The 57,671-nt window shown below is 76.0% G+C and carries 47 protein-coding genes (2 of these 47 cut by a window edge); 29 read left to right on the top strand and 18 right to left on the bottom strand.

Going from position 1 to position 57,671, the window contains the following annotated elements:
• From atpA to WDV86_RS11185, 6 genes are all read left to right on the top strand, one after another.
• On the top strand, positions 1–954 hold the 3' portion of the coding sequence (gene atpA, locus WDV86_RS11210) for a F0F1 ATP synthase subunit alpha (protein ID WP_339567721.1). It extends 669 nt beyond the left edge of the window; the window shows 954 of its 1,623 coding nt (coding positions 670–1,623); the start codon falls outside the window, past its left edge; its stop codon occupies positions 952–954.
• 105 nt (positions 955–1,059) lie between these two features.
• Positions 1,060–1,977, top strand: a complete 918-nt coding sequence (locus WDV86_RS11205; protein WP_339567720.1) for a F0F1 ATP synthase subunit gamma — start codon at positions 1,060–1,062, stop codon at positions 1,975–1,977.
• 115 nt (positions 1,978–2,092) lie between these two features.
• Positions 2,093–3,556, top strand: a complete 1,464-nt coding sequence (gene atpD / locus WDV86_RS11200) for a F0F1 ATP synthase subunit beta (RefSeq protein WP_339567719.1) — start codon at positions 2,093–2,095, stop codon at positions 3,554–3,556.
• Entirely contained in the window at positions 3,556–3,840 is a 285-nt protein-coding gene (locus tag WDV86_RS11195) for a F0F1 ATP synthase subunit epsilon (RefSeq protein WP_339567718.1), read from the top strand. The genes atpD and WDV86_RS11195 overlap by 1 nt, the downstream gene beginning before the upstream one ends.
• A gap of 16 nt (positions 3,841–3,856) precedes the next feature.
• Positions 3,857–4,288, top strand: a complete 432-nt coding sequence (locus WDV86_RS11190; protein ID WP_339567717.1) for a DUF2550 domain-containing protein — start codon at positions 3,857–3,859, stop codon at positions 4,286–4,288.
• Positions 4,289–4,316: 28 nt separating this feature from the next.
• Entirely contained in the window at positions 4,317–6,290 is a 1,974-nt protein-coding gene (locus WDV86_RS11185; RefSeq protein ID WP_339567716.1) for a M13 family metallopeptidase, read from the top strand.
• A 13-nt stretch (positions 6,291–6,303) separates the two neighbouring features.
• Here WDV86_RS11185 and WDV86_RS11180 read toward each other — a convergent pair whose 3' ends face one another.
• Positions 6,304–7,167, bottom strand: a complete 864-nt coding sequence (locus WDV86_RS11180; RefSeq protein ID WP_339567715.1) for an NAD(P)-dependent oxidoreductase — start codon at positions 7,165–7,167, stop codon at positions 6,304–6,306.
• A gap of 159 nt (positions 7,168–7,326) precedes the next feature.
• Between WDV86_RS11180 and murA the strand changes: the two genes are divergently transcribed.
• Complete coding sequence (gene murA / locus WDV86_RS11175) at positions 7,327–8,622, top strand: UDP-N-acetylglucosamine 1-carboxyvinyltransferase (RefSeq protein WP_339567714.1); 1,296 nt, start codon at positions 7,327–7,329, stop codon at positions 8,620–8,622.
• A gap of 13 nt (positions 8,623–8,635) precedes the next feature.
• On the opposite strand, the gene WDV86_RS11170 is transcribed toward murA, so the two are convergent.
• Positions 8,636–8,956, bottom strand: coding sequence for an AzlD domain-containing protein (locus tag WDV86_RS11170; RefSeq protein ID WP_339567713.1), 321 nt, complete (start codon positions 8,954–8,956; stop codon positions 8,636–8,638).
• On the bottom strand, positions 8,953–9,681 hold the full coding sequence (locus WDV86_RS11165) for an AzlC family ABC transporter permease (RefSeq protein ID WP_339567712.1): 729 nt from the start codon (positions 9,679–9,681) through the stop codon (positions 8,953–8,955). Before WDV86_RS11165 ends, WDV86_RS11170 begins: the two co-directional genes overlap by 4 nt.
• A gap of 79 nt (positions 9,682–9,760) precedes the next feature.
• Between WDV86_RS11165 and WDV86_RS11160 the strand changes: the two genes are divergently transcribed.
• Positions 9,761–10,321, top strand: a complete 561-nt coding sequence (locus WDV86_RS11160; protein WP_339567711.1) for a helix-turn-helix domain-containing protein — start codon at positions 9,761–9,763, stop codon at positions 10,319–10,321.
• Positions 10,322–10,345: 24 nt separating this feature from the next.
• Here WDV86_RS11160 and WDV86_RS11155 read toward each other — a convergent pair whose 3' ends face one another.
• Positions 10,346–10,672, bottom strand: coding sequence for a hypothetical protein (locus WDV86_RS11155; protein ID WP_339567710.1), 327 nt, complete (start codon positions 10,670–10,672; stop codon positions 10,346–10,348).
• Positions 10,673–10,774: 102 nt separating this feature from the next.
• On the opposite strand from WDV86_RS11155, the gene WDV86_RS11150 reads away from it, so the two are divergent.
• Positions 10,775–12,631, top strand: a complete 1,857-nt coding sequence (locus tag WDV86_RS11150; RefSeq protein ID WP_339567709.1) for a Na+/H+ antiporter — start codon at positions 10,775–10,777, stop codon at positions 12,629–12,631.
• Positions 12,632–12,672: 41 nt separating this feature from the next.
• Here WDV86_RS11150 and nucS read toward each other — a convergent pair whose 3' ends face one another.
• Complete coding sequence (gene nucS, locus WDV86_RS11145) at positions 12,673–13,368, bottom strand: endonuclease NucS (protein ID WP_339567708.1); 696 nt, start codon at positions 13,366–13,368, stop codon at positions 12,673–12,675.
• Positions 13,369–13,503: 135 nt separating this feature from the next.
• On the opposite strand from nucS, the gene WDV86_RS11140 reads away from it, so the two are divergent.
• A complete protein-coding gene (locus tag WDV86_RS11140) occupies positions 13,504–13,854 on the top strand; it encodes a hypothetical protein (RefSeq protein ID WP_339567707.1) in 351 nt (116 codons plus the stop codon).
• 37 nt (positions 13,855–13,891) lie between these two features.
• On the opposite strand, the gene mce is transcribed toward WDV86_RS11140, so the two are convergent.
• Complete coding sequence (mce, locus tag WDV86_RS11135) at positions 13,892–14,344, bottom strand: methylmalonyl-CoA epimerase (protein WP_445263048.1); 453 nt, start codon at positions 14,342–14,344, stop codon at positions 13,892–13,894.
• 137 nt (positions 14,345–14,481) lie between these two features.
• Here mce and WDV86_RS11130 point away from each other — a divergent pair, with 137 nt between their 5' ends.
• The 4 genes from WDV86_RS11130 to WDV86_RS11115 all read left to right on the top strand — a co-directional run bounded on the left by WDV86_RS11130 (position 14,482) and on the right by WDV86_RS11115 (position 18,048).
• Entirely contained in the window at positions 14,482–14,847 is a 366-nt protein-coding gene (locus tag WDV86_RS11130; protein WP_339567705.1) for a thiamine-binding protein, read from the top strand.
• A gap of 121 nt (positions 14,848–14,968) precedes the next feature.
• The gene (locus WDV86_RS11125) at positions 14,969–15,778 is read left to right on the top strand and encodes a hypothetical protein (protein WP_339567704.1); all 810 of its coding nucleotides are present in this window, start codon (positions 14,969–14,971) and stop codon (positions 15,776–15,778) included.
• Entirely contained in the window at positions 15,775–16,845 is a 1,071-nt protein-coding gene (locus tag WDV86_RS11120) for a hypothetical protein (RefSeq protein WP_339567703.1), read from the top strand. The genes WDV86_RS11125 and WDV86_RS11120 overlap by 4 nt, the downstream gene beginning before the upstream one ends.
• A gap of 237 nt (positions 16,846–17,082) precedes the next feature.
• Positions 17,083–18,048, top strand: coding sequence for a tetratricopeptide repeat protein (locus WDV86_RS11115; RefSeq protein ID WP_339567702.1), 966 nt, complete (start codon positions 17,083–17,085; stop codon positions 18,046–18,048).
• 247 nt (positions 18,049–18,295) lie between these two features.
• On the opposite strand, the gene glpK is transcribed toward WDV86_RS11115, so the two are convergent.
• The 3 genes from glpK to WDV86_RS11100 form a co-directional block, all read right to left on the bottom strand.
• Positions 18,296–19,834 carry a glycerol kinase GlpK gene (glpK, locus tag WDV86_RS11110; RefSeq protein ID WP_339567701.1) on the bottom strand — a complete coding sequence of 513 codons (1,539 nt, stop codon included), beginning with the start codon at positions 19,832–19,834 and terminating at the stop codon, positions 18,296–18,298.
• Between the two features lie 51 nt (positions 19,835–19,885).
• Positions 19,886–20,629, bottom strand: coding sequence for an MIP/aquaporin family protein (locus WDV86_RS11105; RefSeq protein ID WP_339567700.1), 744 nt, complete (start codon positions 20,627–20,629; stop codon positions 19,886–19,888).
• Positions 20,630–20,816: 187 nt separating this feature from the next.
• Positions 20,817–22,628: a glycerol-3-phosphate dehydrogenase/oxidase gene (locus WDV86_RS11100; protein ID WP_339567699.1), complete on the bottom strand. Its 1,812-nt coding sequence runs from the start codon at positions 22,626–22,628 to the stop codon at positions 20,817–20,819.
• 205 nt (positions 22,629–22,833) lie between these two features.
• Here WDV86_RS11100 and WDV86_RS11095 point away from each other — a divergent pair, with 205 nt between their 5' ends.
• The 3 genes from WDV86_RS11095 to WDV86_RS11085 all read left to right on the top strand — a co-directional run bounded on the left by WDV86_RS11095 (position 22,834) and on the right by WDV86_RS11085 (position 24,863).
• Positions 22,834–23,778, top strand: coding sequence for a sugar-binding transcriptional regulator (locus tag WDV86_RS11095; protein ID WP_339567698.1), 945 nt, complete (start codon positions 22,834–22,836; stop codon positions 23,776–23,778).
• A 138-nt stretch (positions 23,779–23,916) separates the two neighbouring features.
• Positions 23,917–24,189 (top strand): DUF4190 domain-containing protein, encoded by a 273-nt coding sequence (locus WDV86_RS11090; RefSeq protein WP_339567697.1) that lies wholly within the window; start codon positions 23,917–23,919, stop codon positions 24,187–24,189.
• A 167-nt stretch (positions 24,190–24,356) separates the two neighbouring features.
• On the top strand, positions 24,357–24,863 hold the full coding sequence (locus tag WDV86_RS11085; RefSeq protein ID WP_339567696.1) for a VOC family protein: 507 nt from the start codon (positions 24,357–24,359) through the stop codon (positions 24,861–24,863).
• 22 nt (positions 24,864–24,885) lie between these two features.
• Here WDV86_RS11085 and WDV86_RS11080 read toward each other — a convergent pair whose 3' ends face one another.
• The 4 genes from WDV86_RS11080 to WDV86_RS11065 all read right to left on the bottom strand — a co-directional run bounded on the left by WDV86_RS11080 (position 24,886) and on the right by WDV86_RS11065 (position 33,474).
• Positions 24,886–25,638 (bottom strand): NUDIX hydrolase, encoded by a 753-nt coding sequence (locus WDV86_RS11080; RefSeq protein WP_339567695.1) that lies wholly within the window; start codon positions 25,636–25,638, stop codon positions 24,886–24,888.
• 74 nt (positions 25,639–25,712) lie between these two features.
• On the bottom strand, positions 25,713–29,468 hold the full coding sequence (glgB, locus tag WDV86_RS11075; RefSeq protein ID WP_339567694.1) for a 1,4-alpha-glucan branching protein GlgB: 3,756 nt from the start codon (positions 29,466–29,468) through the stop codon (positions 25,713–25,715).
• Entirely contained in the window at positions 29,465–31,138 is a 1,674-nt protein-coding gene (gene treS / locus WDV86_RS11070; RefSeq protein WP_445263047.1) for a maltose alpha-D-glucosyltransferase, read from the bottom strand. The genes glgB and treS overlap by 4 nt, the downstream gene beginning before the upstream one ends.
• A 248-nt stretch (positions 31,139–31,386) precedes the next feature.
• A complete protein-coding gene (locus tag WDV86_RS11065) occupies positions 31,387–33,474 on the bottom strand; it encodes an alpha-1,4-glucan--maltose-1-phosphate maltosyltransferase (RefSeq protein WP_445263046.1) in 2,088 nt (695 codons plus the stop codon).
• A gap of 247 nt (positions 33,475–33,721) precedes the next feature.
• Here WDV86_RS11065 and glgP point away from each other — a divergent pair, with 247 nt between their 5' ends.
• Positions 33,722–36,301 (top strand): alpha-glucan family phosphorylase, encoded by a 2,580-nt coding sequence (glgP, locus tag WDV86_RS11060; protein ID WP_339567691.1) that lies wholly within the window; start codon positions 33,722–33,724, stop codon positions 36,299–36,301.
• 79 nt (positions 36,302–36,380) lie between these two features.
• Here glgP and WDV86_RS11055 read toward each other — a convergent pair whose 3' ends face one another.
• From WDV86_RS11055 to glgX, 3 genes are all read right to left on the bottom strand, one after another.
• On the bottom strand, positions 36,381–37,304 hold the full coding sequence (locus tag WDV86_RS11055; RefSeq protein ID WP_339567690.1) for an EthD family reductase: 924 nt from the start codon (positions 37,302–37,304) through the stop codon (positions 36,381–36,383).
• Between the two features lie 273 nt (positions 37,305–37,577).
• Positions 37,578–37,802 carry a hypothetical protein gene (locus tag WDV86_RS11050; protein WP_339567689.1) on the bottom strand — a complete coding sequence of 75 codons (225 nt, stop codon included), beginning with the start codon at positions 37,800–37,802 and terminating at the stop codon, positions 37,578–37,580.
• A 50-nt stretch (positions 37,803–37,852) separates the two neighbouring features.
• Positions 37,853–40,084 carry a glycogen debranching protein GlgX gene (gene glgX / locus WDV86_RS11045; RefSeq protein WP_339567688.1) on the bottom strand — a complete coding sequence of 744 codons (2,232 nt, stop codon included), beginning with the start codon at positions 40,082–40,084 and terminating at the stop codon, positions 37,853–37,855.
• A gap of 201 nt (positions 40,085–40,285) precedes the next feature.
• Here glgX and WDV86_RS11040 point away from each other — a divergent pair, with 201 nt between their 5' ends.
• The 5 genes from WDV86_RS11040 to ligA all read left to right on the top strand — a co-directional run bounded on the left by WDV86_RS11040 (position 40,286) and on the right by ligA (position 47,816).
• A complete protein-coding gene (locus WDV86_RS11040) occupies positions 40,286–41,557 on the top strand; it encodes a cysteine desulfurase family protein (RefSeq protein ID WP_339567687.1) in 1,272 nt (423 codons plus the stop codon).
• Between the two features lie 21 nt (positions 41,558–41,578).
• Positions 41,579–42,649: a tRNA 2-thiouridine(34) synthase MnmA gene (gene mnmA / locus WDV86_RS11035; protein ID WP_445263036.1), complete on the top strand. Its 1,071-nt coding sequence runs from the start codon at positions 41,579–41,581 to the stop codon at positions 42,647–42,649.
• A gap of 71 nt (positions 42,650–42,720) precedes the next feature.
• On the top strand, positions 42,721–43,791 hold the full coding sequence (locus tag WDV86_RS11030) for a methionine synthase (protein WP_339567685.1): 1,071 nt from the start codon (positions 42,721–42,723) through the stop codon (positions 43,789–43,791).
• A 325-nt stretch (positions 43,792–44,116) separates the two neighbouring features.
• Complete coding sequence (locus WDV86_RS11025) at positions 44,117–45,160, top strand: hypothetical protein (RefSeq protein WP_339567684.1); 1,044 nt, start codon at positions 44,117–44,119, stop codon at positions 45,158–45,160.
• Between the two features lie 181 nt (positions 45,161–45,341).
• Positions 45,342–47,816, top strand: a complete 2,475-nt coding sequence (gene ligA, locus WDV86_RS11020) for an NAD-dependent DNA ligase LigA (protein WP_339567683.1) — start codon at positions 45,342–45,344, stop codon at positions 47,814–47,816.
• 90 nt (positions 47,817–47,906) lie between these two features.
• Here ligA and WDV86_RS11015 read toward each other — a convergent pair whose 3' ends face one another.
• The gene (locus WDV86_RS11015; protein ID WP_339567682.1) at positions 47,907–48,332 is read right to left on the bottom strand and encodes a glycosyltransferase; all 426 of its coding nucleotides are present in this window, start codon (positions 48,330–48,332) and stop codon (positions 47,907–47,909) included.
• 147 nt (positions 48,333–48,479) lie between these two features.
• On the opposite strand from WDV86_RS11015, the gene gatC reads away from it, so the two are divergent.
• The 5 genes from gatC to WDV86_RS10990 all read left to right on the top strand — a co-directional run bounded on the left by gatC (position 48,480) and on the right by WDV86_RS10990 (position 55,439).
• Complete coding sequence (gene gatC, locus WDV86_RS11010) at positions 48,480–48,821, top strand: Asp-tRNA(Asn)/Glu-tRNA(Gln) amidotransferase subunit GatC (RefSeq protein WP_339567681.1); 342 nt, start codon at positions 48,480–48,482, stop codon at positions 48,819–48,821.
• Positions 48,821–50,395: an Asp-tRNA(Asn)/Glu-tRNA(Gln) amidotransferase subunit GatA gene (gene gatA, locus WDV86_RS11005; protein WP_339567680.1), complete on the top strand. Its 1,575-nt coding sequence runs from the start codon at positions 48,821–48,823 to the stop codon at positions 50,393–50,395. Before gatC ends, gatA begins: the two co-directional genes overlap by 1 nt.
• A complete protein-coding gene (gene gatB, locus WDV86_RS11000; RefSeq protein WP_339567679.1) occupies positions 50,392–51,933 on the top strand; it encodes an Asp-tRNA(Asn)/Glu-tRNA(Gln) amidotransferase subunit GatB in 1,542 nt (513 codons plus the stop codon). Before gatA ends, gatB begins: the two co-directional genes overlap by 4 nt.
• 82 nt (positions 51,934–52,015) lie before the next feature.
• A complete protein-coding gene (locus WDV86_RS10995; protein WP_339567678.1) occupies positions 52,016–53,224 on the top strand; it encodes a GNAT family N-acetyltransferase in 1,209 nt (402 codons plus the stop codon).
• A 193-nt stretch (positions 53,225–53,417) separates the two neighbouring features.
• On the top strand, positions 53,418–55,439 hold the full coding sequence (locus WDV86_RS10990) for a M48 family metallopeptidase (protein ID WP_339567677.1): 2,022 nt from the start codon (positions 53,418–53,420) through the stop codon (positions 55,437–55,439).
• 15 nt (positions 55,440–55,454) lie between these two features.
• Here WDV86_RS10990 and WDV86_RS10985 read toward each other — a convergent pair whose 3' ends face one another.
• Positions 55,455–56,678: a PQQ-dependent sugar dehydrogenase gene (locus WDV86_RS10985; protein ID WP_339567676.1), complete on the bottom strand. Its 1,224-nt coding sequence runs from the start codon at positions 56,676–56,678 to the stop codon at positions 55,455–55,457.
• A 154-nt stretch (positions 56,679–56,832) separates the two neighbouring features.
• On the opposite strand from WDV86_RS10985, the gene WDV86_RS10980 reads away from it, so the two are divergent.
• A protein-coding gene (locus tag WDV86_RS10980) for a 2-hydroxyacid dehydrogenase (RefSeq protein ID WP_339567675.1) crosses the window boundary here: on the top strand, positions 56,833–57,671 show its 5' portion. Its footprint extends 169 nt past the window's final position; the window shows 839 of its 1,008 coding nt (coding positions 1–839); the start codon lies at positions 56,833–56,835; the stop codon falls past the right edge of the window.

Raw genomic sequence — 57,671 nt, 5'->3', positions numbered from 1 at the left:
CTCGAGGCCGCCGGCGCGATGGAGTACACGACGATCGTCGCGGCCCCGGCCTCGGACCCGGCCGGCTTCAAGTACGTCGCCCCCTACACCGGCTCGGCCATCGGCCAGCACTGGATGTACGGCGGCAAGCACGTCCTCATCGTCTTCGACGACCTCTCCAAGCAGGCCGACGCCTACCGCGCCGTCTCGCTGCTCCTGCGTCGCCCGCCGGGCCGCGAGGCCTACCCCGGCGACGTCTTCTACCTGCACTCCCGCCTGCTCGAGCGCTGCGCCAAGCTCAGCGACGAGATGGGCGGCGGGTCGATGACGGGCCTGCCCATCATCGAGACCAAGGGCAACGACGTCTCGGCCTTCATCCCGACGAACGTCATCTCCATCACCGACGGCCAGATCTTCCTGGAGTCGGACCTCTTCAACGCCAACCAGCGGCCGGCCGTCAACGTCGGCGTCTCGGTGAGCCGGGTCGGCGGCGACGCCCAGACCAAGGCCGTGAAGAAGGTCTCCGGCACGCTGAAGATCGACCTCGCGCAGTTCCGCTCGCTCGAGGCCTTCGCGATGTTCGCCTCCGACCTCGACGCCGCCTCTCGTCAGCAGCTCGGCCGTGGGCAGCGCCTCATGGAGCTGCTCAAGCAGCCGCAGTACTCGCCCTACCCCTTCGAGGAGCAGGCGGTCTCGATCTGGGCGGGCACGAAGGGCCACCTGGACGACGTCGCCGTCGAGGACGTCCGTCGGTTCGAGTCCCAGCTCCTGGAGTCCCTGCGCGGCGGTGACCTGCTGCGCACCATCCGCGAGACCGGCAAGCTCGAGGACGACACGATCGCCGGCCTGGAGCAGGCGGTCGCCGACTTCAAGGGCGGGTTCCGCTCCTCCGACGACGGCGGCGCCGCCCCCGTCGAGGAGGAGAGCGCCGAGGACGAGGGCGCGCAGGAGCAGATCGTCCGCCAGAAGCGCTGAGGCGCCGCCGGCACGGGCCCCTCGCGGGAGCCTGTGCCGGCCCCCGACCCGCCGAGAGCCCACGGGGCCCGGCGGGCCACCACCACCACGCAGGAGGAGCAGACCGTGGCCGGCCAGCAGAGGGTCTACAAGCAGCGGATCGGGTCGACGAAGTCGATGCAGCAGATCTTCCGCGCCATGGAGCTCATCGCGACCTCCCGCATCGTCAAGGCCAGGCAGGCCGTCGCCGCCTCGACCCCCTACGCCCGGGCGATCACCCGGGCGGTCTCGGCGGTCGCCACCTACTCCGACGCCGACCACCCGCTGACGACCGAGCGCCCGGAGATCCGCCGCACGGCCGTGCTCGTCGTCACGAGCGACCGCGGCATGGCGGGGGCCTACTCGGCCTCCGTGCTGCGCGAGGCCGAGCGCCAGGTGGCACGGCTGCGCGAGGAGGGCTCCGAGCCGGTGCTCTACGTCGTCGGCCGCAAGGGTGTCGCCTACTACCGCTTCCGCCGCCGCGACATGGCGCAGACGTGGTCCGGCTTCTCGGAGGCGCCCTCCTTCGACGACGCCCGCGAGATCAGCGAGGAGCTCGTCGCGCAGTTCGTGCAGACCTCCGCACCGGAGGAGGGCGAGCCGGGGGTCGACGAGATCCTCGTCGTCTCGACGGCCTTCGTCAGCATGGTGACCCAGACCCCGCGGGTGGCCCGGCTGCTGCCGCTGGAGGTCGTCGACGGCGTCGAGGCCCCCGACGAGAGCGAGCTGCTGCCGCTGTACGAGTTCGAGCCGAGCCCCGAGGACGTCCTCGACGACCTGCTGCCCCGCTACATCACGAGCCGCATCCACAACGCCCTGCTGCAGGCGGCCGCCAGCGAGCACGCGTCCCGCCAGCGGGCCATGAAGACGGCCGGCGACAACGCGGAGGACCTCGTCAAGACCTACACGCGGCTGGCCAACCAGGCCCGCCAGGCCGAGATCACCCAGGAGATCACCGAGATCGTCGGCGGGGCGGACGCCCTGGCGGCGAGCTCGCGCGGCTAGGCCCGTCAGTCCCGGCAGCCCAGCAGAGCAGCACGCACCCGCCCGGGAGCCCGGGCCGACCAGCCACCGAGCCTCACCCGTCCCGAGCGTCACCGCCAGGCCCAAGGAGAAGCCCATGACCGCCACCGCCACCGAGCCCCGCACCGAGAGCGGCCAGTCCGCGACCGGGCGCGTCAGCCGCGTCATCGGCCCCGTCGTCGACGTCGAGTTCCCGCCCGACGCGATCCCCGACATCAACAACGCCCTCACGATCACCTACGACCTGCTGGGCACCCAGACCTCCATGACGCTGGAGGTGGCCCAGCACCTCGGGGACGGGCTCGTGCGGGCCATCGCCCTCAAGCCCTCCGACGGGCTCGTGCGCGGCACCGACGTCGTCGACACCGGCAGCCCCATCACGGTGCCGGTGGGCGACGTCACCCTCGGGCACGTCTTCGACGTCACCGGCAACGTCCTCAACCTCGAGGAGGGCGAGCGGCTGGAGATCACGGAGCGGTGGCCCATCCACCGGCAGGCGCCGGCCTTCGACCAGCTCGAGTCCAAGACGCAGATGTTCGAGACGGGCATCAAGTCGATCGACCTGCTCACCCCGTACGTGCAGGGCGGCAAGATCGGCCTGTTCGGCGGCGCGGGCGTCGGCAAGACCGTGCTCATCCAGGAGATGATCCAGCGCGTCGCCCAGAACCACGGCGGCGTCTCCGTCTTCGCCGGGGTGGGGGAGCGCACCCGAGAGGGCAACGACCTCATCGCGGAGATGGCCGAGGCCGGCGTCTTCGACAAGACGGCCCTCGTGTTCGGCCAGATGGACGAGCCGCCGGGCACCCGCCTGCGCGTCGCGCTCTCGGCGCTGACGATGGCCGAGTACTTCCGCGACGTGCAGAACCAGGACGTCCTGCTCTTCATCGACAACATCTTCCGCTTCACCCAGGCCGGCTCGGAGGTCTCGACGCTGCTGGGCCGCATGCCCTCGGCCGTCGGCTACCAGCCCAACCTCGCCGACGAGATGGGCGTCCTGCAGGAGCGCATCACCTCCACGCGCGGCCACTCCATCACCTCGCTGCAGGCGATCTACGTGCCGGCCGACGACTACACCGACCCGGCGCCGGCGACGACGTTCGCCCACCTGGACGCGACGACCGAGCTCTCCCGCGAGATCGCCTCGCGCGGGCTCTACCCCGCGATCGACCCGCTGACGTCGACCTCGCGGATCCTGGACCCGCAGTACATCTCGCGCGAGCACTACGAGACGGCGACGGCGGTCAAGCAGATCCTCCAGCGCAACAAGGAGCTGCAGGACATCATCGCCATCCTCGGTGTGGACGAGCTGTCCGAGGACGACAAGGTGATCGTCAACCGGGCCCGCCGCATCCAGCAGTTCTTGTCCCAGAACACGTACATGGCCGAGAAGTTCACCGGCGTCGTCGGCTCGACCGTGCCGCTGGACGAGACCGTCGAGTCCTTCAAGCGCATCACCGAGGGCAAGTACGACCAGGTCTCCGAGCAGGCCTTCTTCAACGTCGGCGGCATCGAGGACGTCGAGCGCAACTGGGACCGCATCCAGAAGGAGACCGGCGCCTGATGGCCGACCTCCAGGTGGAGCTCGTCTCGGCCGAGCGCCAGGTGTGGGCCGGAGGGGCCCGCCGCGTGCTGGTCCGCACGACCGAGGGCGACCTCGGCGTGCTGCCCGGCCACGAGCCGCTCCTGGCCGTCCTCGTCGACGGCACGGTGGAGATCGCGGGCTCCGAGGGGGACTCCCTCGAGGCCGTGATCGGCGGTGGCTTCCTGTCTGTCGACCACGACACCGTCGTGGTCGTGGCCGAGGACGTCGACGTGCAGGGAGCCCCGGGCTCCACCGGTCGCTGAGACCGGGCCGGCGGCGGTGGACGCAGCCCTCCTCTCCCTGGAGGTCACCGCCGTCCTGCTGGGCCTCCTCGGGCTCGTCGTGCTGCTCTTCCTCGTGAGGCGCCGGGGGCTCACCCGGCGCCTCGGGGCCTTCGACTGCTCCGCCCGCCGCGAGGGCCGGCGGTGGGTCCTCGGGGTCGCCGGCTTCAGGGGCGACCACATGGTCTGGCACCGGGTGTTCGGCGTCGACGTCGGCGCCGGGCGCACGTGGGACCGTCACGCCGTCGAGGTCCTGCGGCGTCGCCGTCCCCAGGGCAGCGAGGCCTTCGCGGTGCTGCCGGACGCCGTCGTCGTCGAGTGCCACCACGACGGCGAGCGGCTGGACCTCGCCATGAGCGAGGAGGCCTACACGGCCTTCGCCTCCTGGCTGGAGAGCGCGCCGCCGGGCTTCCGCGTCGACGTGGCCTGACCACCGGCCCGACGTAGGCTCCTGGACCATGACGAGCACCGACGCGCGCCCCGGCACGAGTGCTGACGCGCGCCCCGGCACGACCACCCTCGCGCGTCCGCAGGACGACCTGTTCCGCGCCGTCAACGGCGAGTGGCTGGAGCACGTGACGATCCCGCCGGACCGGTCGGTGGCCGGCGTCTTCGTCGACCTGCGCGACGACGCGGAGGCGGCGGTCCGCGGCATCTGCGAGGACGCCCGGGACGCCGGCGCGGGCGCCAGCGCGGCCGAGCAGCTCGTGGGTGACCTGTACGCCAGCTTCCTCGACGAGGCCGCCGTCGAGGAGGCCGGGGCCGCGCCGCTCGCCGGTCCGCTGGCACGGGTGTCCGACGTCGGGGACGTCGAGAGCTTCTTCCGCCTGCTCGGCGAGCTCGACCGGGTCGGCTCCGGCGGGCTCTTCTCCCTGTCGGTGCACACCGACCTCGGCGACCCCGACCGGTACCTGCCCTACCTGGGGCAGGGCGGGCTGGGCCTGCCCGACGAGGCCTACTACCGCGAGGAGCAGCACGCCGAGGTGCTGGCCGCCTACACCCCGCACGTCACCGCCATGCTGGGGCTGGCCGGCTGCGACGACCCCGAGGGGCTCGCGGCCACGGTCGTCGCGCTGGAGACCGAGCTGGCGGCCGCGCACTGGGACAGGGTGCGGCGCCGCGACGTCCAGCAGATGTACAACCTGCGCACCGTCGAGGAGCTGCAGGCCCTGGCGCCCGGGATCCCGTGGTCGGCGTGGCTGGAGGGTTTGGGCGCTCCGGCGGGGCTCGTCGACGAGGTCGTCGTCGCCCAGCCCTCCTTCGTCGAGGCGCTCGGCGCCCTCGTGGTGCCGGGGCGCCTGCCGGCCTGGCGGGCCTGGCTCACCTGGCGGGTCGTCCACTCGGCGGGGCCCTACCTCAGCGCCCCCTTCGTCGAGGAGGGCTTCGCCTTCTACGGCCGTCGCCTGTCCGGCGCCGAGGCGATGCGCGACCGGTGGAAGCGCGGCGTCGCCCTCGTCGAGGGCGCGCTGGGCGAGGCCGCGGGCCAGGTGTACGTCGAGCGGCACTTCCCGCCCGAGGCCAAGGCGCAGGTGCAGCTCCTCGTGGACCGCCTGGTGGAGGCCTACGCGCAGGAGATCTCGGGCCTGGCGTGGATGACCCAGGAGACGCGCGACCGGGCGCTGGAGAAGCTGCACCTGTTCACGCCCAAGGTCGGCTACCCCGACGAGTGGAAGAGCTACGAGGGTCTTGTCGTCGAGCGCGACGACCTCGTCGGCAACGTCCGGCGCGCCACGGCGCACGAGACCGACCGCGAGCTCGCCAAGGTGGGGCGCCCCGTGGACACCGGCGAGTGGTTCATGACGCCGCAGACGGTCAACGCCTACTTCAACCCGGGCATGAACGAGATCGTCTTCCCCGCCGCCATCCTCCAGCCGCCCTTCTTCGACCCGGCGGCGGGCGACGCCGCCAACTACGGCGCGATCGGCGCGGTCATCGGGCACGAGATCGGGCACGGCTTCGACGACCAGGGCTCGCGCTTCGACGGGCGGGGCCAGCTGCGGGACTGGTGGACGCCAGCGGACCGGGAGGCCTTCGACGCCCTCACCCAGCGGCTGGTCGCCCAGTACGACGTCCTGGAGCCCGAGCAGACGCCCGGGCGCACGGTCAACGGCGCCCTGACGGTCGGGGAGAACATCGGGGACCTCGGCGGTCTCGGCATCGCGCTCGTCGCGCTGCGCCTGGCCCGTCAGGCCGACGGCGACGACCTCGACGCGGCGCAGGCGCGCGACGCCATGCTCTCGTGGGCCCGGGCCTGGCGGGGCGTCGCGCGGCCGGAGGAGCGCCTGCGGCGGCTGGCGACCGACCCGCACTCGCCGGAGGAGTTCCGCTGCAACCAGGTGGTGAAGAACCTCGACGAGTTCCACACCGCCTTCGCCACCGAGCCCGGCGACGGGATGTGGATGGACCCGGCCGAGCGGGTGCGGATCTGGTGAGCCGAGCCGGCGCTCAGCCGCGCAGGTAGCGCTCCTGGACGGCCGTGTGGTCGTCGTCGCCGTGCTCGGCCGCCACGTCCCGGAAGGCCTGCGAGACGGCCTCCAGCAGCGGCAGCGTGAGACCGGCGTCGGCTGCGGCGGCCGCCGCGTAGTCGAGGTCCTTGACCTGGTTGCGCACGCTGCCGCCGAGCGAGTACTCGCGCCCGACCAGCTTGTCGCGCTTCTGGTCCAGGACGGCGCTGGCGGCCAGGCCGCCCGCCAGCACCCGCGTGACCTGCCCGGGGTCCACCCCCGAGCGGGCGGCGAGCGCCAGGGCCTCGGCGAGCAGGGTCACGGTGCCCGCGACGACCACCTGGTTGCAGAGCTTGGCGACCGAGCCTGCGCCAGGCCCGCCGAGGTGCACGACCGTCGTCCCGAGGACCTCCAGGACGGGCCTGACCCGCTCCATGTCCGGCTCCGTGGCCCCCACCATCAGGCTCAGCGTCGCCTCGCGGGCGCCCTTGTCGCCACCGCTCATGGGGGCGTCGACGACGTGGACCCCGACCGGCTCGCACCGGTCGGCCAGGTCGCGGACGCGGCCGGGAGACGTCGTGCTCATGACGACGAGCGTCGTGCCGCGCCGGCCCCAGGCCGCCAGCACGTCGTCCGTGAGGTGCTCGAGCAGCTGCGGGACGTCGGGCAGGAGCGACAGGACGACGTCGGCGTCGACGTCGGCGACGGTCTCGGCGCGGCGTGCGCCCGCCTCCACCAGCTGGTCGGCCCTCGCCGCCGTGCGGTTCCAGACGGTGAGGTCGACGTCGGCGCGCAGCAGGTTAGCGGCGACCGGTGCGCCCATGGGCCCGAGACCCAGGACGGCGACGCTGCGGCCGGTCAGCACGGCGTCGACCCTAGCCGGGTGGTCCGGGCCGGCGTGGGCACCGCCGGGCGACGGCCGGACGTCCTGTGCCGTGCCGGGCGCTCGTCCAGGTCCCCGTCCGGCGCCCGCCGGGGGGCGGGTCGCCCGCGTCGTGGCGGCGCGGCGCCTACCCTCGCCCGCGTGGACCGCATCCTCGTGACCGGCGGTGCCGCCCTGGAAGGCTCGGTCACCGTCCCCGGGGCCAAGAACAGCGTCCTGAAGCTCATGGCCGCGAGCCTGCTGGCGAGCGGGCCGACCGTGCTCGAGGGCGTGCCCCGCATCCTCGACGTGAGCATCATGGCCGAGCTGCTGCGCCGCCTCGGCGCGGACGTCGAGCACGACGCCGCCGCCCGGACCTGCCGCGTCGACGTGCCCGAGGAGGTCGGGCACGTCGCCGACTACGAGCTCGTGCGCGCGATGCGCGCGTCCATCAGCGTGCTGGGGCCGCTGACGGCGCGCGTGGGTCGCGCCGACGTGGCCGTGCCGGGGGGCGACGCCATCGGCTCGCGCGGGCTCGACCTGCACGTCGAGGGCCTGCGCGCGATGGGCGCGGAGGTCCACGTCGACCACGGGTACCTCGTGACGCAGGCGCCGCCCGGGGGGCTGCGCGGCGCCGAGATCACCCTCGCCTTCCCGAGCGTCGGCGCGACCGAGAACCTGCTCATGGCCGCGACGCTCGCCCGCGGGCAGACGGTGCTGGACAACGTCGCCCGGGAGCCCGAGATCGACGACCTCGTCGACCTGCTCGTGGCCATGGGGGCGCGGGTGCAGGGCCGCGGCGGCGGCCGGCTCGTCGTCGACGGCGTCGACGCGCTCGCGCCCGCGCGGCACGTCGTCGTCCCCGACCGGGTCGTGGCGGGCACGTGGGCGTACGCCGCCGCCATCACCGGCGGGCACGTGGACGTGCGCGGCGGGCGCGTGGAGCACCTGACGATGGCGGTCGCCAAGCTGGAGGCGGCGGGCGCGCGGGTCGAGCCCGTCGAGGGCGGCTTCGTCGTCGAGGGGCCCGCCCGGCCGCGTCCCGTCGACGTCGCGACGCTGCCCTACCCGGGCTTCCCGACCGACCTGCAGCCCTTCGCGCTCGCGCTGGCCGCGGTGGCCGACGGCAGCTGCGTCGTCACCGAGAACCTCTTCGAGGCGCGCTTCCGCTTCGCCCACGAGCTGGAGCGCCTCGGGGCCGACCTCGTCGTCGACGGCCACCACGTGCTCGTGCGCGGCCGTCCGGGGCTCTCGGCCGCACCGGTCGAGGCGAGCGACATCCGCGCCGGCGCAGCGCTCGTCGTCGCGGCGCTGCGCGCCGAGGGGACGACGGAGGTGCACGGCGTCGCGCACGTCGACCGGGGCTACGAGGACGTCGTCGCCTCGCTGCGCGGTCTGGGGGCGGACGTCCGCCGCGAGACCGTCACGGGCACGGAGACGTTCACGGCGCTGGCCTGAGCGTCGTCGGCCGTCAGGGGACGCCGAGCAGCCGCAGGAGCGCGGCGGTCGCGGCGGCGGCGAGGACGACGAGCAGGAGCGGGGCGCGTCGCCAGGCGAGCAGGCCGCCGACGAGCACGCCGGCCGGGCGCGCCGGCCCGACCGGCGTCCCTGCGTCCAGCAGCCCGGCGGTGACGACGAGCACGAGCAGCAGGACGACGGCGGACGCCGTCACGAGCCGCGCGAAGGACGCCGGCAGCGCGACCCGTCGTCGCACCCAGGGGCCGGCGGACCGCAGGGCGTACGTGCCGGCCGCGACGCACAGGACGGTCACGAGCAGGGCGAGGGGGGTCATGGCTGGTCCTGCGCCGCGCACGCCCGGGAGCCCGTGCCGCCCGGCGACGGTGACGTGCGCCGGCCGAGGGCGAGCAGCCCGAGCAGCCCGGCCAGCACCGCCGTGCCGGCCGGTGCGACCAGGGAGAGGGCGAGGGCGACCACGGCGCCGGCGGCGGCGGCCCGGCGCACGGCGGGGTCGGCGCGCAGCGACGGCAGCACGAGCGCGAGGAGCAGCGCGGGGAGGGCGGCGTCGAGCCCGAGGGCCGTGGTGTCCAGGCCGCGGCCGGCGAGCGAGCCGGTGAGCACGCCGAGGTTCCAGGTGACGAAGAGCCCGAGGCCGGCGGCCCAGTACGCGAGGCGGCGCGGGGCACCGCCGGGCTGGGCCAGCGCGAGCGCGGTGCTCTCGTCGACGAGGAGGTGGCGGGCCAGCAGCCGGCGCGGCAGCGACCCGTGGTCGAGGACGTCGGCGAGGGCCATGCCGTAGGGCACGTGCCGGAGGTTGACGACGAGGGCGGCAGCGGCCGCGACGGCGGGCGCCGCGCCGCTGACGAGCAGCCCGGCGAGCAGGAGCTGCGCCGAGCCGGCGAAGACGGCGACCGACATGAGCACCGGCACCCACGCCGGCAGGCCCCCCGCCACGGCGACGGCGCCGAAGGCGACGCCGACGACACCCCCGGCGCAGGCGGCCACGGCGGCGTCGCGCAGGACCGCCGCCGTGGCCTCTGTTCGCCGTGCCGAACGCATGGCCGGTACGGTGGTCGACGACAAAGGCGTTCGTCAAGACGAACGCGACGACCGTCGTGGTGAACACCGAGGAGGGCTCGTGGACGGACGCACGAGCGCACCGCTCGACGTCATCGCCGCCTCGCTGGCGCGCGAGCGCCGCCGCGCAGGGATCAGCCTCACGGAGCTGGCGCGCCGGGCAGGGGTCGCCAAGTCGACGCTCTCCCAGCTGGAGCAGGGGGCGGGCAACCCGGGCGTGGAGACGCTGTGGGCGCTGAGCACCGCGCTCGAGGTGCCGTTGACGCGGCTGCTGGAGGCGCAGGCGCCGCAGGTGCACGTCGTCCGGGCGGGGGAGGGCCTCGTCCTGGCCGCCGAGGCCTCGGACTACCTCGCGACGCTGCTGGCGCCCTGCCCGCCGGGGGCTCGCCGCGACGTCTACCGCGTCGTCGCCGAGCCGGGCCGCGCGCAGGTCTCCGCCCCGCACCTGCCCGACGTGCGCGAGCACGTCGTCCTCGCCGCCGGCCGCGCCCGGGTCGGGCCGGCCGAGCGACCCGTCGAGCTGGCCCCGGGCGACTACGTCACCTATCCCGGCGACGCCCGGCACGTCTTCGAGGCGCTGTCGCCAGGGACCAGCGCCGTGCTCGTCTCCGAGCACGTCTGAGGGTCCGTGGGCGAGCGCCCGACCTCAGGCGCTGCGGCGCAGGATGTCTCGCGCGACGTGCTCGTCCCGGGGGAAGACGAGGACGCGTGGGCCGTCGGTCGTCGGGGCGAGCGTGGCGCGCAGCCCCTCGGCCTCCAGGCGGGCGCGCAGCGCCTCGGCCTCGACGAAGGTGGTCGGCTCGGCGACGGGCACGAGCAGGCCGTAGTCGCCCTCCCCGCCCGCGCGGGCGCGGCCGGGCACGAGGGAGTGCCCACGGCTCCAGCCCCAGCGCAGCAGCAGCGCGATGACGGCGACGGCGACCAGGGCGACGAGGGGTCCGAAGAGGATCGAGTAGCTCCCCCAGCCCGGCATCCCCGAAGTGTGCTCCTCCGTGCGCCGGTGTGGTCGACCGGCCCCGGTCCCACCGCGGCGGGCACCTCGTCGCACGGGGCGAGGCCGGGGCACGATGCGCCCGTGCAGACCGCGTTCGTGCTCGTCGTCATCGCCGTCACCGTGGTCGCCGTCGAGGTCGCGGTCCGACGCCTGGGCGGGTCGACGCCGCTCGTGCTCGTCGTCCTGGGGGTCGTGGCCTCCTTCCTGCCGTTCGTGCCGCCGGTCGTGCTCGACCCCGAGCTCGTCCTCGTGGGTCTGCTCCCGCCGCTGCTGTACGCCTCGGCGCTGCAGACCTCGCTCGGGGACCTCAAGCACAACCTGCGGGCCATCTCGCTGCTGTCCGTGGGTCTCGTCGTCGTCACGGCGCTCGTCGTCGGGGTCGTCGTCAGCGCGCTGCTCGGCGTCCCGCTCGCGGTGGGGGTGGCCCTCGGCGCCGTCGTGGCCCCGCCGGACGCCGTGGCCGCCACCGCCGTGGCCCGGCGCGTCGGGCTGCCGCGCCGGCTCGTGACGGTCCTGGAGGGAGAGAGCCTCGTCAACGACGCGACGGCGCTGGTGCTGCTGCGGACGGCGCTCGTCGCCGTGGCGGGGACCGTCTCGGCCGTCGAGGTCGCCGGCAGCTTCCTGCTCGCGGCCGGCGGTGGGGTGCTCGTCGGGGTGGTGGTCGCGGCCGCCGCGGGGCGGCTCCGGCGGCGCCTCGACGACGCCGTCCTGGACACGACGCTCTCCTTCGCGGCGCCCTTCGTCGCCTACCTGCCGGCCGAGCAGGTCGGTGCCTCGGGCGTGCTCGCCGTCGTCGTCACGGGGCTCCTGCTGGGGCACCGCTCGGCGGTGCAGCAGACGGCGCGCTCGCGCATCGCCGAGCGGCTCACCTGGCGCACGGTGCAGTTCGTCCTCGAGGGCGGCGTCTTCCTCCTCATCGGGCTGCAGGCGGCCGACGTCGTGGCCGGCGCCGTCGAGAGCGAGCTCGGGCTGGGCCGGGCGCTCCTCGTGTGCGGCGTCGTGCTCGCCGTCGTGGTCCTGCTGCGCCTCGGGTACGTCGCCGTCGTGCTGCGGCTGGCGCGGCTGGCGGGAGGGCGCGGCGAGGTGCCGCCCTGGCGCGTCGTCGCGGTCATCGGCTGGGCGGGGATGCGGGGCGTGGTGACGCTGGCCGCCGCGGTGTCGCTGCCGACGAGCACGCCGCTGCGGGAGGTGCTCGTGCTCGCGGCGCTCACGGTCGTCGGCGGCACGCTGCTGCTGCAGGGCACGACCCTGCCGGCGCTCGTGCGGCTCGTGCGGCTGCCCGCGCCGGACCCGGGGGAGGACGTGCTCGCGCACGCCGCGCTGCTGGAGCGCACCCGGGACGCCGCCGAGCGGCGGCTGGAGGAGGTCCGCGGCGAGGGCGACCCCCAGGAGGTCGTCGACGCTCTGCACGACCGGCTGCGCCGTCGGCGTGACCGCGCGTGGGAGCGGCTCGGGCGCGGCGGCGACCTGCGCGGGCCGGGGCAGGCGTGGGTCCGGCTGCGGCTGGAGATGCTCGACGCCGAGCGCGCCGAGGTGCTGCGGGTGCGCGACGAGGGGCGGGTGCCCGACGACGTCCTGCGTGCCGTCCTGGCCGAGCTCGACGTCGAGGAGTCCATCCTCGACGCGACCGACGAGGACTCCTCCCAGCGGACCCGGGCGCTGCGCTCGCCGCGCGAGGGTGGCTGCGAGCACCTGGACTCCGCGCCGGTGTCGGACGGCGACGTGGGGGCGGACGCCTGCGAGGGCTGCGTGGCGCTCGGCGAGGCGCGCTGGGAGCACCTGCGGCAGTGCCTGTCCTGCGGCTACGTCGGCTGCTGCGACTCCTCGCCGCACCGGCACGCGAGCGCGCACGCCCGAGGTGAGGAGCACCCCGTCGTCCGCAGCGCGGAGCCCGGCGAGGCGTGGCGCTGGTGCTTCGTCGACCGGCTCGTCGGGTAGGTCCCGGAGAGGGGCCAGGAGGTCCGGGGTCGTCGCCTGGGTCAGAAGAGGCGGGTGGTGGGGTCGTCGACGCCGCGCATCGCCTCGTAGTCCAGGACGACGCAGCGGATGCCGCGGTCGGTGGCCAGCACCCGCGCCTGCGGCTTGATCTCCTGGGCCGCGAAGACGCCGGCGACGGGCGCGAGGTGCGGGTCCCGGTTCATCAGCTCGAGGTAGCGGGTGAGCTGCTCGACCCCGTCGATGTCGCCGCGCCGCTTGATCTCGACGGCGACGCTGCCGCCGACGGCGTCGCGGCACAGGATGTCGACGGGGCCGATGGGCGTCGGGTGCTCGCGCCGGACGAGGGCGTAGCCGCTGCCGAGGTGCTCGATCTGCTCGGCGAGCAGGCGCTGCAGGTGGGCCTCGACGCCGTCCTTGACCAGGCCCGGGTCGACGCCGAGGTCGACGCTCGTGTCCGAGAGCACCTCGTGGACGGAGACGACGAGGACGTCGTCGCTCTTGGTGCTCGCGACGCGCCACGTCTGGGTGGCGCCGGCCTCGGCGGCGGGACCCTCGGCCGGCGTCGTCAGCAGGGTGCACGGCGGGCTCATCCAGTTGAGCGGCTTGTAGGAGCCGCCGTCGGAGTGCACCAGGACGCTGCCGTCGGCCTTGACCATGAGCAGGCGGGTCGCGAGGGGCAGGTGGGCGGTCAGACGTCCCGCGTAGTCCACGGAGCACCGAGCGACGACGAGCCTCACGGGCGGCGACCCTAGCTGCCGTCGGTGCTGGTGCTCGCCGTGCCGGCCCAGGGCGTGGCCGGCTGGGGGCGTCGCCGGCTGGGGGCGTGGCCGGCTGGGGGCGTGGTGCGGGGCCGGCGCGGGCACGATGGGGGCGTGCCCCGCAGCAACCGCCCCCGCCGCGGAGGCAGACCCCTGCCTCGCGCGCCCCGCGGGGGCGGCGGCCCCTCCGGCGACGGCGCCCGCCCGCTCGGCGCTGGCCTGCGCAGGGTCGAGGACCACGGCGACGGCGAGTGGGTCGTCCAGGTGGTGACGGGCCACGGCCCGGCGGCGGCGGAGGGCCGTTCCTACCGGTGCCCGGGCTGCGACCAGCTGGTGCCAGCCGGCAGCCCTCATGTCGTGGCGTGGCCCGCGGACGGGCTGCTGGGCTCCGAGGCCGCGCTCGCCGACCGCCGGCACTGGCACCGCCCCTGCTGGGAGCGCCGAGCCGTCCGCCGACCTCGCTGAGCGGCCCAGCCCCGAGCCGTCCCAGCCCTGTGCCGTCTCAGCCTCGTGCAGGAGCGGGCTCGACGAGCTCGACGAGGACACCGCCCGCGTCGGCGGGGTGGACGAAGTTGACGCGGCTGCCCGCCGTGCCGCGCCGCCCACGCTCGTACAGCAGTCGCAGGCCCCGCCCGCGCAGCACCTGTGCGGCGGCGTCGACGTCGGCGACGCGGTAGGCGACCTGCTGCAGCCCCGGCCCGCGGCGGTCCAGGAAGCGGGCGACCGGCGAGCCCTCGTCCAGCGGCGCGAGCAGCTGCACCAGGGCGCCGCCGCGGGTGGGGTCCCCGACGGCGAGCATGGCCTCGCGCACGCCCTGCTCCGCGTTGGTCTCCTCGTGCACGAGCGTCATCCCGAGCTGCTGCGTGTGGAAGGCGACCGCGTCGTCGAGGTCGGGGACCGCCACCCCGACGTGGTCCAGGCCCAGCAGCAGCGACTCGTCGCCGACCCCGCCCAGTGCGCCGGCTCTCGATAGGGCTGGGCCCTCGAGGTCACCGCTCACGCCCGCGAACCTAGGGGGACCGGGTGCGAGCAGGTGACGCCCAGGTCACGGGCATGTCACGAGGCCGTCACGGGGCAGGTACGGTGGCGCTCGTGCTGGTGGCCTTCTCCGTCGCGCCCTCGGGGGTCGGCGACTCCGTCTCGGCGGCGGTGGCCGACGCCGTGCAGGTCGTCCGCGACAGCGGGCTGCCGCACCGCACCGACAGCATGTTCACCACGCTCGAGGGCAGCTGGGACGAGGTCATGGACGTCGTCCGCCGCGCCACCGAGGCCGTCGGGCGCCACGGCGACCGGGTCTCGCTCGTCCTCAAGGCCGACCTGCGGACCGGCGCGGCCGCGGGTCGCGCGGGCGAGATGCAGGCCAAGCTCGACCGGCTCGAGGACGCCCTCGGCCGGGCCGGCTCGGCCGCCGCCGGCCGCCCGACCGACGTCCTCGCCAGCACGACCGACGAGTCCTGACCCGTCGCGCCCGTCGGCGCCCGAGGCGTCCGCACGTCCACCGCGCGCGGCCCGGCGGCCTCAGCCGGCAGCACCGACCCCGACCCGCAGGCCGCACCGCGCGCCGACGAGAGGACCACCCGTGCCCGAGACCGACCTCCGCGCCGCCCCGCCCGTGCGCTCGGCCCGCCGTCGCGCCGTGGCGGGCTGGGTGGCGCTGGCCCTGCTCGCCGCCGTGGGGCTGGCCGCGGTGGGGCTCGGCGTCGCCCAGCGGACGGTGTGGCTCCCCGACGACGAGGTGAGCGCCACCGCGACCACCACCACGGGCGGCGACGCACCGGCCCGGCTCGTCGTGACGGCGCCGGGCGTCCTGGAGACCCGGCCCGGCCCGGTCACGGTGACGGCGACGTCCCCCGACGGCGGCCCCGTCGTCCTCGTCCTCGGCCGCGAGGTGGACGTCCAGGCGTGGACCGCCGACGTGCCGACCGCCGTCGTCGGCGGGCTGACGAGCGAGACGACGCTCGGCGTCGACCCGCCGGCTGCCGCGGCCGCGCAGGTGGACCTGACCGACGTCGCCGGCTCCGACCTCTGGACCCGCGTCGAGACGGGGGAGGGCACCGCGACGATGCAGCTGGACGTGCCCGAGGGGCGCTGGCTCGTCCTCGCCGCGGCCGACGGCGAGGGCGCCGCCCCCGAGGAGATCACCCTCACCTGGCCGCAGGAGGTCGTGACGCCCTACGCCACCCCGCTGCTCGTCGGCGGCGGCACCGCGCTGCTGCTCGCGCTGGCCCTCGCCGTCGTCCACGCCCGCACCTCGCGCACGCGCCGTCACCGTGCGCTGGAGCAGGCCCGCGACGAGGCCCCCGGACCGGCCTCGGGACCTCAGGAGCCGACGAGCCCGGACGCCCGCGACGACACCCGGCCGACCAGGGCCGTGGAGGAGAGCCGATGAGCCACCGCATGTTCGCCAGCCGCCGCGCCGGCGCCGCCGGCGCGGGCCTGGCCCTCGCCGTCGTGCTCGCCGGCTGCGCCGAGCAGCCGCTGCCCGCGCCCGCGCCGCAGGAGGTCGCCGGCGCCGCACCGGCCGTCACGGCCGAGCGGGCGGCCCAGGTCCACGCGGCCGTCGCCGCCGACGCCGCGGAGGCCGACGCCGCCCGGGACGTCGCTCTCCTCGAGCCGCGGGTCACGGGCGCGGCCGCTGAGCTGCGCGAGGCCCGGTACCGGCTGCAAGAGCTGCTGGAGGAGGCGCCTGGGCCGACGCCCCTGGACGGGGAGGTCCTGCTCGACGTCGTCCCCGCCGTCGGCGTGCCCGGGGCCGAGCAGGGGCAGGCGCCCGCACGCGCCGTGCCGCCCGCCGAGGCCGCGGCGACCTTCCCTCGCACCTGGATGGGCGTGACGCAGGTTCCCGGGGCTGCTCCCCAGCTCGTCGTGCTCGTGCAGGACGACGCGCGCAGCCCCTACCGCGCCGTCGCGACGACGTCCTTGCTGCCGGGTGCCGAGCTGCCGCAGACCCTGGCGCCCGAGGTCGGCGCCCCGCTGCTGGCCCCTGACGCGCAGGGACTGGCGCTCGCCCCGGAGGAGGCGCTCTCGCAGTACGCCGCAGCGCTGGAGGACCCGGACGCGGCCGAGGCGGCGCGCTTCGGCGACGACGCCTTCCGTGAGGCCGTCCTCGCCGAGCGCGCGGCCGCCGAGGCCGTCGACTTCTTCGCGGTCGAGACGAGCCGCGGGGTCCGCCCGGGCTCCGTCACGGCGGTGCCGACGGCCGACGGCGGAGCGCTCGTCGTCGGCGTCATGGACAGCGAGGTCGTCCAGCAGGTCGAGGAGGCGGGCGCCGTCCTGACGCTCTCCGAGGCGGTCGCGGCCCTCGCGGGGACGGAGGACGCCGAGGAGCGTGTCGCGTCGCGGTACCTCGAGGTCGTCGCGCTCGCCGTCCCGCCGGCACCCGAGGAGGGCGCCGAGCCGGGGCCGGTGCAGGTGGTGGGCGCCGACCGTGTCCTCGTCGAGGCGGAGGCGAGCTAGCTCCCTGCGCCGTGCCGCGGTGCCTCGTGCCGTGGCAGCATCTCCGCGGCCGGCGCGCGTGCCGAGGCGGTGCGCAGCGCACGGGCGCCGTCGGTCGGGCCGGCGACGAGCCCGACGGCTGGTCGAGGCGAGAAGGCCCGGACCGACGAGCCCAGACGACCAAGCCCAGACGACCAAGCCCGACGACCAAGCCCGACGACCAAGCCCAGACGAGCAGCCCCGACAGGAGAGCACCGCATGAGCCAGCGCAGCGCCGGACCGGGAGGCCCCGCGGGTACCGGAGGTCTCAACCTACGAGGAGCCGTCGACCTGTCCGGGCTCGGTCGCCCGCAGCCGACCGCGGCGCCGCCCGCTCCGGCGGCCGGCGGCGGTGACGGCACCCCGGGCCTCGTCGTCACGGTGACCGAGGAGTCCTTCCAGGGCGTCGTCGAGCAGTCGACGAGCGTGCCGGTCGTCATCGCGCTGTCGTCGTCGCGGGCCACGGGCGCCGAGCAGCTCACGGCGACGCTGCGGCGGCTGGTGCAGGAGGACGCCGGGCAGTGGCTGCTGGGCGAGGTGGACGCCGACGCGAGCCCTCGCATCGCCGCTGCCTTCCAGGTGCAGACGGTGCCCTCGGTGCTCGCCGTCGTCGCCGGCCAGCCCGTGCCGCTGTTCCAGGGCGTGCTGCCCGAGGACCAGGTGCGCCAGTACCTCGACGCGCTGCTGGACCTGGCCCAGCGTCAGGGCGTCACCGGGCGGCTCGAGGTCGGTGCGCAGGAGGGGCAGCCCGAGGAGGCCGTCGAGCCGCCGCTGCCCCCGCTGCACCAGGAGGCCTTCGACGCCATCGAGCGCGACGACCTCGACGCCGCGGCCGACGCCTACCGCCGCGCGCTCGCCGAGGCCCCGGCCGACGAGGACGCCCGCGTCGGCCTGGCCCAGGTCGAGCTGCTGCGTCGCTCCCGCGGGGCCGACCTCGACGCTGCCCGTGCGGCGGCGGCCGCCGACCCGGCCGACGTCGACGCCGCGATGCTCGTCGCGGACCTCGACCTGCTGGGCGGGCACGTCGACGACGCCTTCGCCCGCCTCGTCGCGGCCGTCCGAGCGACGTCGGGCGAGGAGCGCGAGCAGGTCCGGGTCCGTCTCGTCGAGCTCTTCGAGGTCGTCGGCCCCACCGACCCGCGCGTCCTGCGCGCCCGTCGCGCCCTCGCCAGCGCCCTCTTCTGACGCCCCACCTCTCGCGACGTCCGGCCCACTCGCGATGTGCGACCTTGACGCGGAGTCCTGCGGCGGCTGACCCCGCGACAAGGCCACACATCGCGGGGGGAGTCCGCGACAAGGTCGCACATCGCGGGGGAGCGAGGGGTGGGACGGGCCGAACGCCCGGCTCCTCGGGTGAGGGGCCGGGCGTCCGACGGCGGGCGTTCGGGCTGCAGGTGTCAGCTGACCGCCGCCCGTGGACGGCGTGCAGGCGTCAGAGGACGTCCTCGTCGACCCAGTCGAAGGTCTTCGTGACGGCCTTCTTCCACAGCCGCAGGACGCGCTCGCGCTCGGCCTCGTCCATCTGCGGCTCCCAGCGCCTGCCCTCGGCCCAGTTCTTGCGGACCTCGTCGAGGTCGGACCAGAAGCCGACGGCGAGCCCCGCGGCGTAGGCGGCACCCAGCGCCGTCGTCTCCGCAACCTGCGGGCGCACGACGGGGACGCCGAGGACGTCGGCCTGGAACTGCATGAGCAGGTCGTTGACGACCATGCCGCCGTCCACGCGCAGCTCCTCCAGCGGGACGCCGGAGTCGGCGTTGGCCGCGTCGAGCACCTCCCGCGTCTGGAAGGCCGTGGCCTCCAGCGCCGCTCGCGCGATGTGCGCCTTCGTGACGTACCGCGTGAGGCCGACGACGGCGCCGCGCGCGTCGCCCCGCCAGTACGGCGCGAAGAGCCCGGAGAAGGCGGGGACGACGTACACGCCGCCGTTGTCCTCCACGCTCGCCGCGAGCGTCTCCACCTCGGGCGCCGAGCCGATGAGGCCGAGGTTGTCGCGCAGCCACTGCACGAGCGAGCCCGTGACGGCGATCGAGCCCTCCAGCGCGTACACCGGCTTGGCGTCGCCGATCTGGTAGCCGACCGTCGTGAGCAGGCCGTTGTCGCTGCGCACCAGCTCCTCTCCCGTCGTGACGATGAGGAAGTTGCCGGTGCCGTAGGTGTTCTTGGCCTCGCCGGGGGAGAAGGCGGTCTGCCCGAAGGTCGCCGCCTGCTGGTCGCCGAGGATGCCGGCGATCGGCGTCTCCCGCAGCAGGCTGGACCCCTCGACCTTGCCGTACACCTCGCTGCTGGAGCGGATCTCGGGCAGCATCGAGCGGGGGATGTCCATGGCGGCGAGGACGTCGTCGTCCCAGGACAGCGTCGCGAGGTCCATGAACAGGGTCCGGCTGGCGTTGGTGACGTCGGTGGCGTGCAGCCCCCCGTCCGTGCCCCCGGTGAGGTTCCACAGCAGCCAGGAGTCCGTCGTGCCGAACATGAGCTCGCCCGCCTCGGCGCGCTCGCGGGCGCCCTCGACGTTCTCCAGGACCCACATGATCTTGGTGCCGGCGAAGTAGGGGTTGAGCGGCAGCCCGCAGACCTCGCGGAAGCGGTCGACGCCGCCGTCGGCCGCGAGCCGGTCGACGATGGGCTGCGTCCGCACGTCCTGCCAGACGATGGCGTTGTAGACCGGCTCGCCGGTGGTCCTGTCCCACACCACCGTCGTCTCGCGCTGGTTGGTGATGCCGACGGCGGCGACGTCGTGCCGGGTGATGTCGGCGCGCGAGAGGGCCTGGCCGATGACCTCGCGCGTGTTGCGCCAGATCTCCGCCGGGTCGTGCTCGACCCAGCCGGCCCGCGGGAAGATCTGCTCGTGCTCCAGCTGGCCCGTCGAGACGATGGAGCCGGAGTGGTCGAAGACGATGGCCCTCGTGCTGGTCGTGCCCTGGTCGATGGCGACGACGTAGCGGGCGCTGCTGGCGGAGGTGTTCTCGCTCATGGGACTTCGGTGTCCTTCCTCGGGGTGGGGTCGGGTGCGGGCAGGCGGCGGTCAGGCGGCGGCCACCGGCATGACGTAGAAGACGAGACCGGCGAGCGCACCACCGACCACCGGGCCGACGACCGGGACCCACGAGTAGCCCCAGTCGGAGGAGCGCTTGCCCCTGATGGGCAGCAGGGCGTGGGCGATGCGCGGGCCGAGGTCACGGGCGGGGTTGATGGCGTAGCCCGTGGGCCCGCCGAGCGAGGCGCCGATGCCGACGACGAGCAGCGCCACGGCGAGCGGGCCGAGCCCGGCGGGCGTGTTGCCGAACATGAGGATGACGAAGACGAGCACGAAGGTCCCGATGACCTCGGTCAGGACGTTCCAGCCGTAGGAGCGGACCTCCGGGCCGGTCGAGAAGACGCCGAGCTTGGCGCCGGCGTCGTCGGTGATGTCGAAGTGCTTCTTGTAGGCGAGGTACATGACGACCGCGCCGAGGAAGCCGCCGACGAGCTCGGCGCCGAAGTACACGAGGGTGTTGAGGAGGGTTGCCGGGACGCCAGGTGCGTACTCGTTGCCCGAGACGAGCAGGCCGACCGTCACGGCCGGGTTCAGGTGGGCGCCGGAGGCGAAGGCGACGTAGACGCCGGCGAAGACGGCGAGGCCCCACCCGAAGGTGATGAGCAACCAGCCGCCGCCGAAGCCCTTGGACCTCGTGAGCAGGACGTTGGCGACGACGCCGCAGCCCAGCAGGGTGAGCGTGGCGGTCCCGAGGACCTCGGACAGGACGATGTCGAGCAGGGACGGTGGCATGCAGGGCTCCTCGTGACGGCGTTGTCGGAAGCGGTGGTGGTGCAGGTGGTCGGGCGGTGCGCCGGTCGACCAGGTGGGTCGGCCCGGTCTCCAGACAGGGGCAGGTGGTGGGGCGGTCAGGAAGGGTGGTCAGGGCGAGGCCGCGGCAGCGGCACCGGAAGGCGCCGCTGCCGCTCGCGGACGTCGGTCAGGCGGCGGTGGCCGACGTCACGGGGACGTCGGGCCGGATGTCCGGGGCCTCCAGCCGCCGGCGCTCGGCGGCGGCGTCGTCGTCCTCGACCTCGGCGGCCCGCTCGGCCTCGACCCGGGCGAGGTAGGAGGAGACCTCCTCCTCGACGCGGGCGGCGTCCCAGCCGAGGGCGCCGGCCATGAGGTCGGCGACGGCGCGGGCGCTCGCGGTGCCGCGGTCGGCCTGCTCGTAGGACAGCCGGGTGCGCCGGGTGAGCACGTCCTCGACGTGCAGCGCCCCCTCGTGCGTCGCGGCGTACAGCGCCTCGGCGCGCAGGTAGTGCGGGGCGCCCTCCAGCGGCTGGCCGAGAGAGGGGTCGGCGTCGACGAGGGCGAGCAGCTCGTCGACCTGCCCGCCGAAGCGGTGCAGGAGGTGCTCGACCCGCTCGACGCTCCAGCCGCGCTCGGCCGCGAGGCGGTGACGCTGCGCCCAGCGGACGCCGTAGCCCTCGGCCCCCGCCAGCGGCAGGGAGGCCGTCAGGGAGGGGCCGGCCGGCCGGTCGCCCGGTGCCACGTCGGCGAGGGCGGCGTCGACGACGTCGCGGGCCATCACCCGGTACGTCGTGTACTTGCCGCCGGCGACGACCGTCAGGCCCGGGCGCAGCGTCGCGACGGTGTGCTCGCGGCTGACCTTGGTCGTGGTCGTCGGGTCGCCGCCGCCCTTGCCGCCCTTCTCCGCCCCCTTCTCGCCCGGCAGCGCACCCTTGGCCGTGGGCTGCAGCAGCGGCCGCAGGCCGGTGTAGACGCCGAGGATGTCCTCCCGCCCGAGCGGCCGGGTGAGGACGGCGTTGGCGTGGTCGAGCAGGTAGTCGATGTCCTCGGCGGTGGCCACGGGGTGGTCCTTCGTGAGGTCCCAGGGGGTGTCGGTGGTGCCGATCACCCAGTGCGTCTCCCACGGGATGACGAACAGGACGCTCTTCTCGGTGCGCAGGATCAGCCCGGACTCGCCGTCGACGGCGTCCTTCGGGACGACGATGTGCACGCCCTTGGACGCGTTGACCTCCAGGCCACGCGTGCGGAACAGCTCCTGGATCTCGTCGGTCCACACCCCGGTCGCCCCGATGACGTGCCGGGCGCGGACGGCGATCTCGCGGCCGGTCTCCAGGTCGACGGCGCGGACGCCGACGACCCGGCCGCCCTCCTCCAGGTAGCCGACGACCTGCGTGCGCGAGGCGGCCAGCGCCCCGTGGCCGACGGCCGTGCGGACGACGACGTGCACGAGGCGCGCGTCGTCGACCTTGGCGTCCCAGTACTGGATGGCGCCGACGGCGGCGTCGCGGCGCAGGCCCCGGAACCTGCGGTGCAGGCCCCCGCGCAGCAGGTGCTTGTGCAGCGGCACGGTGCGCCGGCCAGCGGCGCCGCCGCGGCCGACGAGCCCGGCCATCGTGTCGTACAGCGCGATGCCGGCGCCGATGTAGAAGCGCTGCCACTGCTTCTCGAGCGGGAAGAGGAAGGGCACCGGGTGCACGAGGTGCGGCGCGAGGGAGTCCACGAGCAGCCCCCGCTCGCGCAGCGCCTCGTGGACCAGGTGGAAGTCGAGCATCTCCAGGTACCGCAGCCCGCCGTGGATGAGCTTGCTGGCGCGGCTGGAGGTGCCGGCGGCCCAGTCGCGACGCTCGAGGACGCCCACGGAGAGCCCACGGCTCGCGGCGTCCAGGGCGGCCCCGGCTCCGGTGATGCCACCTCCGACGACGAGCACGTCGAGCTCCTCGGTGGCCATCCGCTCCAGCGCCTCGGTGCGGCTGGCGGCGGACAAGGCGGTGCTGCTCATGGCGGCTGCCTCCTGCGCAGACCTCCGTCGGCCCGCAGTCGACCGGGGAGCGCGCCCCTGTGGCGTCCTCGTCCGGTGCGTCGACTGTGGCCTCAGGCGCTCGTCGTGACCACCGTGTGCACGGACGTGCACACTGGCCAGGTCGCCGCCCGACCGGGCAGGTCGCCGTGCGGACGGCGACGGCGCACGGCGGGGGAGGTGCCGGATGGACGAGGACGACCTGGAGCGGGTGGCGCGCCGGTACTGGCTGGACCGGGTGACGATGGACGTCGTGGCGCGGGAGGAAGGGGTGTCGCGGAGCACCGTCTCGCGCATGCTCGACGCGGCTCGCGCTCGAGGCGTCGTGCAGATCACCGTCGGCTCTGTGCACGGACGTGCACCCGCGCTGGCGGCTGCGCTGCGCGACCGCTTCGGCGTGGACGCCGTCGTCGCCCCCACCGCCGAGGGCGAAACCGACCTCGCCCGGCTCGAGGCCGTCGCCGCGGCGACGGGCGCCCTTCTCGCGGACCTCATGGGCAGCGGGATGGTCCTCGGCGTCGCCTGGGGCACGACGACGAGCGCCGTCGCCCGCCACCTGCCCGCCCGCCCGACCGTCGACGCCCACGTCGTCCAGCTCAACGGCGCGGCCAACACGCGCAGCTCGGGCGTCGGCTACGCCGGCGAGGTGGTCGACCGCTTCGGCGCCGCCTGGGGGGCCGAGGTGCACCAGTTCCCCGTCCCCGCCTTCTTCGACGCCGTCGCGACACGCAGGGCCATGTGGCGCGAGCGCAGCGTCCAGGGCGTCCTGGCCCTCCAGCAGCGCTGCGACGTCGCGCTCTTCGGCGTCGGCACCGTCGACGCCGGCGTGCCGAGCCGGGTGTACACGGCGGGCTACCTCACGGACGCCGACCGGCTCTCCCTGGCCGAGGAGCGCGTCGTCGGTGACGTCTGCACCGTCTTCCTCCGCGCTGACGGCAGCTGGCAGGGCGTCCCGCTCAACGCCCGCTCCAGCGGTCCGCCACCACCCGCTCTCACGCGGATCCCCCGCCGGGTCTGCGCCGTCGCCGGCAGCGGCAAGGTCGTCGCGCTGGGCGCCGCGCTGGCCGCCGGCCTCGTCACCGACCTCGTCGTCGACTCGACGACGGCGCGCAGGCTCCTCGCCCAGCGCTGACCCGCCCAGGGGCCCGACCGGGCCAGGCCGCCGTCGGACGGGTGGTGGGCGCGATATGCCGGACATCGGCGGCGCTGTGACGCATGATCGTCCTGGGACGCGACCGCGTGCCCAGCTCTCTCGCCCCGGAGGAAACAGATGTCGACCCACCCGCAGCCGGCCAGCGGCGCCGGCGCGCCGGCCGCCCAGAAGACCAACACCCTGGCGATCATCGCCCTGGTGCTCTCCTTCTTCGTGTCCCTCGGCGGCATCGTCTGCGGCCACATCGCCCGCAAGCAGATCCGGGAGACCGGCGAGGGCGGCGCCGGCATCGCCCTGGCGGGGCTCATCATCGGGTACGTCGGTCTGATCTTCAGCATCCTGGCCGTCGTCCTCATCGTCTCCAGCGGCATGGCGGGCGCGGGGATGTGAGCCGCGGCCGCTGAGGTCGACGCGCCGCACCGCCACGGCGGTGCGGCGCGTCTCGCGTCCGGGGTCGGTCGGCCGCGCGTCGTGGTCGTGGCCGATGAGCGCCGCCGCCGGCGACGGTCTCCCCTCGCGTCGGGGCGGACCAGCCGCCCCCGTCGCGGGGAGGCACCATGGGCAGGAGCGACCGGCGCACGATCACCACGACGCTGTGGTTCGACGGGCGCACCGAGGAGGCGGCCGAGCTGTACGTCTCGGTCTTCGCGGGCTCACGCGTCGTCGAGGTGAGCCGGTACCCGGACGGCTTCGTCGACCCGGGGTCGGGCGCCGACCGCTCGGGCGCCGTCGCCACGGTCGAGCTGGAGGTGGCGGGGACGCCGCTGGTCCTGCTCGACGGCGGCCCGGCCTTCCCGCAGACGCCGGCGGTCTCGCTCTCGGTCGCCTGCGCCGACCAGGCCGAGGTGGACCGGGTCTGGACGGCGCTGCTGGACGGTGGCGGGCAGGAGTCGCGGTGCGGCTGGCTCACCGACCGCTTCGGCGTCTCCTGGCAGGTCGTCCCCGACGCCCTGGAGGAGCTGCGGACCGCCGCTGACCCCGGCCGGGCGAGCCGCGCCTTCCAGGCCATGCTGGGCATGGGCAAGATCGACGTCGCGGAGCTCTACCGGGCCGCCGACGGCTGACTCACGGGCGGGCGCCGTGGCCTCACCCCTCCGGCACGCCGTCCAGCAGGACGGCGGGCGCGAGGTCTCCGGAGACCAGCTGCCGCAGCGCTGCCTCCACCCGCTCCGCCAGCCCGCGGCCCGTCCGCTCGCGCACCTGTGCCGGCGTGCACCACGCCGCCTCGAGGACCTCGCCGTCGAGGAAGCGGCACCGGACCGGCAGGTCGACGTCGTGCACGCCGCCGTCGAGCAGCGCGAGCAGGCGCCCGGGCTGGCGGCCGTCGGCGCTGCGCCGGTCGAGGGCGAGCAGCCGGCCCGGGACGAGGCCGAGCCCGAGCTCTTCGCCCACCTCCCGCGCGGCGGCGGCCCGCAGGCCCTCGCCCTCCTCGACGAGACCGCCTGGAACCTCCCACGGCACCTTGTAGGAGGTCCGCAGGAGCAGCACCCGCCCCGCCGGGTCGCGGAGCACCAGCCCGGCGGCGAGCAGCGACGTCGCGAGGAGCGGGAGCAGCGCCGGCAGGCCGTCCTGCGCCGGCAGCGGGTCACCGGCGACCCAGGCCACGACCGCCAGGTCGCGCGGGGCCTCGCCGCCGACGCACGCCACACCCCGCAGCACACCCTCGCGTCGCAGACCGCCGCGGGCCGCTACCCAGGCCACCGCCTCGTCGGCGACGGCGTGCACCGCCTGCACCCGCCGAGCCCCGGAGGCGAGGGCCGCGTCGAGCTCGGCGGCCAGGCGGCGAGCCAGACCGGCGGCGTCCGCCGCAGCGCCGGTGAGGTCACCGAGGTCGAGCACGCCCGGCCCGGAGGCCAGAGGGCCGCCGGCCCACGGGACGGGCGCTCCCGCCCCAGAGCCCTGCAGAGGACGCGTCAGCCGAGCGTCTCCGCGCCGACGCCCGCGGCCGCGGCGGCGTCGTCGACCCCCTCGGGCACGAGCCACACCGCACCGAGCGGCGGGACCCGCAGCGCCAGCGAGTGGTCGCGACCGGCCCAGGCGACGTCCTCGGCCTGCAGCGTGCCGGTGTTGACGACGCCCGACCCGCCGTAGACCGCGTCGTCGGTGCTGAGCAGCTGCGTCCAGGCCCCGCCCTGCGGCAGCGCGACGCGGTAGCCCTCGTGCGGCGTGCCCGCGAAGTTGACGACGGCGACCAGCGGACGCCCGCCGGCGTCCCGCCGCACGAAGGCGACCGTGCTGCGCCCGGCGTCGTCGGCGTCGAGCCACTCGAAACCGGAGCTGTCGAAGTCCTTCTCCCACAGCTGCGGGTGGTCGCGGTAGATCGCGTTCAGGTCGGAGACCAGGCGCTGGACGCCCAGGTGGCCCGGGTCGTCCTGCAGCCACCAGTCGAGGCTGCGCTGCTCGGCCCACTCCCGGTCCTGCGCGAATTCCTGCCCCATGAAGAGCAGCTGCTTGCCGGGGTGGGCCCACATGTAGGCCAGGAAGGCGCGGACGTTGGCCAGCTGCTGCCAGCGGTCACCGGGCATCTTGCGCAGCAAGGACCCCTTGCCGTGCACGACCTCGTCGTGGCTGATGGGCAGCACGTACTGCTCGGAGAAGGCGTAGACGAGCGAGAAGGTCAGCTTGTGGTGGTGGTGCACCCGGTGCATCGGGTCCTCGCCGACGTAGTCCAGCGAGTCGTGCATCCACCCCATGTTCCACTTCAGGCCGAAGCCGAGGCCGCCGCCGTCGGTGGGGCGGGTGACGCCGGGCCAGGCGGTGGACTCCTCGGCGATGGTGACGATGCCGGGGACGCGCCGGTAGGCCGTCGCGTTGAACTCCTGCAGCAGCTCGATTGCCTCGAGGTGCTCGCGCCCGCCGTAGCGGTTGGGGATCCACTGCCCGGCCTCGCGCGAGTAGTCCAGGTACAGCATGGAGGCGACGGCGTCGACGCGGATGCCGTCGATGTGGAACTCCTCGAGCCAGTACACGGCGTTGGCGACGAGGAAGTTGCGCACCTCGGGGCGGCCGTAGTCGGGCACGAGGGTGCCCCACTCGGGGTGCTCGCCCTTGCGGGGGTCGGGGTACTCGTACAGCGGCTCGCCGTCGAAGCGGGCGAGGGCGAACTCGTCCTTCGGGAAGTGTCCCGGCACCCAGTCGAGGATGACGCCGATGCCTGCGGCGTGGAGCGCGTCGACGAGGTGGCGGAACTCGTCGGGGCTGCCGAAGCGCGCGGTGGGGGCGTAGTAGGAGGACACCTGGTAGCCCCAGGACCCGCCGAAGGGGTGCTCGGAGACCGGCAGCAGCTCGACGTGGGTGAAGCCCAGGGCGGTGACGTGCCCGACGAGCTGCTCGGCGAGGTCGGTGTAGGACAGCCCCTGGCGCCACGAGCCGAGGTGCACCTCGTAGACGCTCATCGGGCCGGAGTGCGGGTCGGTGGCGGCCCGTCGGCGCAGCCACTCGTCGTCGCCCCAGGTGTAGGAGGACTCGGTGACGACCGAGCCCGTGGCCGGCGGCACCTCGGCCATCCGGGCCATCGGGTCGGCCTTCTGCCGCCACACGCCGTCCTGGCCCTGGAGCTCCAGCTTGTAGACCTCGCCGTCCCCGACGCCCGGGACGAAGATCTCCCACACGCCGGTCGAGCCGAGCGAGCGCAGCGCGTGGGAGCGCCCGTCCCAGTGGTTGAAGCCGCCGACGACGCGCACGCCGCGCGCGTGCGGGGCCCACACCGTGAAGGCGGTGCCGACGACGTCACCCAGAGCATCGCCCTCGTAGCGCAGCACCCGAGCCCCGAGCGCCGTCCACAGCTGCTCGTGGCGGCCCTCGCCGATGAGGTGAAGGTCCACCTCGCCGAGCGTCGGCCAGAAGCGGTAGGGGTCGTCGGCGGTGTCCGGCGCACCGCCCGGCCACGTCGTCTCGACGCGGTAGTCGGGCACCTGCTCGAACGGCAGGACGGCGACCCAGACGCCGTCGTGCTCGTGCTCGGCCTCCGTGCGCCCGTCCGCGGTCAGGACGACGACGCGCTCGGCGAGGGGACGTCGGACCCGCACCGTGACGCCGCCGTCGTGGGCGTGGGGGCCCAGCACGTCGTGCGGGAAGGCCGAGGCGCCGTGCGCGACGGCGTCCAGGGCGCCGAGGTCGACCGGTGCGCGGGAGGGCGTGCCGGTGCTGCTCTCGGTCGCGGCCTCGCTGCTGGCCTCGGCGAGGGCGGGTGCGGTGGGGTCGGCCACGTGGGTCTCCTCGGGACGGGGGGCGGGATCGCCGGCGAGCAGGCGCTCGACGGCTCCCAGCGGGACGGGCAGCCACTGCGGACGCTGACGGGTCTCGTAGACCACCTCGTACAGCGCCTTGTCGAGCAGGAGGGCCCGGTGGAGCAGCGTGCCGGGGCGGGCACGGGGGTCGTCGTCCACCTCAGCGGCGCCGGCGAGGAAGGCCTCGGTCGCCTCGGCCGTCCAGGCGGCGGCCCGGGCGGTCAGCCCCTCGTCGTCGCGGCCGGCGACCACGTGGGCGCCGGCGTAGTCCAGCGAGCGGACCATCCCGACGACGTCGCGGACGGCGACGTCGGGGCGGACCCGCTCGGCGAGGGGGCGCAGCGGCTCGCCCTCGAAGTCGAGAACGACCCACCCGCGCCCGGGCACCGACAGCACCTGGCCGAGGTGGTAGTCCCCGTGGACCCGCTGCAGCGGCGGCAGGTCCTCAGGCCCGGGCAGGTCCTCCAGCGCGGCGACGTGGCGCTCGAGGGCCTCCCGGTGCGGGGCGAGGGCGGGCGCGGACGCCAGCGCCCACTGCACCCGCTCCCCGAGGCCACGCACGAGGGCCGCGCGCCCCTCGTCGGTGACGGGGGTCTCGCCGAAGGACTCCGCGAGCGCCCGGTGCACCAGCGCGGTCGCGCGCCCGAGCGAGCGGGCGCCGTCCGCGAAGGAGGCACCGGCCTCCACGGCGCGGCACGCCTCGCGCCAGGCGTCCTGGGCGCCGGTGAGGAACTCCGACAGGACGGCCAGGTGGCCGTCGACCGCCTGCCCGTCAGCGTCGGTCCACCGGCCGCTGACCCAGCCGAACGGGCGCGCGACCTGCTCCGAGCCTGCCTCCCACAGCGCCCGCGCGACGACGACGTCGGGGTTCTCGCCGGGGGAGAGCACCCGGAAGACCTTGAGGATCGAGGGGGCCTCGCCGCCGGCGCCGACGACGACGCTCGTGTTCGACTGCTCGCCGCCGAGCAGGCGCGAGCCCGCCCCCGGGTCCACCGGGGCGCCGGCACCTGTGTGCCCCTCGGCGGCGGCGCCCTCGCCCGCCCCGTCCCCGCAGCGGGCGCCGTCGGCCATCAGGGCCAGCAGGGCCGCGACCAGCCCCTGGTCGGCGGCGCCGTCGACGACCGTGCGGCCGTCGGGCAGGACGCCGACGACGGATGCCGCGGGCGGCGTGCCGGCGCCCTGCGGGCGCAGGGCCAGCGGCACCTGCACGACGGCGGTCTCCTCCGGCGTGCGCACCGCGAGCAGGTGCAGCGCCAGCTCGACGCCCTCCGAGGGCTCGCCCGCGGGCTCGACGGGGGGCAGCAGCACGGAGCCGAGGAGCTCGTGCGTGGCGCCGGACCCCTTCGCCGGGTACCAGCGCTGCGCCGGCATCCAGGTGTCCAGGAGGGCGACCAGCTCGGGGACCGGCGCCGAGGTCACCGCCCTGGCGCGCGCGCTCACCGGTCCACCACCGCGAGCCACAGGAAGTCGCGGGCTCCGAGCGTCACGGGCAGCCTCCCGTCGTCACCGACGCGGGGGAAGCCCGCGCCGCCGAACAGGTCGACCAGGTCGTGGCCCTCGCGCCCCGGCAGCCGCAGGGAGCTCGCCTGCGGCGCGGCGGCCAGGTTCGCCACGCAGAGCACCGTCTCGGGCTCCAGACCGCTGCGGGCGGACTCCTCGTCGTCGACGACGCGCAGGAAGGCGAGCACCGCCGGGTTGTCCGCGTGCAGCGGCACGTAGGTGCCGACGCCGAAGACGGGGTGCTGGCGGCGCAGCGCCAACAGCGCCCGCACCCAGTGCAGCAGGGAGGAGGAGCTCGCGAGCGCGGCCTCCACGTTGACCGCCCCGAAGCTGTAGACGAGGGACTGCACCGTCGGCAGGTACAGCTTGCCGGGGTCGGCGGTGCTGAAGCCGGCGTTGCGGTCGGGCGTCCACTGCATCGGGGTCCGCACGCTGTCGCGGTCGTCGAGCCAGATGTTGTCGCCCATGCCGATCTCGTCGCCGTAGTAGAGGCACGGGGAGCCGGGGAGCGAGAGCAGCAGGGCGTGCAGGAGCTCGACCTCGGCGCGCGAGCCGTCGACCAGCGGCGCCAGACGTCGGCGGATGCCGACGTTCGCCCGCATCCGGGGGTCGGGCGCGTACCAGCCGTACATGGCCGCGCGCTCCTCGGTGGAGACCATCTCCAGCGTCAGCTCGTCGTGGTTGCGCAGGAAGGTGCCCCACTGCGCGCCCGCGGGAATCTCCGGCGTCTCGGCGAGGGTGTCCAGGATGGGCGCCGCCCGCCCCTCGCGCACGGAGGAGTACAGCCGTGGCATGACGGGGAAGTGGAAGCACATGTGGCACTCGGGGTCGTCGGCCTCGCCGTAGTAGGCGACGACGTCTTCCGGGGGCTGGTTGGCCTCGGCGAGCAGGATCCGTCCGGGGTACTCGCGGTCCACCATCTGCCGCAGGGACTTGAGGAAGTCGTGCGTGCGGGGGAGGTTCTCGCAGTTGGTGCCCTCCTCCTCGAAGAGGTAGGGCACGGCGTCCAGGCGGAAGCCGTCGATGCCGAGGTCCAGCCAGTAGCGGACGACGTCGAACATCGCCTCGCCGACCGCGGGGTTCTCGAAGTTGAGGTCCGGCTGGTGGGAGAAGAAGCGGTGCCAGAAGTACTGCCGGCGCACCGGGTCGAAGGTCCAGTTCGAGGTCTCGGTGTCGACGAAGATGATCCGGGCGTCTTCGTACCGCTCCGTCGTGTCGCTCCAGACGTAGAAGTCGCCGTACGGACCCTCGGGGTCGCTGCGGCTGGCCTGGAACCAGGGGTGGGCGTCGCTCGTGTGGTTCATCACCAGGTCGGTGACGATGCGGATGCCGCGGGCGTGCGCCTGCGCCACCAGCTCGGTGAAGTCGGCGAGGGTGCCGAACTCCGAGAGCACCGAGTAGTAGTCGGAGATGTCGTAGCCGCCGTCGCGCAGGGGCGAGGCGTAGAAGGGCGGCAGCCACAGGCAGTCGACGCCGAGCCACTGCAGGTAGTCCAACCGCCCGATCAGGCCCGTGAAGTCCCCCGAGCCCGAGCCGTTGGAGTCGGAGAACGCGCGGACGAGGACCTCGTAGAAGACGGCCTTGCGGTACCAGTCGGGGTCGTCGGACAGGCCGCTGCCGAGCGCGCCGAAGAAGCCGGCGCCGCTCGCGAGGGCGGCGTCCTCCCCGGCCGAGGCGCCGCCGCCGACGCCCGGCCCCACGACCGGCGTCGAACCGGTCGAGGGCGCGGGAGCGACGACCGGGGCCGACCCGGTCGAGGACCCGACGACGGGCAGCGAGCCGGTCGAGGGGCCCTCGCCGGTCGGGGAGACCCCGACCGCGGGACTGGGACCGGTGAACGGGCTGGAGGAGTGGCTGCTCACGCGCCACCTCCGCGGACGAGGCTGGCGACGTGCGCGGGCCGGCCGGGCCCGAGCTCGACGTAGATGTCGCGCCCCCACGTCCACGCACCGCCGGTGAGGCCGTCCTCGGCCCGGACGAGCTCGTCAGCCTCGAGCCCGAGCGCCGCCATGTCCAGCCGCACGAAGGTCTGGTGCCACTGCTGGGGGTCCAGGCAGACGACGACGAGGACGAGGTCCTCGACCCCGGTGGGGGAGTGCTCGGCCGGCAGGTGCCGCGTGTAGGCGACGACCTGGTCGGAGTCGGTCGGGTGGAAGACCGTGCCGCGCAAACGCTGCAGTGCCGGGTGCTCGCGGCGCAGCTCGTTGAGCCGGGCCAGCAGCGGGCCGATGCTGCGGCCCTCGAGCAGGGCACGCTCGAAGTCGCGCGGCTTGTACTGGTACTTCTCGTTGTCGATCTGCTCCTGCGCGCCGGGGCGCGGGACGTCCTCGACGAGCTCGTACCCCGCGTAGATCCCCCAGGTCGGGCTCATGGTTGCGGCGAGCACGGCGCGCAGCTCGAAGGCCGCCCGCCCGTTCTGGCTCATGAAGGGCGTGAGGATGTCGTGCGTCGTCGGCCAGAAGCTCGGTCGCATGTAGGCCGCGGCCTCGCCGGAGACCTCCTCGCCGTACTCGACGAGCTCGGCCTTGGTATTGCGCCACGTGAAGTACGTGTAGCTCTGGTGGAAGCCCGCCTTGGCGAGGGTGTGCATCATCGCCGGGCGGGTGAAGGCCTCGGCGAGGAAGAGGACGTCGGGGTGGTCGCGGTTGACCTCCGCGATGAGCCACTCCCAGAACTCGACGGGCTTGGTGTGCGGGTTGTCCACGCGGAAGGCCGTGACGCCGTGCTCGACCCAGCGCAGGACGACGCGCAGGACCTCGGCGTAGATGCCCTCGGGGTCGCGGTCGAAGTCGACCGGGTAGATGTCCTGGTACTTCTTCGGCGGGTTCTCGGCGTAGGCGATGGAGCCGTCGGCCCGCTGGACGAACCACTCCGGGTGCTCGCGCACCCAGGGGTGGTCGGGCGAGCACTGCAGCGCCAGGTCCAGCGCCACCTCCAGGCCGAGCCCGCGGGCGCGGGCGACGAAGGCGTCGAAGTCCTCGAAGGTGCCGAGGTCGGGGTGGATCGCGTCGTGCCCGCCCGCCTCGGACCCGATCGCGTAGGGCGAGCCCGGGTCCTCCGGGCCGGCGTCGAGGGTGTTGTTCCGGCCCTTGCGGAAGGTCCGCCCGATGGGGTGGATCGGCGTCAGGTAGACGACGTCGTAGCCCTGCTCGGCGACGGCCGGCAGCCGCTCGGCCGCCGTCCGCAGCGTCCCGGAGACCCAGCGGCCCTCGCCCTCGTCGAAGTGGGCACCCTCCGAGCGCGGGAACATCTCGTACCAGGAGCCCGCCAGGGCCAGCGGCCGCTGGACGAGCAGCCGCGCCGGCGGCGTCGTCGTCACGAGGTCGCGCAGCGGCAGGCGCTCGAGCGCCCCGAGCACCTCTCGGGACGTGCCGGCGGCGAGGCGGGCCGCGAAGGGTCGCCCCGCGTCGCGCAGGCCCTGGGCGCCCGCCCGCAGGTGCTGCGCGTCGGCGGGGGTCCGGCCCTCCGTCTCGGCGGCCCGCTCCAGGACGAGGGCGCCGTCGGCCAGCGCGAGCTCGACGTCGGCGTCCGGCAGCCCGGGCGCGGCGACCTTGACGCCGGCACTGTGCTCCCAGGTGCCGAAGGGGTCAGACCACGCCTCGACGCGGAAGGACCACTCGCCCGTCGCGTCCGGGAGCACGACGGCGTGCCAGGCGTCCAGGCCGGCGTTCGTGCACGTCATCCGCGTGCGGGCGGCCTCGGTGCCGTCGGGGCGCAGGAGCACCGCCTCCGCCGCCACGGCGTCGTGGCCCTCGCGGAAGACCGTCGCGGTGACCGGCACGGCCTCCCCGACGACCGCCTTGGCCGGCCAGCGGCCGCCGTCGACGACCGGCGACAGGTCCGTCACGGGGATGCGCCCGGTGACGCAGTGCGGCGCTCGCTGCGCGGGGGAGGGCGGCCCCGGCGCGGCTGCGGCGGTCGCGGTCGTGGTGTCGTCGGCGTCCATCGGCGTCCCGGGGCCGCCGGCCGCGCCCTCGGCGCTGGTGCGCCCGGCGCCGGGGGAGCCGCTGCGGGTGGTCGTGGGGCTCTGCGAGGTCGGCACCTGGCGAACCTACCGAGAGCGGCGGCGGCACACACGTGGACGAGCGGTGCTCCGGCTCACCCGCACCGACAGCCCCGCCCGCCGGACTCCCGCGCGGGACGGACGCGCGGGGCGCCCCGTGGGGGGAGGTGCTCTGGCTACCCTCCCGCTCGTGAGAGCCATCCGACGGTTCACCGTCCGTACCGCGCTCCCCGCGCCCCTCGCCGCGCTGGGCCGCCTGTCCCTCAACCTGCGCTGGTCCTGGCACCCGCCGACGCGGGACCTCTTCCGCGACCTGGACCCGGGCGTGTGGGACGCGGTCCGTCAGGACCCGGTGGCACTCCTGGCCGAGCTGGGGCCCGACCGGCTCGCCGAGCTGGCCGGCGACGCGGCCCTCGTCGAGCGTGTCCGCGCCGCGGAGGCCGACCTGGACACCTACCTCACCCAGCCGCGCTGGTACCAGGGCGCGAGCTCGGGGTGGGAGGGCGGCGGACCCGCCTCGATCGCCTACTTCTCCCCGGAGTTCGGCGTCACCTCGGTGCTGCCGCAGTACTCCGGCGGGCTCGGCATCCTCGCCGGGGACCACCTGAAGAGCGCCTCGGACCTCGGCGTCCCCATCACGGGTGTCGGCCTGCTCTACGGGCAGGGCTACTTCACCCAGTCGCTCTCGCGCGACGGCTGGCAGACGGAGACCTACCCGGTGCTCGACCCGGCCAACCTGCCCATCACGCTCCTGCGCGAGGCCGACGGCACCCCGTGCCGCGTGTCCCTGGCCCTGCCGGGCGGCCGCACCCTGCACGCGCACGTGTGGAAGGCCGACGTCGGCCGGGTGCCGCTGCTGCTGCTGGACTCCGACGTCGAGGAGAACGACGCCGACGTCCGCGCCACCACCGACCGCCTGTACGGCGGCGGCGGGGAGAAGCGGCTGCTGCAGGAGATGCTGCTCGGCATCGGTGGCGTGCGCGCCCTGCGGCTGTGGTCGCGCCTGTCCGGCGCGCCCGCCCCGGAGGTGTTCCACACCAACGAGGGCCACGCCGGCTTCCTCGGCATCGAGCGCATCGGCGAGGCCCTCGGCGCCGGGCTCGGCTTCGAGGCCGCCCTGCAGGCCGGGCGCGCGGCGACGGTCTTCACCACGCACACGCCGGTGCCGGCCGGCATCGACCGCTTCGACGCGGGCCAGGTGCGGGACTTCGTCACGACCGCCGTCCCGGCCGTCGACGGCGAGCGGCTCGTGGCGCTCGGCGCGGAGAGCTACCCGGGCGGCCAGCCCGGCATCTTCAACATGGCCGTCATGGGTCTGCGGCTGGCCCAGCGCGCCAACGGCGTCTCGATGCTCCACGGCACCGTCAGCCGCGGGATGTTCGACGGCCTGTGGCCGGGCTTCGACGACGTCGAGGTGCCCATCACGTCGGTGACCAACGGCGTCCACGCGCCGACCTGGGTCGACCGCCGCCTCAACGAGCTGGTCGAGTCCGTGGCGGGGGAGTACCCGACGACGCACCCCGAGGTCTGGCCGCGCGCCGTCGACGTGCCGCCGGCGGACCTGTGGGCCGCCCGGCGCGACATGCGCGCGGCGCTGGTGGCCGACGTGCGCCGGCGGCTGCGGGCGTCCTGGCTGGAGCGGGGGGCCACCTCCGCCGAGCTCGGCTGGGTCGACGACGTCCTGGACCCCGACGTGCTGACCATCGGCTTCGCCCGCCGCGTGCCGACGTACAAGCGCCTCACGCTCATGCTGCGCGACCCGGCCCGCCTCAAGGCCCTGCTGCTGGACCCCGAGCGCCCGGTCCAGCTCGTCATCGCGGGCAAGTCCCACCCCGCCGACGACTCCGGCAAGCGCCTGATCCAGCAGCTCGTGCACTTCACCGACGACCCCGAGGTGCGCCACCGCATCGTCTTCCTGCCGAACTACGACATCGGCATGGCCCAGACGCTCTACCCGGGATGCGACGTGTGGCTCAACAACCCGCTGCGCCCGCTGGAGGCCTGCGGCACCTCGGGCATGAAGGCCGCGCTCAACGGCGGGCTCAACCTCTCCATCCTCGACGGGTGGTGGGACGAGTGGTTCGACGGCGAGAACGGCTGGGCGATCCCCACCGCCGACGGCGTCGAGGACCCCGACCGGCGCGACGACCTCGAGGCGGCGGCGCTCTACGACCTCGTCGCGAACCAGGTGGCCCCGCGCTTCTACGACACCTCGGGCGCTGACGGCAGCGGCCCGCCCGAGCGGTGGCTGGAGATGGTGAGCCACACACTCACCACCCTGGGCCCGAAGGTGCTCGCCTCCCGGATGGTCGCCGAGTACGTCGAGCGGTTGTACGTCCCGGCGGCCTCGGCCGGACGCGTCGTCGCCGCGAGCGGGCACGAGGGCGCCCGCCGCCTCGCCGCCTGGGTCGACGAGGTCCGCGGCGGCTGGCCGGGCGTGCGCGTCGACCACGCCGAGTCGGTCGGCCTGTCCGACAGCCCGCAGCTCGGCGAGGTCCTCGCCGTCCGCGCCTGGGTCTCCCTCGGCAGCCTCTCGCCCGAGGACGTCGACGTGCAGGTGGTCCACGGCCGCGTCACCGAGGCCGACGAGCTCGTCAGCACGGCCGCGGTCACCCTCACCCACGTCGAGGCGCTGGAGGACGGCCGGCACTCCTACGCCGGCGAGATCCCGCTCAGGCGCACCGGTGCGGTCGGCTACACCGTCCGCGTGCTGCCTCGGCACGAGCTGCTCGCGTCCCCGATGGAGCTGGGGCTGGTCGCGAACGCCTGAGCCGGCGCACGGGCCCGCGGGGGGCGGCCGCCGGCCGGGGGCAGGACGGCCGGTGGGTCGTGGGCGCTGGCCAGGGGCGTCAGGCCGCCGTGCGTCGAGGCGGCGTCCACACCGTGCTCTCGCTGTCCTCGCCGTACCAGTGGCCTGCCGGCAGCTGCTGCAGCTCCAGCAGGCCGCCCCACGGCGGGCGGACGTAGACGCTGGCGTTGCCCTCGGTGTCCTCGTGCCGGGAGTTGGGGTGCGGCTCGGACAGCGCGGTCGCGCCCGCGGCGACGGCGCGGGCGAGCGTGGCCTCGAGGTCGTCGACGAAGAGGGCGACGTGCTGCCAGCCCAGGTCCGCCAGCCCGGCAGCGTCCTGGCGCTCGGGCGTCTCCACCTCGAACATCTCCAGGCTCGGGCCCGTGCCGATCTGCAGCATCCGCTGCGCGCGGATGCGCGCACCGGAGGGCAGGCCGAGCTGGCGCTCGGTCTCGGCGCCCTCGCGCGGCGGCTCCTGCGCCGTCAGGCCGTCGTAGGCGACCTTCGCGCCGAACGCCGAGGCCAGGAAGGTCGTCGCCGCCTCGAGGTCGGGCACCGTCAGGCCGACGTGGTTGATGCCGCGGGGCAGGGACCGGTCCTCCTCCTGCGACAGGGGCTGGGCCGCCAGCTCGGCACTCGCGTCGCCGACGACCTCCGTCCGCTCGCCGACGACGACGGTCGTGGCGTCCCGGTCGAGGAAGGTCGCCTCGTCGGCGGCCACCTGGGTCCGGAAGGTCTCCGAGCCCATCACGGCCTCGAGGCCGGCCATGGAGTCGAACCACAGCTCGGCGACGCCGTCGAAGCCGCTGAGCGGGACGGCGTCGGTGGTGAGGCCGCGCGGGTGGACCTGGGAGTAGCGCACGAGGTGCTCACGCGCCTCGGGGATGGAGCGCATGAGCGGGCCGTGGACACGCTCGTGGTGCTCGGCGAAGTCCTCGGCGCTCAGGCCCGCCTTGCGCTTGAGGAACATCGTCATCGTGATCATGAGGACCTCTCGGTGGGTGGTGTCGCCGTCGACGCGCCTCCCGCCCGGGACGACACGCGTCGTCGCGGGGCTGGGCGCGGTCGCGGGCCGGGCCGTGAGGCCGCGGGGCGGCCCTGCTGGTCGGCTCGGGGTGGAGCCAGCGAGGCTTCCCGGTGCCCAGGGCAACGACTATCCCGCGTGGAGGGGAGTGGGTGCAAGCCGGGGTCCCCCGACGGCGCCCGAAGGCTCGGTCGGTCGGCCGGCACCGGGGGCCCGCCCCGCCCGGCGTCCGCCTCAGCCGGTGAGGAGCTGCACCGTCCAGAAGGTGAGGCCGAGGAGCAGGAGGCCGAGACCCGAGAGGCGGTGCCTGCGCCGGACCGACGCCGTGACGTCCGTCCCGTCGACCTCGACCCGACGGGGCAGCCACCGGAGGGTGAGGCCGGCGGCGACGGCCGCGCCTGCGACGACGAGGAGTGCGCCGCACACGAGCAGGACCCAGCCGGAGGTGTCGTCAGGCATCTGCCGACCGTAGCGGCCCGGCGACCACCGCCCGGCGGGCGTCGGGGTGGTCAGGCCGGGCGCTCGGCGGCGTAGACCCGCATCGACCGCTCGCCCAGCTCGACGACGGCGTCGGCCCGGTGCGTGCTCGCGACCATGTCGTCGGGGTGCTCGCACTCGCTCTGCCACAGCAGCTCCCACTGCTCGGCCCACGGGCGGCCGGGCAGGGTGACCGGCGTGCTGCCGGCGCCGGAGTGCAGCACGACGAGCAAGGACCGGCCGTCCGCGGGCCCCCCGTGCAGGAACATCTGCAGGGTGCGCAGCTGGGCCTCGTGCCAGCGCTCCTCGGTCATCGCGCGGCCGTCGGGGCCGAACCAGGCCAGGTCGGTGCTGCCGTCCTCGTGGACGGGGCGACCGCTCGCAAAGGTGTCCTGGCGCAGCACGGCGTGCTCGCGCCGCAGCCGGGTGAGGTGCCGAGTCGTCGCGAGGAGGTCCGCCTCGGGGCCGCCGCGGGCGAGCGCCGGCCAGTCCAGCCACACCTGCTCGTCGTCGACGACGTAGGCGTTGTTGTTGCCGGCCTGGGTCCGCAGCATCTCGTCGCCCGCCAGCAGCATCGGCACCCCGGTCGAGCACAGCAGCGTGCCGAGCAGGTTGCGCACCGAGCGCCGTCGCGCGGCGAGGACGTCGGCGTCCTGCGTGCGGCCCTCGACCCCGTGGTGGTCGGAGCGGTTGTCCCCGTGCCCGTCCCGGTTGTCCTCGCCGTTGCCCTCGTTGTGCTTGGTCTCGTGGGCGCAGGCGTCGGCCAGGGTGAAGCCGTCGTGGGCGGCGAGGAAGTTGACCGAGGCCAGCGGGCCGCGCCGGGAGGCGTCGGTGCTCGCGCCGTGCGCGAAGAGGTCGGCCGAGCCGGCCAGCCGCGTCGCCAGGTGCCGGACGCCGTCGCCGGGGTGCTCGCCGCGTCGCGCGCGGGCGGCGTCGGCCAGCCAGAAGCTGCGGACGTCGTCGCGGAACCGGTCGTTCCACTCGCCGAAGGGCACGGGGAACTGCCCGGTCCGCCAGCCGTGCGGACCGACGTCCCACGGCTCGGCGACGAGCTTGACGTCGGCCAGCACCGGGTCGGCGCGCGCGGCCACGAGGAAGGGGTGCTCGGCGTCGTAGCCGAGGTCCCGGCCGCGGGCCAGGGCGGGCGCGAGGTCGAAGCGGAAGCCGTCGACGCCGTAGCTCTGCACCCAGTGCCGCAGGGAGTCCAGGGCGAGGGCGACGACGCGCGCGGAGGAGAAGTCGAGCGTGCCGCCGCACCCGGTGACGTCCACGTCGAGGCCGGCCGAGTCGAGCCGGTAGTAGGCCTCGGCGTCGAGGCCGCGGAAGGAGTGGGCCGGGCCTTCGACGCCGCCCTCGGCCGTGTGGTTGTAGACGACGTCGAGCAGCACCTCCAGGCCGGCCGCGTGCAGCGACTCGACCGCCCCGGCGAGCTCGGCGACGACGGCGGCCGGGCCGAGGGCACGGGCCGCCGCGCTCGCGTACCGCGGCGCCGGCGCGAAGTAGGACAGCGTGCTGTAGCCCCAGGCGTTGCGCCGGCCGCGGCGGACCAGGTGCGGCTCCTCGGCGATCGCGTGCACCGGCAGCAGCTCCAGCGCCGTGACGCCGAGGCCGAGCAGGTGCTCGACGACGGCCGGGTGGCCCAGGGCCGCGTAGGTGCCGCGCAGCTCGGGCGGGACGTCGGGGTGGCGCATGGTCAGGCCGCGCACGTGCGCCTCGTAGACGACGGTGTCGGCCCACGGCGTGCGCGGGCGCAGGCCCGGGTCGGCGTGCCGCGCCGGCAGCACGACCCCGTGCGCGGCGAACGGGGCGGAGTCCTGGTCGCTGCGGCGCCGGGCGCCGCCCTCGCGGGCGGGGCCGTCGACGGGTTTCCACGCCTCGTCGACCTCGTGGGCGAAGAGCGCGGCGTCCCAGCGCACCTCGTCCGCGACCGCCCGGGCGTAGGGGTCCAGCAGCAGCTTGGCGGGGTTGAAGCGGTGGCCGCGCTCGGGCTCCCACGGGCCGGTGACCCGCACGCCGTAGCGCTGGCCGGCGCCGACGCCCGGCAGGACGCCGTGCCAGACGCCGTGCGTGCGCCCGGGCAGGGCGAGGCGCTCCTCGGCGAGCCCGCCGGCGCCGTCGTCCTGCAGCAGGGCGATCTCGACCTTCTCGGCGTGCGGGGCGTAGACGGCGGCCGACGCGCCGCCGCCCTCCAGCAGGTGCACGCCGAGCGGGTGCGGTCGGCTGGGGCGGCCGGCGGCGTCGCCGGCTGCGGTCGCGCTCCTCACGGCAGGTCCATCGGCAGGCACGGGCGACCACTGTGCCAGCGGCGGTCGGTGCGCGCGGACGGCTCGGGTGGTGACGTCCGCCTCACCCGGCCCCGGCACGGCCGGCCCGGTGCTCCACCGCGAGCGGCTGCACCGGAGGACAGCCCGGAGCCGGCCAGGAGCCGGCCCGGGGTTGCGCGGAGGGGACCTACCCTCGGGCGGGTGGAGCAGCGCCGGGTCTACCTCGACCACGCCGCGAGCGCGCCCGTCCTGCCCGCGGCGGCGACGGCGATGGCCGAGGTGCTGGCGATGCCCGGCAACGCCTCCTCCGCCCACGCCGAGGGGCGCGCGCTGCGGCGGGTGCTGGAGGACTCGCGCGAGCAGGTGGCCGCCGCCCTCGGCGCGAGGCCCGAGGAGGTGCTGCTGACCTCCGGCGGCACCGAGGCCGACAACCTCGCCGTCACCGGGCTCGTGCGCGCGCGCCAGCGCGAGGACGCGCGCCGGCGCCGGCTGCTCGTCAGCGCCGTCGAGCACCCCGCCGTGCTGGAGCCCGCCCGGCGGCTGGCCGCCGACGGCGTCGTCGACCTCACCGTGCTGCCCGTCGACGAGCGCGGGCGCCTGGACGTCGGCGCGCTGGAGGGCGAGCTCGCGCGCACCCCGGGGCAGGTGGCCCTGGTGAGCCTCATGTGGGCGAACAACGAGACCGGCGTCCTGCAGCCGCTCGACGACGTCGTCGCCGCCTGCGCCGCCGCGGGCGTGCCGGTGCACAGCGACGCCGTCCAGGCGCCGGCCACCCAGCGGGTCGACCTCGCCGCCTCGGGGCTCGCGGCGGTGTCGGTCTCGGGCCACAAGGTGGGCGCCCCTGTCGGGACGGGCGCGTTGCTGCTGCGCCGCGGCACGGCGCTGGCGCCCCTCGCCGTGGGCGGCGGGCACGAGCGGGGGCTGCGGCCGGGCAGCTCGCCCGTCGCCCTCGCCCGCGGCCTCGCCGTCGCGCTCACCGCGGCCGTGGCCGAGCGCGACGAGGTCGGCGGGCGCCTGGCCGCCCTGCGCGCGGAGCTGCTCGCCCGTGCGGCGCAGCAGGTCTCAGACCTCGTGGTCGCCGGTGGCCACGGCCTCGGCACCTCGCTGCCCGGGACGGCGCTCCTCCTGCTGCCGGGCTGCGACGGCGACGCGCTGCTCTACCTCCTCGACGCCCGCGGCATCGCCGTCTCCACCGGGAGCGCCTGCAGCGCCGGCGCGCCCACGGCGAGCCACGTGCTGGCCGCGATGGGCGTCGACGGCGACCTCGCCCGCGGGGCGCTGCGGGTCAGCCTCGGGCGCACCAGCTCCCGCGCGGACGTGACGGCGCTGCTGGACGCGCTGCCGGAGGTCGTCGCCGCCGCCCGCAGGGCCCGGGCGGCGACGGCTCCTGGACCCGTCCCCGGGACGGCCGGTGGTCTCCGGGGCGCAGCGGCTCCGACGCGGTCGCGGGTGCCCGCGCGGGTCGGGGGCTGAGCCGTGCGAGTACTGGCCGCCATGAGCGGAGGTGTCGACTCGGCGGTCGCCGCCGCCCGCGCCGTCGACGCCGGCCACGAGGTCGTCGGGGTGCACCTGGCGCTCTCCCGCGGTGCCTCCGCGGCGGGGGAGCCGGCACCGGCGAGGGCCCGCGGGTGCTGCACGGTCGAGGACGCCGGCGACGCGCGCCGCGCGGCCGACGTCCTCGGCATCCCGTTCTACGTGTGGGACCTCTCCGAGCGCTTCGCCGTCGACGTCGTCGAGGACTTCACGGCCGAGTACGCCGCCGGGCGCACGCCGAACCCGTGCGTGCGGTGCAACGAGCGCGTGAAGTTCGCCGCGCTGCTGGACCGGGCCCTGGCGCTCGGCTTCGACGCGCTCGCCACCGGTCACTACGCCCGGCTCGAGCCGGACCCGGACGGAGGGCCGCCCGCCCTGCACCGTGCCCGTGACGCCGCCAAGGACCAGTCCTACGTGCTCGCCGTGCTCCCGCCGCACCGGCTGGCCCGGGCGCTGCTGCCGCTCGGGGACGTCGCCGCGAAGGCGGACGTGCGCGCCGAGGCGGCCGCTCGCGGCCTCGCCGTCGCCGACAAGCCCGACAGCCACGACATCTGCTTCGTGCCCGGCGGGGACGCCCGGGCCTGGCTGCGCGAGCGGGTGCCCGCCCAGCCTGGTCTCGTGCGGGCCGAGGACGGCGAGGTCCTCGGCGAGCACGACGGCGCCGCCGGCTTCACCGTCGGCCAGCGCCGCGGGCTGAAGGTGGGCCGGCCCGCCGCGGACGGCCGTCCGCGGTACGTCCTGGAGGTGCAGGTGGCCACGGGCGACGTCACCGTCGGCCCCGTCGAGCGCCTGGACCGCACGCTCGTGCGGGGGAGCGCGCCGACCTGGGCCGGCCCGGCGCCGGCGCCGGGAGCCCGGCTCGGGGCCCAGCTGCGCGCGCACGGGGCAGAGGTGGCCTGCGAGGTCACCGGGGTCGACCCGTTCGAGGTGCGCCTGGAGGTGCCGGTGCGCGGTGTCGCCCCCGGCCAGACCCTGGCGCTCTACGACGGGACGCGCGTGGTCGGGTCGGCCACCATCTCCTCCTCCCGCTGAGGCCGCCCCGGCCGCGGGGACGGCCCCGGCGCCGGGCGGCCGGGGGAGGTGGGCGCGGCTACCGTCGCCGCGTGGACGTGCGGGAGGAGCAGGGCGGCGGCGCGCAGGCCGAGGCGGTGGCGCGGCCGGCCCCGCTGCGGGGACGCCTCAGCGGCACCGGGTCCTGGCCGGTCGAGCACCCGCTGGAGGCGGCCCGCACGGTCCTCGACGAGCTCGGCACGGCCCCGGGCCTGCCTTTCGTCGTCGAGCAGCCGGGGCGGGGCCCGGGGGCCGAGCCCGTCGGGCGGACGGCGTCGGTGCTCGTGGACCTGCCGGTGGACCTGCAGCCCTCCGGCTGGCGGTTCGTCGACCACGCCGGCCGCGACGCCGAGCGGGCACGCAGCCTGCGGCGCAGCGACCTCGACGCCCTCGCCGAGGCGGCCGACGGGTACGCCGGCGAGCTCAAGGTCCAGCTCGCCGGCCCGTGGACGCTCGCCGCCTCCGTCCGGCTGCTGCGCGGCGAGCGCGCCAGCACCGACCCCGGGGCGCGTCGCGACGTCGTCGACTCCCTCGCCGAGGGGCTGGGCGAGCACCTCGCCGAGGTCCGGCGGGCCGTCCCGGGCGCCGAGCTGGCGCTGCAGGTCGACGAGCCGTCCCTGCCGGCCGTCCTGGACGGGACGCTGCGCCGCGCCAGCGGCTTCGGCCGCGTGGAACCCGTCCCCGCCGACGAGGTCGAGGTCGGCCTGCGGACGGTCGTCGAGGCGGGCCGTCGGGCCGGCGCCCGCCACGTGCTCGTGCGGTGCGGGGAGGCCGGGGCGCCGCTGGACCTGCTGGGGCGCACGGGCGCCGACGGGGTCGGCGTCGACCTCGCCGGCCTCGACGACGCGGCGTGGGAGGCGCTGGCCCCGCTGCTCGAGGACGGCCGGACGCTGTGGGCAGGCCTGCGCCCCGACGGCCCGGACGGGGCGCTGCGCCGGCCGGCTGACCTCGTCGAGGACGTCCGCCGGCCGTGGGCACGGCTGGGCCTCCCGCCAGCCGCGCTGGCCGGCGTGGCCCTCACCCCCGCCGGGGGGCTCGCGGGCGCCACGCCCGCGCGGGCCAGGGCCGTCCTGCGCCGGCTGCGGGAGGCCGCCGACGCGCTGCTCGACGTCTCCGCGGGGTGAGCTGCGGCGTCCTGCCCGCTGCGGCAGGTCGACCCGGCCGACGCCCGTCACCGGTGCGCCCCGTCGAGCCTCCGGGCCGGCTCTACCACGCACCGTGACCCTGCGGGGGTCTGGTCAGGGACTCCTTCGGGTGACGGCGCCACCGGACGGTGTCGACCGGGCCCGTTGCATGAGCGTTCACATCCAGGTCATTGCCTCTGGGTGATCGTTCTGCCACGGTACGGGCGTCCGCGTGACCGACCACCGTGCGGCCGGCGCGGCCCGCCCGGGCCTGCGCGTCCATGACAGAGCCTCGCCCGAGGCCGACGAAGGAGCCCCCCGGAACATGAAGCTGATCAGCGCCCTCACCGCTGGCACCCTGCTGGCCGCCGGCGGTGTGGTGGCCGTGGCCGTCCCCGCGACGAGCGCCTCCGGCCTCACGACGCGGTGCGACGGCACCGCCACCGGCGTCACCATCCCCGGCGACCTCGTCGTCCCGCCGGAGGGCGCCTGCGTCCTCACCGACGTCGTCGTGCAGGGCAGCACCCGCGTCGCCCCCGGCGCCGACCTCGTCGCCGAGGGGTCCACCTTCGGCAACGCCGTCCTCGTCGCGGAGGACAGCTACTTCGAGGTCAACGGCTCCGAGGTCGACGGCCGCGTCACCTCGCGCCAGGGCTGGGGCGTCGCCCTCTTCGACAGCTCGGCGACCTCCGTGGTCGTGCGCATGGTCGACGGCTCCGCGGTCGACAGCAGAACCACGCTGGAGGCCAGCACGGTCGACGGCCAGGTGGACGTGCGCACCGGCGAGCTGGAGCTCACCTCGTCGAGCGTCTCCGGTCCCGTCCGGGCCATCGGCACCGTGTTCGCCGACGTCGTCGACTCGACCATCGGCCAGAGCCTCGACGTCGTCGACAACGCCGAGGGTGGCGTCTTCTGCGAGAGCGAGGTCTACGGACCGGCCACCTACACGGGCAACGGCGTCCTCCTGCAGATCGGTGCCGACGGCCCCGTCGAGCCCTGCGACATGGCCAGCTTCTGGGGCAGCGACGTGACGATCTCGGACAACATGGCCGAGGTCTTCGTCGACCAGAACATCGTCGCCGGCTCGCTCAGCGGCACCGGCAACGACCCGGCCCCGACGGTCGGCGACGCCAACCGCGTGCGCGGGTCCCTGGGCGGGCAGTTCGCCGCGGGCGGCGAGGCGGGTGCCACGATCGCGCCGCAGGCGCTCGAGGCCTCCATCGCCCGGACCGCCGCGAGCGAGCCGTCGTCGGCGGACCTCACGGTGGAGAGCGTGACCCAGCGCTCGGAGACCACGGCTGCCCGCCTGGCCGAGCGCTCGGCGAAGGCCGAGGCCGCAGCGGTCGAGGCTGGTCCGATCGACCTCTGAGGTCCCGCACCCCAGACGCTCCCTGACGAGGCCGCCCCGGCGGGTCCTTCCCGGACCCGGCGAGGCGGCCTCGTCGCGTCTGGCCCTCCCGTCTCGGGCCCCGGGGAGCGCGCGCCGCCCCGGGGAGCGCGCGCCGCCCCGGGGCGGGCCGTTGCCGGGGCCCTCCGGCAAGATGCGCGACGTGAGCCCGACCCCCGCCGAGCACGTCCGTCCGACCGCCGGGAGCAGCGCGGACGAGGAGGCCCGGGTGACTCCCGAGGGCGGTGCGGCGGTGGGCGCGCCGGCGTCCGAGGAGGACCGCCGCACCTGGGCCGAGCTCGCCGAGGAGGTGCGGGGCCACCAGCTCGCCTACTACCTGCGCGACGCCCCGACGGTCCCCGACGCCACCTTCGACGCCCTGCTGCGGCAGCTGCAGGAGCTGGAGGCCGCCCACCCCGAGCTCGCGGCGCCCGACTCCCCGACGCAGCGGGTCGGCGGCGCCTTCTCCACCGAGTTCACCCCCGTCGACCACCTGGAGCGGATGCTCAGCCTCGACAACGTCTTCACCGCCGAGGAGCTGGGCGAGTGGGTCGAGCGGGTGGTGCGCGACGCCGGCGAGGGCGCGCGGCTGCGGTGGCTGTGCGAGCCGAAGATCGACGGGCTCGCCGTCGACCTGGTCTACGAGGACGGTCGGCTCGTGCGCGCGGCGACCCGCGGGGACGGCCGCACGGGCGAGGACGTCACGCTCAACGTCCGCACCATGCGCGACGTCCCGCACCGGCTGCGCGACGACGCGGGCGTGCCCGTCCCCGAGCTCCTGGAGCTGCGCGGGGAGGTCTTCATCCCGGTCGAGGACTTCGCCGAGCTGAACGCCGGACTGGTGGAGGCGGGCAAGCAGCCCTTCGCCAACCCCCGCAACTCGGCGGCGGGCTCGTTGCGCCAGAAGGACCCGCGGGTCACCGCCCGCCGGCCGCTGCGGGTGCTGCTGCACGGGCTCGGCGCCCGGCGGGGCCTCGACGTCAGCACGCAGTCCCAGGCGTACGAGTATCTCGCCGCGCTCGGGCTGCCGGTGAGCCCGTACGCCCGCGTCCTCGACGACGTCGCCGACGTCCGCGCGTTCGTCGCCGCGACGGGCGAGGGGCGCCACGACGTCACGCACGAGATCGACGGCGTCGTCGTCAAGGTCGACGACCTCGCCCTCCAGCGCCGCCTGGGAGCCACCAGCCGGGCGCCGCGCTGGGCCATCGCCTACAAGTACCCGCCCGAGGAGGTCACGACCCGGCTGCTCGCCATCTCCGTCAACGTGGGGCGCACGGGGCGCGTGACGCCCTTCGCCCGGATGGAGCCGGTGCTCGTCGCCGGCTCGACCGTCGAGCTGGCGACGCTGCACAACGCCGACGAGGTCCGCCGCAAGGGCGTCCGGCCTGGGGACCTGGTCGTCGTCCGCAAGGCCGGTGACGTCATCCCGGAGGTGCTCGGGCCGGTGCTGCCGGCGGCCGGGGCCAGCGGGGGCGGCGACGGCACGGGCGACGAGGCCGAGGTGCCCGGGCGCGGGCCGGAGTGGGTCATGCCCACGCACTGCCCCTCCTGCGGGACGCGCCTGGCGCACGAGCGCGAGGGCGACAAGGACATCCGCTGCCCCAACGCGCGCACGTGCCCGGCCCAGCTGAGGGAGCGGCTCTTCCACATCGCCTCCCGCAGTGCCTTCGACGTCGAGGCGCTGGGCTGGGAGGCGGCCGGTGCGCTGCTGGGCGGCGTGCCCGACGCCGGGGGCAGCCGCGACGGCGAGCGCTCGGGCGGGGGGACCACCGGGGAGGGGGCCGAGGCGGCAGGGGCCGACCCGGTGGTGGACGAGGAGGAGGACCCGGCGGGGGACCGCGTCCTGCTCGACGAGGGCGGGCTCTTCGACCTGGGTGAGCCCGACCTGCTGCGCGTCCCGCTGTTCCGCAACGCGAACGGCGACCTGTCGGCCAACGGCCGGCGGCTGCTGGACAACCTGGCCGCCGCGCGGGACCGGCCGCTGTGGCGCGTGCTCGTCGCGCTGTCGATCCGCCACGTCGGGCCGACGGCGGCCCGCTCGCTCGCGACCCGCTTCGGCAGCCTCGACGCCGTCGTCGGCGCGAGCGCCGAGGAGCTCGCCGCCGCCGACGGCGTCGGGCCGGTCATCGCCGACGCCGTCCTCGCCTGGTGGGACGTCGACTGGCACCGCGACATCGTCGAGTCCTGGCGGGACGCCGGCGTCCGGCTGGAGGACGAGCAGGACGCCTCGACGCCGCGGCACCTGGAGGGCGTCACGGTCGTCGTGACGGGGGGCCTGGAGGGCTTCAGCCGTGACGGCGCCAAGGAGGCGATCCTCACGCGCGGCGGCAAGGCGTCCTCCTCGGTGTCGAAGAAGACCGACTTCGTCGTCGTCGGGGAGAACGCCGGCCAGAAGGAGGCCCGCGCCCGTGAGCTCGGTCTGCGGATCCTCGACGAGCAGGGCTTCCGCACGCTGCTGGAGCAGGGCCCCGCCGGTCTGCCGCCGGTGGTGGACGAGACCGACGCCGAGACCCAGCCCGCGACCTCGGACCACAGCCCGGACCGGATCCCGGACCACAGCCCGGACCAGACGCAGACCCGGAGCGAGAGCGGGGCCGTCGGCGGTGCGGCCGAGGAGGGTGACGGCCCTCCCTCCTGAGGGGCGGGGCCTGGCCTGGGCGCCGCCCGGGACGGTCGGCGGCGGTGGGCCCCTCGACCTGCCCGCACGCCTTCTCGCCCCGGGCCTGCCTCAGCCCACCGCCACCTGGTGCCGGGGGCGCAGTGGCGTCGTGGGCCGACGAGGCGGGGCGCGGAGGGCGGCCACGTCGGTCTGGTAGACCGCCACGCTCGCGGCGTCGATCCGGTCGGCGGCCCGGGCGGCCTGCGCGCCGAGGGAGAACGGTGACGCCAGGTGGACGACGTCGGGCGCGCACGCCCGGAGCACCTCGGCGACGCGCGGGCTCGGCAGCCCGAGGCACAGGTCGGCCCCGGGCAGGCGCACGGCGGGCACCCGGACGGTCGGGACCGTGTCGAGGACCGGTCGGTAGCGCGCCTCGGGCGCGACGAGCAGGCACTCGTGCCCGCGCCGGGCCAGGTGCTCGCACACCCGCGCGACCGAGCGCGTCACGCCGTCGACGGCCGGGGACCAGGACTCGGCGACCACCACCACACGCACGGGGACTGCCTACGGCCGACGGTGGCGTCCTCGGCGGCCGCGACGCGACCGCGCGCCGTCGCGTCGGTGAACCTCCGTGGGGCACGGCCCTTCGGGGTCGCCCCGCAGCCGTCGGTGCGCCCGCCGTGCGCTCCTAGACTCACCGCCATGCCCGACCCGACCTCCACCGCACCTGACGTCGCCGCGCCGCGTGCCACCGCGCTGACCGCCGCGGACGTCGCCCGCCTGGCCGCCCTCGCGCGCATCGACCTCGACGCGGCCGAGATGGAGCGGATGGCCGGCGAGCTCGACGCCGTCGTCGCCGCCGTCGCCTCGGTCTCCCGGGTCGTCGGCGACGACGTCCCGGCCACGAGCCACCCCCTGCCGCTCACCGACGTCTACCGCGAGGACGTCGTCGAGGGCGGCCTGGACCGCGACGAGGTGCTGGCTGGCGCGCCGGCCGCGCAGGACGGCCGCTTCCTCGTCCCGCAGATCCTCGAGGAGGACTGATGGGCGCCGCGTCCGCGACTCCCGACGCCCTCGTGCGCGCGACCGCCGCCGACCTCGCCGGGCGCCTGGCCGCCGGCGAGGTGAGCAGCGAGGACGTCGTGCGCGCCCACCTGGACCGCATCGCCGCCGTCGACGGCGCGCCCGGCGACGGCGAGGGCCTGGCCGCCTTCCTGCACGTCAGCGGCGAGCAGGCGCTCGCGAGCGCCCGCGCCGTCGACGCCCGGCGTGCCGCCGGTGAGCCGCTGCACGCCCTCGCCGGCGTGCCCGTGGCCGTCAAGGACGTCGTCGTCACCCGCGGGACGCCGACGACGGCGGGCTCGCGGATCCTGCAGGGCTGGGTGCCGCCCTACGACGCGACGCTCGTCGAGCGGCTGCACGCCGCGGGGATGCCGGTGCTCGGCAAGACGAACATGGACGAGTTCGCCATGGGCAGCTCGACCGAGCACTCGGCCTACGGCCCCACCCGCAACCCGTGGGACACCACCCGCACCCCGGGCGGCTCCGGCGGCGGCAGCGCCGCCGCCGTCGCCGCCTTCGAGGCGCCGCTGGCCGTCGGGACCGACACGGGCGGCTCGATCCGCCAGCCCGCGGCGGTGACCGGCTCGGTCGGGGTGAAGCCGACCTACGGCGGCGTCTCCCGCTACGGCCTGGTCGCCATGGCCTCCAGCCTCGACCAGGCCGGGCCGTGCGCCCGCACCGTCCTGGACGCCGCCCTGCTGCACGAGGTGATGGGCGGGCACGACCCCCGCGACGCGACGTCGCTGCCCGACCCGGTCGGGGCGCTCGCCGACGCCGCCCGCACCCGGGACGTGCGCGGGATGCGGGTCGGCGTCGTCCGCGAGCTGACGGGGGAGGGGTTCTCGGCCGGCGTGAGCGCCAGCTTCCGCGCGGCCCTGGACCTGCTGGCTGACGCCGGGGCCGAGGTCGTCGAGGTCTCCTGCCCGACCTTCGCCCACGCCCTGGACGCCTACTACCTGATCATGCCGAGCGAGGCCTCCAGCAATCTCGCGCGCTTCGACGGCATGCGGTTCGGGCTGCGGGTCGAGCCGGCCGAGGGGCCCGTGACGGCCGAGCGCGTCATGGCGGCCACCCGCGGCGCCGGCTTCGGGCCCGAGGTCAAGCGGCGGATCATCCTCGGCACCTACGCGCTGTCGGCGGGCTACTACGACGCCTACTACGGCTCGGCGCAGAAGGTCCGCACCCTGGTGCAGCGCGACTTCGCCGCGGCCTTCGAGCAGGCCGACGTCCTCGTCTCCCCGACGGCGCCGACCACCGCCTTCCCCCTCGGCAGCAAGCTCGACGACCCGCTCGCCATGTACGCCGGGGACATCGCGACCATCCCGGCCAACCTCGCCGGCGTGCCCGGCATGTCGCTGCCGAGCGGCCTGGCCGAGGACGGGCTGCCCGTCGGCTTCCAGGTGCTCGCCCCGGCCCGGGCCGACGAGCGCCTCTACCGCCTCGGCGGCGCGCTCGAGGCCCTGCTGGACGAGCAGCGCGGCGGGGCGCTGCTCGACGCGCTCCCGGAGCTGCCCGCCCTCGCCACCGCTGACCGCTCGGAGGCCGTCACCGCATGAGCACGCTGTCCACCGCCCCGGCCGTGACGCGCACCGACGCCCTCGTCCCCTACGACGACGCCGCGGCCCGGTACGACGTCGTCGTCGGGCTGGAGGTGCACGTCGAGCTGGGCACGGCGACGAAGATGTTCGACGGCTGCTCCACGGCCTTCGGCGCCGACGCCAACACCCAGGTCTCGCCGGTCTCCCTCGGGCTGCCCGGGGCGCTGCCGGTCGTCAACCGGCTCGCCGTGGAGCACGGCATCCGGATCGGCCTCGCGCTGTCCTGCGAGATCGCGGGCATGTGCCGCTTCGCGCGCAAGAACTACTTCTACCCGGACATGCCGAAGAACTTCCAGACGTCGCAGTACGACGAGCCGCTGGCTGCCGACGGCTTCCTCGACGTCGCGCTCGAGGACGGGACGCCGTGGCGCGTCGACGTCGAGCGGGCGCACCTGGAGGAGGACACGGGCAAGTCCACGCACGTCGGCGGGGCCACCGGGCGCATCCACGGCGCCGACCACTCCCTCGTGGACTACAACCGCGCCGGCATCCCGCTCGTGGAGATCGTCACCCGCCCGGTGCTCGGCGCCGGTGCGCGGGCGCCCGAGGTGGCGCGCGCCTACGTCGCGGCGCTGCGGGACCTGCTGCGGGCGCTCGGGGTCTCCGAGGCGCGGATGGAGCAGGGCCAGATGCGCGCCGATGTCAACGTGTCGCTGCGCCCCTCGCCGGACGCGCCGCTGGGCACGCGGACCGAGACGAAGAACGTCAACAGCTTCCGGTCGGTCGAGCGCGCCGTGCGGTACGAGGTCTCCCGGCAGGCGGCGGTGCTGGACGCCGGCGGCGCCGTCGTCCAGGAGACGCGGCACTGGCACGAGGACACCGGCGTCACGACGTCGGGGCGCCCGAAGTCCGACGCCGACGACTACCGCTACTTCCCCGAGCCCGACCTGGTGCCGCTCACCCCGTCGCGGGAGTGGGTCGAGCAGGTCCGCGCCACGCTGCCGGAGATGCCGGTCGCCCGGCGCGCCCGCCTGCAGGGGGAGTGGGGGTACAGCGACCTGGAGATGCGCGACGTCGTCAACGCCGGCCTGCTGGAGGTCATCTCGGCGACCGTGGCCGAGGGGGCCAGCCCGGCGGCGGCCCGCAAGTGGTGGGGCGGGGAGCTGGCGCGCACGGCCAACGACCGGGGCGTCGAGGTCACCGAGCTGCCCGTCGGGCCGGCCGAGGTGGCCGAGCTGGACCGGCTCGTCGCCGAGGGCCGGATCACCGACCGGATGGCCCGGGAGGTGCTCGCGGGCGTCCTCGCGGGGGAGGGCCGCCCCGAGCAGGTCGTCAGCGCCCGTGGGCTGGAGGTCGTCTCGGACGACTCCGCGCTCGTCGCCGCCGTCGACGAGGCGCTCGCCGCCCAGCCCGACGTCGCGGAGAAGATCCGCGGCGGGAAGGTGCAGGCCGCCGGCGCCGTCGTCGGTGCCGTCATGAAGGCCACCCGCGGGGCCGCCGACGCCAAGCGGGTGCGCGAGCTCGTGCTGGAGCGGGTCGGCGTCGCGGGCGGCTGAGCCACCCGCCCGCCGCCTCGCGCGCTCGGCTCGGTGGGCTGCGGCGTCGGGAGGACCCGCGGTCCGGCGCTAGCGTCGAGGCGTGAGCGATCCCTCCCGCCCCTCCTCCTCCGACGTCGAGATCCGTGTCCTCACCCCGGAGGACCACGACCGGCAGTGGCGGCTGCACGCCCTGTCCTTCGGCGAGGACCTCTCCTCGCCGCCGCCCGCCGGCAGCGAGCCCGAGGGGGACGTGCGCTTCGGGGCGCTGTCGCCGGACGGCGACCTGCTGGGCGCCGTCACGCTGCGGCCCGCCGAGCACTGGTGGGGCGGACGGCGCCTTCCCGCCGGGGACGTCACCGACGTGGCCGTGCAGCCCGAGGCCCGCGGCGCCGGCGTCGCCACCGGCCTGCTGCGCGCGCTCCTGGAGGCGGCGCACGAGCGGGGTGCCGCCGTCTCGGCGCTCTTCCCCACCGTCGCCGGTCTCTACCGCCGCGCCGGGTGGGAGGTGACGAGCACGCTGACCACCGTCGAGGTCCCGACGCACGCGCTCGCCCGCGGCGGTCCCGCCCCGGGCCTCGCCGTCCGGGCTGGGGGGCCGGCCGACCTGCCCGCCGTCGCGGCCCTCTACGAGCGGGAGGCGCAGGCGCGCAGCGGCATGCTCGTGCGTCCGGCCCCACCGACCGACCGCCTGCCCGAGGGCGTCGACGGGCTCACCCTCGTCGAGGACGACGGCGTCCTCGTCGCGGCCGCCAGCTGGCACCGCGGCCGCGGGTACGGGCGCGAGGCCGTCTTCACGGTGCGCGACGTCGTCGCGGACACCGCGCCCGCGGCGCGCACGCTCCTCGGCGTCCTCGCCGGGTGGGCGCCGGTCGCGCGCAACCTGCACCTGCGGCTGCTGCGGAACGACGCCGTCGCCGCGGCGCTGCCCGTCGAGCTGGCCCGCGTCGTCGACCGCAAGGTCGTCATGCACCGCGTCGTCGACGTGGAGGTCGCCATGAGCGGGCGGGGCTGGCCGGCCGCGGTGTCCGGCTCCGTCGTCGTGGACCTCACCGACGACCTCGCGCCGTGGAACACCGGGACGTGGGAGCTGGCCGTCTCCGGCGGGCAGGGCCGGGCGGTGCGCACCGACGCCGAGCCGGTCGCCCGGCTCACCCCGAGCGGCCTCGCGGCGCTGTACGCCGGGGCGGTCACGCCGCTCGGCGCCGTCCGCACCGGGGGAGCCCAGGTGCTCGGCGACGAGCGCGCCGCGCTCGCGGGCCTCGACGTCCTCGCCTGCGGCGACCTCGTGGAGGTCCTCGACTACTTCTGAGCGTCGCCTGCCGGGACCGCGGCGAGGGGCAGGTCGACGACGGACGAGGGGCCACGGCCCCCTGAGCCTCCCGGGCTGGCTCCGGCCGGGTGATCGTGCCGGTTCTCCTGCGGGCGACGTCGTCGGTCGCCGATGCTTGCCCGCGGCACGACGTGCGTGCCCGCCCGCACCAGGTCGGTGCCCGGAGGACCCTGTGAGCCGTCTCGTCCCCGTGAGCGCCGCGCTGGCGCTCGTGGCCCTCGTCGCCTTCCCCCTCGTCGTCCTCGTTCTCGCCGCCGGGATGACGGTGGCCGCCGTCTCCCTGTCCGGCGACGTCCCCGTCGTCCCGCAGGTCCTCGGCTGGGGCGCCGTCGCCCTGGTCGTGGCGCTCGTCGGTGCCGTCGTCGCGGCCGTCCGCGCCCGCCCGGCCCCGGCGGCGGGCCCCGAGCTGACGCGCGCGGACCACCCCGCGCTGTGGGCCGAGGTCGACGCCGTCGCCGCGGCGGCCGGGACGAGCTCGCCCGACCGCGTCGTCGTGGACCTGCAGGTCAACGCCTCGGTGGCGGAGGTGGCCGGCTGGCGGGAGGTCGTCGTCGGGCTGCCGCTGCTCGTCGGCCTGCGGCGGGACGAGCTCCGGTCGGTGCTCGCGCACGAGGTGGGGCACGTGCTCGGCGGTGACACGGCCGCGACCGGCGTCCGCCGGGCCGCCTTCCGTGCCAGCGCCCTGCTCGGCTCGGCGCTGGACGAGGTGGGCACCCCGGTGCGCCTGCTCCTGCTGCCCTACGTCCTCACCTACGAGGCGCTCGCCCACGTGGCGACGCGAGAGCAGGAGCTGCGCGCCGACGAGCTGGCGGCGACTGTGGCAGGTCCCGACGTGGTGGCCGCCGCCCTGCGACGCGCTCCAGCCCTCGTCATGGCGTGGGAGCACTACTGCGAGAGCTACCTCGGGCTCGGCGTGCCGGCGCGCCGGCGCCCTCGGCTGGCCGAGGGCTTCGCCGCCCTCCTGCGGGAGGACGCCCCCGCGCTCGAGGAGGCCGTGGCGGACGAGGTGGCGCGGGAGGGCCGTGGCAGCCTCCTCTCGATCGGAGCGCTGCTCGACTCCCACCCGTCGACGTCGAGCCGCGTCGAGCACCTGCGCAGGCTGGACGTACCGATCCCGCACGCCGGGCCGGGCGACGACGAGGCCGCGCTGTCCCTGCTCGGCGGCGGCGAGGCGGCCCTCGCCGACCTGGAGGCTCGGCTGCTGGAGGGGACCCCGCTGCGCGGCGAGGACCCGCTCGCCTCGTGGGACGAGGTCGTCGACGCCGCGTGGCGGGTCGAGGTCGCCGACGTCCACGCGGACCTCGTCCGGGCCGGGCAGCGCACCGGGCTGGCGCCGGGAGGCAGCCCCGCCGAGCTGCTCGACGCCGTCGCCGCCGGGCACGGGCTGCGCCTCGTGGGCGCCGTGCAGCGCGGGCTCTCCGAGGAGGACCGCTGGCAGGCCCTGCACGAGCTGCTCGCCGGTCTCGCGGGGTCGGTCCTCGCGACCGCCGGGCGGGCCCGGGCCGAGGTGTGCTGGACCGGGCCCTGGCGGGTGCGGGCCCTCGCCGCCGACGGGACCCCGGGAGCGGAGCTCGACCTGGAGGCGCTCGTCGTGCCGGTGCTGGAGGACCCGGCCCGCGGTGCCGCGGCGCTGTCCCGGACGCTCGTCGGGCTCGGCGGCGAGCTCTCGTCGACCGTCCCGTCGCTGACGACGTCGTCGGAGGCCGCGGGTGGGGTGCCGGACCTGCGTCTCGACGTGGCCGGGGTCGTGGTGGCGATGTCCCCCGCGCGCGGCGTCCGGCGCGACGTCGTCGTGGCCCGGGAGGGTCTGCTCCTGGTGCCGTCCGCGCCGCTGCCCTGGTGGAGCCGCCTCCTCGAGCCCGTCGCGGCGCGGCGGTGCCGGGCGCGGGCGGAGGAGCTCGCGCTCGGCGAGCCCGCCACGCTGCTCGCCGAGGGCGGTCGCTGGCTGCCCGTCGAGCAGGTGCGGTACGCGTCGACGCACATCCGGCCATGGGGCTTCACGCTGCGCCTGGACCTGGCGGACGGCGAGCGGCTGTCGCTGCGCACGACCGGCCGGACCGAGGAGGTCGGTGACGCGGTCGAGCAGCTCGGCCTGCTCGCCGCCACGCACCCGCGGCGCCTCGACGACGCGCCCGACCACCGGGCGGGCGACGTCCGCGTCGAGCGCGAGGGCGACGTGCCCGAGCCGGTCTGAGGGGCGAGCGGCCGGTCAGCGCAGCGGCACCCGCAGCAGCTGGTCCTGGCCGTCCCCGTCGTTCGTGAGCACGCGCAGCGCACCCCCGCCCGGGGCGGGGGAGACGTCGCGCAGGCGGCCGTGCTCGCCGACGAGGTAGGCCTCCGGCTCGCCGACCGGGCCGCCGCCGGGGCTCGTCGACACCGGGACGCGCCAGAGCCGCTGGCCACGCAGGGCGCTGACCCACACGGCGTCGTCGACGACGGCGAGCCCGCTCGGCGACGCCTGCGCCGGCGACCACCAGACGATCGGGTCGGTGAAGCGGGAGGCGTCCCCGCCGGGGCCCTCGACCTCCGGCCAGCCGTAGTTGGCGCCGGGGGTGACGAGGTTCAGCTCGTCCCAGGTGTCGGCGCCGAACTCGCTGGCGTACAGGCGCCCCTGGGCGTCCCAGCCGAGCCCCTGGACGTTGCGGTGGCCCAGGCTCCACACCGGCGAGCCCTCGACGGGGTTGCCGGGCGCGGCGTCGCCGTCGGGCGTCAGGCGCAGCACCTTCCCGGCGAGGGAGCCCGGGGCCTGCGACAGCTCGGGCTGCTGGGCGTCCCCGGTGGTCACGTAGAGCATCCCGTCGGGCCCGAAGGCCAGCCGCCCGCCGTTGTGCGTGCGGGCGCGGGGGATGCCCTCGAGGACCACCTCCGGCTCGCCGAGGGAGTCCCCGTCCAGGACGGCGCGGACGACGGCGTTGTCGTCGGCCCGCGTCACGTAGGCGTAGAGGAGGGAGTCCTCGGCGAAGGTGGGCGACAGCGCCAGTCCGAGCAGGCCGCCCTCGCCCGCGGGGGCCGCGCCGCCGACGGTGCCGTCGGCGGACGTCGTCGCGACGTCTGTCCGGGCCCCCTCCTCGTCGACCCGGACGACGCGCGCCTCGTCCCGCAGGCTCACGAGCGTCGTGCCGTCGGGCAGCGCGACCGCGGACCAGGGCAGGGGCAGGTCGCCGGCGACCTCGGTCACCTCGCCGCTCGGCCGTCCGGCCACGGACGGGTCCGGCGGCGGGGGCGGCGTGGTCGAGGTCTCTCGCGGCGTCGGCACGGACGGCGGGGACGCCGGAGGCACCTGGCCGGTCGGGACGGGGGAGGAGGACGTCGCCTCCTGCCCGCACCCGCCCAGCACGAGGAGAGCGGTGGCGGCGGCCGCCGCGAGGCCGGACCGGCCCCGGCGGGCCGGGGCGGGCCGTCGGCGGGCGGCAGAGGTGTCGACGCTGACCATGCGCTTCCCAACGTGCCAGAGCGGAGGACTGCTCCCGGCGACCCTCGCCGGTCCTCCCATGGTGCGCCGTCGTGTGCGTCCACCCGCGACCACCCCGCCGGTCGGGGGACGGTCCGCGCGCGGCCAGCGGGCGCGCACGCGGCACGATGGCCGCGTGGACTCCCGCGACCGCCCGCTGCTCGTCTCCTTCCCCGACGCCGACCTGGCCCGCGAGGTGGGCGCCCCGCTCGCGGGTGCCGGAGCCGCTGCCGGGCCTGCGGACGGCGAGGTCGTCGACGGCGTCGAGGCGGTCGTCTGGGACGTCGCCGAGCCGCCGCGCGAGGCGCTGGGCGAGGACGTCGACCGGGTGCGGCTGGTCGTCCTGCCCTACCACGGCACCCCGGCGGCGGTCGGCTCGCTTGGGGACCTGCCCGGTCTGCGGGTCGTCCAGACCCAGACCACCGGCGTCGACGCCGCGTCCGCGCACGTGCCGGACGGCGTCACGCTCGTCTCGGCCGCGGGTGCGCACGACGCCGGGACCGCCGAGATCGCGCTCGCGCTGCTGCTCGGGAGCATCCGCCGGCTGGACGAGGCGGTCCGGGACGCCGCGCAGGGGCGGTGGCGGGCGCCGGAGCGCCTGCGGCCGGGGCTCGCCGGCAGGACGGTGCTGGTGCTCGGGACGGGCGGCATCGGAGACGCCGTCGTGCGCAGGCTGCTGCCGTTCGAGGTGGACGTCGTCCGGGTCGCCCGCAGCGCGCGGACCGACGACCTCGGGCCCGTGCGCGCGATGGAGGAGCTGGCGGACCTGCTCCCGACGGCCCACGCCGTGGTGCTCGCCGTCCCGCTTACCGACGCGACGCGCGGTCTCGTGGACGTCGACTTCCTGGCCGCGCTGCCCGACGGCGCCGTCGTCGTCAACGTCGCGCGGGGGCCGGTCGTCGACACGGGCGCCCTCGTCGCCGAGGTGGAGAGCGGCCGACTCGCGGCGGCTCTCGACGTCACCGACCCCGAGCC

It is taken from the genome of Pseudokineococcus sp. 1T1Z-3 (genome assembly GCF_037482365.1).
Classification (GTDB): Bacteria; Actinomycetota; Actinomycetes; order Actinomycetales; family Quadrisphaeraceae; genus Pseudokineococcus.
Note: the sequence above shows the minus strand (reverse complement) of the source record. Positions and strands in the feature narration are given on the sequence as shown.

Coding starts and splice junctions, on each gene's coding strand:
- gatA (WP_339567680.1), top strand. CDS start 48,821: ATGGGCGCCGCGTCCGCGACTCCCGACGCCCTCGTGCGCGCGACCGCC.
- WDV86_RS11100 (WP_339567699.1), bottom strand. CDS start 22,628: ATGAGCAGCACCGCCTTGTCCGCCGCCAGCCGCACCGAGGCGCTGGAG.
- gatB (WP_339567679.1), top strand. CDS start 50,392: ATGAGCACGCTGTCCACCGCCCCGGCCGTGACGCGCACCGACGCCCTC.
- WDV86_RS11025 (WP_339567684.1), top strand. CDS start 44,117: ATGAAGCTGATCAGCGCCCTCACCGCTGGCACCCTGCTGGCCGCCGGC.
- gatC (WP_339567681.1), top strand. CDS start 48,480: ATGCCCGACCCGACCTCCACCGCACCTGACGTCGCCGCGCCGCGTGCC.
- WDV86_RS11055 (WP_339567690.1), bottom strand. CDS start 37,304: ATGATCACGATGACGATGTTCCTCAAGCGCAAGGCGGGCCTGAGCGCC.
- glpK (WP_339567701.1), bottom strand. CDS start 19,834: ATGAGCGAGAACACCTCCGCCAGCAGCGCCCGCTACGTCGTCGCCATC.
- WDV86_RS11050 (WP_339567689.1), bottom strand. CDS start 37,802: ATGCCTGACGACACCTCCGGCTGGGTCCTGCTCGTGTGCGGCGCACTC.
- WDV86_RS11105 (WP_339567700.1), bottom strand. CDS start 20,629: ATGCCACCGTCCCTGCTCGACATCGTCCTGTCCGAGGTCCTCGGGACC.
- mnmA (WP_445263036.1), top strand. CDS start 41,579: ATGAGCGGAGGTGTCGACTCGGCGGTCGCCGCCGCCCGCGCCGTCGAC.
- WDV86_RS11085 (WP_339567696.1), top strand. CDS start 24,357: ATGGGCAGGAGCGACCGGCGCACGATCACCACGACGCTGTGGTTCGAC.
- WDV86_RS11195 (WP_339567718.1), top strand. CDS start 3,556: ATGGCCGACCTCCAGGTGGAGCTCGTCTCGGCCGAGCGCCAGGTGTGG.
- WDV86_RS11165 (WP_339567712.1), bottom strand. CDS start 9,681: ATGCGTTCGGCACGGCGAACAGAGGCCACGGCGGCGGTCCTGCGCGAC.
- WDV86_RS10985 (WP_339567676.1), bottom strand. CDS start 56,678: ATGGTCAGCGTCGACACCTCTGCCGCCCGCCGACGGCCCGCCCCGGCC.
- WDV86_RS11095 (WP_339567698.1), top strand. CDS start 22,834: ATGGACGAGGACGACCTGGAGCGGGTGGCGCGCCGGTACTGGCTGGAC.
- WDV86_RS11115 (WP_339567702.1), top strand. CDS start 17,083: ATGAGCCAGCGCAGCGCCGGACCGGGAGGCCCCGCGGGTACCGGAGGT.
- WDV86_RS11185 (WP_339567716.1), top strand. CDS start 4,317: ATGACGAGCACCGACGCGCGCCCCGGCACGAGTGCTGACGCGCGCCCC.
- atpD (WP_339567719.1), top strand. CDS start 2,093: ATGACCGCCACCGCCACCGAGCCCCGCACCGAGAGCGGCCAGTCCGCG.
- WDV86_RS11065 (WP_445263046.1), bottom strand. CDS start 33,474: ATGGACGCCGACGACACCACGACCGCGACCGCCGCAGCCGCGCCGGGG.
- WDV86_RS11120 (WP_339567703.1), top strand. CDS start 15,775: ATGAGCCACCGCATGTTCGCCAGCCGCCGCGCCGGCGCCGCCGGCGCG.
- WDV86_RS11155 (WP_339567710.1), bottom strand. CDS start 10,672: ATGCCGGGCTGGGGGAGCTACTCGATCCTCTTCGGACCCCTCGTCGCC.
- WDV86_RS11090 (WP_339567697.1), top strand. CDS start 23,917: ATGTCGACCCACCCGCAGCCGGCCAGCGGCGCCGGCGCGCCGGCCGCC.
- WDV86_RS11170 (WP_339567713.1), bottom strand. CDS start 8,956: ATGACCCCCCTCGCCCTGCTCGTGACCGTCCTGTGCGTCGCGGCCGGC.